Genomic DNA, 57,671 nt, shown 5'->3' on the forward strand with positions numbered 1-57,671 from the left:
AACGGGCCCATGGAATCCTTCTGGGGAACATTGAAATGCGAGAAATTTTATTTGCATACTTACCGAACTTTTGACCAGTTGAAGAACGACATTGATGACTACATCCACTTTTACAATTACGAACGATCACAGAGAAAATTAAACGGCCTCAGTCCGATGGAGTATAGGACCAAGGCCGCCTAATTGAGCTTTTATTTTTTATACTGTCTACTTGACGGGGTGCAGTTCACTGAGACAGGGGGCCTTTTTATTTTATAAGGCAACCAGGTTTATGGCGAAGTGAGCGCAATCACCAAGCAGGTGTACCTCGTGAAGTATGGTGAAGAGGTAAGCTTGACTTCATTATTTCAGGAGGTTTTAGAAATGGATATCAATCCAATAGAATTTCAAATGACCGATAAAGTTCGAGATATCGTGCTGCGGTTTCCAAAAGCCGCGGATTATTTCCGGCAACGGAAAATCGACTTTTGCTGCGGGGGAAACCGTCCGATTACCGAGTCGGCGGAAGAAAGCGGCGTTCCGGTAGAGCTGTTGCTGGAGGACTTGAACCGTATGTTGGCTGAGCATCCGCATACAGGAGGAGAAGAAGGCTGGCTTCAAGCGTCATCTGCGGACCTGGTTGAACATATCGTAGGCAAACATCACCGTTATTTACGGGAGGAGCTCCCGGAAATTCAAAAATACGTGACGAAGGTCTCGCGCGTTCACGGTGAAATAGATCCTCATCTGCTAGAGGTGGCCCGATTGTTCGGCGAGTTGCGGCGTGAGCTGTTGGTGCACAGTGACAAAGAGGAGGCCGAGGTATTTCCGAAGATGCTCAACTGGGATGCAGGCCGCGAACCGGAAGTGCTCGAAAAACTGCAGGGCGCGATTGCCGATTTGGAATCGGAGCATGACGGTGCAGGGAATATTTTGAAACAGCTGCGCGAGCTCACCGGGGATTTTCAACCGCCGGCTCATGCCTGCACGACGTACCGTCTGACTTACGCGCGCCTGGAGGAGTTGGAGGGAATGACCTTTACGCATGTACATCTTGAAAATAACGTGTTATTCCCAAGATACACGGAATAAGTAGTCTTTCGCTTCCGCGAGCCGCCGTTTGGATAAAATTTGAGAACCTGCGCCTTGTCCGGTATCCTTAAGATAAGGAATATTCTATTGCCCGGGTTGGGACAATGATAGGAGAAGGGCAGGGGGCGGCAATGCACAAGAGATGGCGATGGCTTGTTGGATGGATGGCAGGAATAGCAATAATCGTGACGGCTTGCGCCCAAGGCCAAATTACGGATCAACCGGCACCGGCGGAAGCACAGAGAACCGACAAAGAACAACCCCACGACATCACGTTGACGATCGACGGGGGTACCTTTATCCCCGATGTGACGCGCAGCCTGCATTACGATTATATGGCTGGGCTAACGGCACGGCATGCGCTGGAGAGCAGTGGGATCGTGAGGTTCACGGAGGATCAATCGGCAATCCAATCGGTTGGGGAAGTGTCGCTGGATTCTACCCTGGAGTGGGGAACGCAGTTGAATGACAAAGAGCTGGATCCGAGCGACTGGGATCATGAGTTGAAGATTGGCGACAAGCTGCTCGTCTATGTCAAGACGGTCGATAGCTTTGAAGCGATCCCGCAGCAAGCGTCCTTGCTATTGATTATCGATGGGGGCAGTCCGAAGAAGAAGTATTACGTCAATAAATACGACGATAACACGACGGTCAGGGATCTTCTGAAACGCAGCGGCATCGTTCAGTTTAGTCCCACCAACAAATCCATCGTGTCGGTCGGCGGGTATACTCCCCAAGAAAACGAACAGTGGATCCTGAAGGTGAACGGAAAGAAGCTGCTGGATACGGGGCTGGATATGAGATTAAAGCCACAGGACAATGTGGAAATTGTCTTAAAGCAGAAATAGATGTAGGTACTCGACAAAACTTATGGAATCCGCAATCCTGGTCATAACCGGGGTTGCGGATTTTTTCAATAGGTTCATGAAAATAGTTATGACAAAAGTTTGTGTATTCTTTCACAATTAATGTGAATGTAATCACAAGGTATCTACAATTTTAAATTTATACTAAGAGTATCACTTAAAAATTGAACTATCGTAAAAACACTAGAGATCTAGGTATTTATAGGAGGAGGCATTACGAATATGGGAACGGACAGAGAGAAACTGGTCGTGATCGGGAACGGAATGGCCGGCATCAGCGCCGTGGAACAAATCCTGAAGTTGACTACGAAATTTGACATTACGGTCTTCGGAAGTGAGCCGCATCCGAACTATAACCGGATCATGCTGTCGTATGTGCTGGAAGGCAGCAAAACGATGGATGATATCGTATTGAATGATTTGAATTGGTATAAAGAACATGGAATTACGCTGCATATGGGGACCACGGTCGAGCGGATCGATGCGGAGGCCAAAGAGGTTGTGGCCGATAACGGGCAACGCGTTCCGTACGATAAAGTGTTGATTGCTACCGGCTCGACTTCGTTTATTCTGCCGATTCCGGGCAGTGATAAGGAGGGAGTCGTTGGATTCCGCGATATCGCAGACTGTGAGCAAATGCTGCAAGCGGCCAACACTTATAAGACGGCGGCCGTGATCGGCGGCGGCTTGCTCGGTTTGGAAGCGGCCAAGGGGCTTGTGCAGCTTGGCATGGACGTGACGGTCGTACATTTGATGGAAGATTTGATGGAACGCCAGTTGGACCATCAAGCGGCAGGCATGCTGCAAGCGGAATTGGAGCGTCAGGGCATCAAGTTCAAGATGGGCGCACAAACGACGGAGTTGCTAGGGGATAACCGGGTACGCGGGCTGCGGTTCGCGGATGGCACGGAGCTTCCGGCGGAATTCGTTGTTATGGCGGTAGGGATCAAACCGAATGTCGCCGTTGCCAAGGCCAGCGGAATGGAAGTGAATCGCGGGATCGTGGTCAACGACTACATGCAAACCTCGCTGGAGGGAGTCTATTCCGTTGGTGAGTGCACCGAGCACCGCGGAATCTGTTACGGTCTGGTCGCACCGCTGTTCGAGCAGGGGAACGTGATGGCCAAGCATATCAGCGGCGTAGACACTCCACCTTATGAAGGTTCGGTCGTATCGACCAAGCTGAAAATTTCCGGCGTAGACGTCTTCTCGACCGGCGAATTCATCGACGGGCCGGAACATACGGTCATCGCGAACAAGGACGATTGGAAGCGCACGTATAAGAAAATCTTGCTGAAGGATGGCAAGCTGGTAGGTGCGGTGCTGTTCGGCGATATCACGGATTCGGCCGAGCTGCAGAAGCTGATCAAACAAGGCGCAGAGATGACCGACGAATTGTACGAGTCGCTGATGGGTGGAGGCTGCTGCGGCGGCGGAGCCAAGAAGAAGGCCTCGGTCGAAACGATGAGCGACGAGGAAATCGTCTGCGGCTGCAACGGGGTTACCAAGGGTACGATCGTGGATTGTGTTGTGAATCAAGGCATGACGACGGTGGACGAGATTAAGGCATGCACCGGGGCGACCCGTTCTTGCGGCGGGTGTAAACCGGTCGTGGAGCAAATTTTGCAATATGTACTTGGAGACGGCTTCACGCAAACGGCGAAACAGGGGATTTGCGGCTGTACGACGCTGAGCCGCGATGAGATCGTTGCGGAAATTAAGGAGAAAGGGCTGCAGACCACCAAAGAGGTTATGAACGTACTCGGATGGTCGCAACCGGAAGGCTGCTCGAAATGCCGGCCCGCCATCAACTACTATCTGGGCATGATTTACCCGGATACGCACGAGGATGAGAAGGCTTCGCGTTTCGTCAACGAACGGATGAACGCCAACATCCAGAAGGACGGCACTTACACAGTGGTACCACGGATGTACGGCGGCGTAACAACCCCGGAAGACCTGAAGAAAATCGCCGACGTGTCCTTGAAATACGATGTCAAAGTGGTGAAGGTCACGGGCGGACAACGGCTCGACTTGATCGGGGTGAAGAAAGAAGATCTGCCGAAAGTTTGGGAAGAGCTGGATATGCCGTCGGGGTATGCTTATGCCAAATCGCTGCGTACGGTCAAAACATGCGTTGGTTCGCAATTCTGCCGCTTCGGGACTCAGGACTCGATGGGTATGGGCGCGCTGCTGGAGCGTAAATTCGAACGGCTTGATTTCCCGGCCAAATTCAAAATGGCGGTTAACGGCTGCCCGCGGAACTGCGCCGAATCGTGCACGAAGGACATCGGTATCGTCGGTAATGATGGCGGTTGGGAAATCTTTATCGGCGGCAATGGCGGGATCAAGGCGCGCTTGGCGGATTCGCTATGCAAGGTAAAAACCGATGAGGAACTGATCGAGCTGTGCGGTGCAATCATGCAATATTACCGTGAAACCGGCAACTACTTGGAGAGAACGTCGGAGTGGGTGGAACGGATGGGGCTCGAGCACATTCGCTCGGTTGTCGTCGACGACACCGAGAACCGCAAGGCGTTGATGGAACGGATTGAATTTGCCTTGACTCAAGTGACGGATCCTTGGCAAAAAGTGCTGAACGACGATGATCAACGCGGTAAATTGTATCATTCGTTGGAAATGAGCAACCAGCTGTAATGTAGCGTCTAAAGCGAAAGGGGTTATCAAGCATGAAGATGGAGTTGAGTGGTGATACGTTTTACCCTGTGGGCGCCTTGGAGGAGTTCCTGCCACAGATCGGTCGGGTGGTGGAATTGGCCGGTCAGTCGATCGCGGTGTTTCGTACGTCGGATGGTCGCATTTTTGCGGCATTAAACCAGAATCCCCATCCGAAGGGCGGACCGCTGGCCGAGGGCATCGTTTCGGGTCATTATCTGTATGATCCATTGTACGATTGGAAAATCGACCTGACCACCGGACAGGTTCAAGCGCCGGATACCGGCCAGGTGACGATGTTTCCGGTCAAGGTGGAAGAGGGACAGGTTTTCGTTGCCGCAGCGGTGCTGCAGCAAGCGTAGCGGGATGAACTGAAGCGCGGTGATCGAGAGGTCGCCGCGCTTTTTTTGAAAGCAAGGCAGGCTTCATATGGGGGAGGAACACAAATGTTTACGCAAAACGTGGAAGCGATCGTGGAAGCGGCCGTCAAGAAAAAAGAAAAGATGAACGAAAGTCTGCCACGGTATCTCGTGTCGGCCATGCTGGCAGGGGCGTATGTCGGGTTGGGCATCATTTTGATCTTTAGCATCGGTGGGCCGTTGGCTGCGGTCAAATCGCCATATCAGACGATGCTGATGGGGATGTCCTTTGGGCTGGCCCTGACGTTGGTTGTGTTTGCTGGCTCCGAACTGTTCACCGGCAATAATATGTTCTTTACGGCTAGTACGCTCGCGAAGCGGACAACGGTTGGCGATACGGCGAAGAACTGGACTCTTGTTTTTCTAGGCAACCTGGCAGGTGCGTTGGTGCTTTGCCTGTTAATCGTCGGCAGCGGTTTGTTTAAGACGGCCGCGCCGGAGCATTTGATCTTTGCCGCTTCCGCCAAGAAGATGGGGGCTCCGGTGACAGAGCTGTTCTTTCGCGGGATTCTATGCAACTGGCTTGTTTGCTTGGCACTTTGGATGGCGAACCGGGCCAAGGAGGATATCGCCAAACTCGTCTTGATCTGGTGGTGCCTCTATGCGTTTATCTCGAGCGGGTACGAGCATAGCGTGGCCAATATGACTTTGCTCAGCTTGTCGCTGCTGCTACCGAATCATCCGGATACGGTTACGGTCGCTGGATGGTTGCACAACATGGTGCCGGTTACACTAGGCAATATGGTTGGCGGCGCCGTGTTTGTCGGTATGGCATATTGGTTCATTTCGCCTGTGCGCAAGAAGGCGTAGGACATAACAGGAGCTGAGAATGATCCCCCAAGTTCGTCTATCATAGACGAGGCTTGGGGGATTTGCTTTGTTTTATATGAAGAAGAACAAAGCAAAAAACCGTCCAACCAAAGAAGGGACGGTTCGATACGCTAGCACTAGCGTCTATTGGTGATGAAGCTGCGGGCAATTAGATACGGCAAATTTCGTTCGGGCATAGCTCGCAGTGACAAATATCCTGCAGCATCACCAGGTCTTTGATCACGATCATGCCGTTCTCGTACTCCAGCGCGTCTTTCTTGCGCAGATCGCTCAGCATGCGGTTGACGCTCTCGCGCGTTGCTCCGATCATGTTGGACAAGTCGGTGTGAGTGATCTTCTTGTTGATAAGAATCGTGTCTCCATGTTGTTCGCCATACGTATTGCTAAGGCGAATCAGTGTCGAGCACAATGCGCCTGGTTTGCCGTACATCATCAAATCACGGAATTTCGTCTGGGTCAAACGGTGATGGATTCCCATCCATTTCATGAAATCGATGGCGAAATCGCAATGCTGGCAGATCATGATTTCCAGATCCTTTTGCTCGATGACGCCGATTTCGCAGTCTTCGATGACTTCGGCGGTGAAGCTGTGCTTCGTGCTGAAGAACGGATCGGCCTGACCGACCATGTCGCCGCGACCATACATGTAAAGGATCAATTCCTTGCCTTCATCTGTCGATTTGGTCAACTTCACGCGGCCGCGCTTGATGTAGAACAGTTTATCGGAAAAGTCACCTTCCCAGAACAAATGCGTCCCCTCGGGATATGCTTTGTCTTTCATCGTAACGAGAAGGCGATTGAAGTTTTGCTCTGTAAAACAGCTCGTATTACCGCGGGGCAGGGTGGCATTTAAAATTTCACTCATCATCGATTTCCCCTTTGTACTCCAAATTTTTCTGAAAATTTTAAATTAATTATATAACGTTTTTTCGGTTTTTTGGGGGCCGTAAAGCCTGAAAAAGTGTCGAAATTTCAACATTGTGAGAAAATTCACTTTGTCAGATGGTAGAAATGCGCTATGTAATGCGCACAATAACAGGCTTGGGCTTACAAAAATCAATTCAAAATTTTCACACAATGTAAAGTATATATGAAAATAAAATCATGGCAAGTGAAAACTTTCAACTTTTTTAAAGTATGTGAAATAATTCACTATACAAAGACCATCCCCTGTGCTATGATCAAGACATAAAGAGAAGCACACAAGCTTCATAAGGGTTAGCTTGCAAGTGAATTTTTTCACGAGACATTGATCACCCGTACCTGCAGGCAAAATCCTTAAACCACTTAGGAGGATGAGAGAGATGGCCGTTAAAAACGAAGTGGCTCCAAAAGCACAGGCAACCGCGCAAGATTACATTCAAACTTTGATCGACAAGGCGAAGAAAGCATCCGAAGCCTTCATGAGCATGGATCAAGAGCAAATCGACAATATCGTGCAAGCCATGGCTTTGGCGGGGCTCGACAAACACATGCATCTCGCGAAACTGGCGATTGAAGAAACGGGCCGCGGGGTGTACGAGGACAAAATCATCAAAAACATGTTTGCGACGGAGTACATCTGGCATAGCATCAAGTACGATAAAACGGTAGGCGTAATCGAAGATAGTCCTTACGACAACTTCCAAAAAATCGCCGAACCCGTGGGAATCATCATGGGGATTACCCCGGTGACAAACCCAACGTCAACCACCATCTTTAAATCTCTGATCGCCATCAAAACACGTAACCCGATCATTTTCGGTTTCCATCCATCCGCTCAAGCCTGCAGTACGGAAGCCGCTAAAATATTGCTCGAAGCTGCCGTTAAACACGGCGCACCGGCCGATTGCATCCAGTGGATCGAAAATCCTTCCATGGATCGCACGAACGCTCTGATGAATCACCATGACATCGCCTGCATCTTGGCTACCGGCGGATCCGCAATGGTTAAAGCCGCTTATAGCTGCGGCAAACCGGCACTGGGTGTTGGCCCTGGTAACGTTCCTTGCTTCATTGAAAAGAGCGCAGACCTGGATCAAGCGGTCAACGACCTGATCCTTTCCAAAACGTTCGACAACGGCATGATTTGTGCATCCGAGCAAGCGGTCATTATTGAAGAACCGATTTTCGACCAAGTGAAGAAGAAAATGATAGCCAACGGTTGTTATTTCGTTAATAAAGATGAAGCTGCGAAGCTGACTGCAGGCGCGATCATCGCCGACAAATGTGCAGTGAATCCTTCGATCGTCGGCCAACCTGCGGTAAAAATCGCGGAAATGTGCGGCATCGACGTGCCGGCTGGAACGAAAATTCTCGTTGCTGAAATCGAAGGCGTGGGTCCGAAATTCCCGTTGTCTGCTGAGAAATTGAGCCCTGTACTCGCTTGCTACAAAGTGAAAAACGCGGAACAAGGCATCGAACGTGCTCTGGAAGTCGTTCAATTCGGCGGCATGGGTCACTCCTCGGTCATCCACTCGGATAATGAAGAAGTGATTCAAAAATTCTCGGAACGGATGCCGACTTGCCGGATCCTGGTAAATCAGCCTTCCTCGCAAGGCGGTATCGGCGACATCTACAACACGAACCTGCCGTCGCTGACGCTGGGCTGCGGATCGTATGGACGCAACTCGACTTCGTCGAACGTCACGGCTGTCAATCTGATCAACGTGAAAAGGGTGAATCGTCGTACCGTGAATATGCAATGGTTTAAAGTGCCTAACAAAATCTACTTCGAGAAGAATTCGACGCAATACCTGGCCAAAATGCCGGACATCTCCCGCGTGCTGATCGTCACTGACCCGATGATGGTGAAGCTGGGCTATGTGGAAAGAGTGGAACACTATCTGCGTCAACGCCAAACGCCGGTTGCTATCGAAGTGTTCTCGGATGTCGAACCGGATCCATCGACGACGACCGTGGAACGCGGGACCGAGCTGATGGCCAAATTCCAACCGGACTGCATTATCGCCTTGGGCGGCGGTTCGCCAATGGATGCGGCGAAAGGCATGTGGCTGTTCTACGAATATCCGGATACCGACTTCCATAACCTGAAGCAAAAATTCATGGATATTCGCAAACGGATCTACAAATACCCACGTCTGGGACAAAAAGCGAAATTTGTTGCGATTCCAACAACGTCGGGTACGGGTTCCGAAGTCACCTCGTTTGCGGTTATTACGGACAAAGTCAACGGCAACACGAAATATCCTTTGGCGGATTACGAGTTGACGCCGGACGTGGCGATCATTGACCCTGAATTTGTATACAGCTTGCCGAAGGTTGCGGTAGCCGATACCGGTATGGACGTACTGACACATGCAATCGAAGCTTACGTGTCGGTGATGGCCAACGACTTTACGGACGGCCTCGCGATCAAAGCGATCCAACTGGTGTTCGAGTGGCTGGAGAAATCCGCGCTGACCGGCGACAAACTGGCCCGCGAGAAAATGCACAACGCTTCGACCCTGGCGGGTATGGCGTTCGCGAACGCATTCCTCGGCATCAACCACAGCTTGGCGCATAAATGGGGCGGCCAATACCATACGGCGCATGGACGCACGAATGCGATCCTGATGCCGCATGTGATCCGGTACAATGCGAAGAAACCTACGAAATTCGCCGCTTGGCCGAAATACACGAACTTCGTGGCCGACGAGCGTTACGCGGAAATCGCCCGTATCCTGGGACTTCCGGCTCGCACGACGGAAGAAGGCGTGAAGAGCTTGATCAAAGCCATCCGCGACCTGAACAAAAAACTGGGCATTCCGGAAACGTTCCAAGAGCTTGGCTTCGATCCGAAGGATTTTGAATCGCGCGTCGATTACTTGGCAGATCGTGCCTTTGAAGACCAATGTACGACGGCGAATCCGAAGCTGCCGCTCGTAACTGAACTGGCTGATGTATATCGCGACGCCTTCTACGGAAGATTTGAAGAATAAGTGAACATCGCTTCATGAAAACGTGACAAATATCACTTAATGTGATATTTGTCACAATCTTTTTATAGGACATAAGCTATGATTACATTATAAATGATCCCTCATAGAGTGATGATGGAGTGGAACCCCGGTCCGGATGGCCGGGCACAATTATTGTCTAAGTTGTGAAAAGTATCACAAATTTTAGGGATCATGAAGCGCGGGATATATCCTTCAAACCGCGACCACTATATAAAATGGAGGGAATAAAGATGTCGGTGATCGAAAAAGAAGTGCAAGAAGTGCAAAACGCATGGAGAGGCTTCAAACCGGGCAAATGGATGAATGAGGTGAATACCAAGGATTTCATCGATACGAACATCACGCCTTATGTCGGTAACGAATCTTTCTTGAAAGGCGCTACGGCTAACACGAAGGCCTTGTGGGAAATCGTATCGGGCTTGTCCAAGAAAGAAAGAGAAGCTGGCGGCGTATTGGATGTTGACGTAAACACGCCTTCGACCATTACTTCCCATGCTCCTGGATACCTTGACAAAGACAAAGAACAAATCGTTGGTGTGCAAGGCTCCGCGCCTTTCCAACGCACGATCCGTCCTAACGGCGGCATCCGGATGGTTATTACCGCTTGTAAAGCTTACGGCTTTGAGCTTCCGGAAGATATCGTGGATCTGTACACGAACGTTCGTAAAACACATAACCAAGGCGTATTTGATGCCTATACTGCAGATATGAGAAACGCTCGTCATACCGGGATTATCACCGGCTTGCCAGATGCTTACGGCCGCGGCCGCATCATCGGCGACTATCGCCGCGTAGCCCTGTACGGCGTGGACTTCCTGATCAATCAAAAGAAACAAGAGCATGCCGAACTTGATGTTGACGTGATGAGCGAAGAAGTCATTCGCCAACGCGAAGAGTTGTCCGAGCAAATCCGCGCTTTGGGCGAGTTGAAACAACTGGGTCAAATGTACGGGTTCGACATCGCTAGACCAGCAAACAATGCGAAAGAAGCTTTCCAATGGCTGTATTTCGGATACCTTGCAGCCGTTAAAGAACAAGACGGCGCTGCAATGTCCCTTGGCCGCGTATCTTCGTTCCTCGACGCTTATATCGAACGCGACCTGGCTGAAGGCGTGTTGACGGAAGAAACGGCTCAAGAGCTGGTTGACCACTTCGTCATGAAACTGCGGATCGTAAAATTCCTGAGAACTCCGGAATATAACGAATTGTACAGCGGCGACCCAACTTGGGTAACCGAATCGATCGGCGGGATGTCTGTACAAGGCGTAACCCGCGTAACAAAGAACAGCTTCCGCTTCCTGCACACGCTCTACAACCTGGGGGCTGCTCCAGAACCAAACCTGACCGTGCTCTGGTCGGATAAACTGCCGGACGCGTTCAAGAAATTCTGTGCCAAAGTATCGATCGAAACCAGTTCGATTCAATACGAAAACGACGATTTGATGCGTCCGATCTACGGCGACGACTACGGTATCGCTTGCTGCGTATCTGCAATGAGAATTGGTAAACAAATGCAATTCTTCGGCGCTCGCGCGAACTTGGCAAAATGCTTACTGTACGCGATCAACGGTGGTAAAGACGAAAGATACGGATCGCAAGTAGGTCCGGAATACCCAGCGATCACTTCCGAATATCTCGAATATGACGAAGTCATGAAACGTTTCGTTCCAATGATGGAATGGTTGGCTAAATTGTATGTAAATACGCTGAACGTCATTCACTTCATGCATGACAAATACGCTTACGAACGGATCGAAATGGCGCTTCATGATCGTGATATCCTGCGTACGATGGCTTGCGGTATCGCTGGTCTGTCGGTTGTGGCCGACTCGCTTAGCGCGATCAAATACGCGAAGGTTAAACCGGTTCGCAATGAGAATGGCATCGCCGTTGACTTCGTTACCGAAGGCGAATACCCTTGCTACGGCAACAACGACGACCGTGTTGACCAAATCGCGGTGAACTTGGTAGAAACATTCATGGGCATGATTCGCAAACACCAAACTTACCGGAACGCTTTGCCAACACAATCGATCTTGACAATTACCTCGAACGTTGTATATGGTAAGAAAACAGGTACAACGCCTGACGGACGTAAAGCCGGCGAACCGTTCGCACCAGGTGCGAACCCAATGCACGGCCGCGATAAGAAAGGTGCCTTGGCTTCCCTGAGCTCGGTAGCGAAACTGCCTTACGAGCACAGCTTGGACGGCATCTCGAACACCTTCTCGATCGTACCTAAGGCGCTGGGCAAAGACGAAGATACCCGCATCTCGAACCTCGCTTCGATGATGGGCGGATACTTCGGCAGCAACGCACATCACCTGAACGTTAACGTATTCGACCGTGAGACTTTGCTAGACGCAATGGATCATCCAGAGCAATATCCACAGCTGACGATCCGCGTATCGGGTTATGCGGTGAACTTCATCAAGTTGACTCGCGAGCAACAGCTTGATGTCATCAACCGGACGTTCCACGGCAAAATGTAAGAACCTTCTGCTGACAGGCAGCAATAATACAAGCTGAACGATAGAATGGGGAGTTAGGCCAATCGCCTTTCTCCTCATTCTTTTATCGGCCGGCTTATCATGGAAAGGGTGACGGAAGATGCTTAAAGGTCGCATACATTCATTGGAAACTTTCGGAACGGTAGATGGGCCGGGGATTCGCTTCGTCCTCTTTATGCAGGGCTGCTTGCTGCAGTGCCAGTATTGCCATAACCCGGACACCTGGAGCCTGACCGAAGGCAAGGAAATGACCGTAGAAGAAGTGCTTGCCGAAATCGAGCCGTACTTGAGTTATTACCGTTCTTCGGGCGGCGGACTGACGGTATCCGGCGGCGAAGCCACGCTGCAGGCGCCGTTCGTCACCGAATTGTTCCGGGAGGCGAAGAAACGCTGGAACCTTCATACGACGCTGGATACGAACGGATACAATGAAGGGGACAAGATTCGCGATCTGCTGGACGTGACCGATTTGGTGCTGCTGGATTTGAAGCATATCGACAACGAGAAACATATCAAGTTGACCGGCAAGCCGAATGATCGGATGTTGAAGATGGCGCACTGGTTGTCTGACCACGACCGGAAAATGTGGATCCGTCATGTTTATGTTCCCGGCATCCACGAAGATGAGCAGGATTTACTGGAGCTTGGGCGGTTTATCGGCAGTCTCCGAGGCGTAGAAAAATTCGAAATTCTCCCTTACCACCAAATGGGGATTTACAAATGGCAGGAGCTCGGTTGGGCTTATCCACTCGAAGGCGTGCCTTCCCCGACGGATGAGGAGATCGAACGAGCTTATCGGTTGATTCATGAAGGCGAGCAGCAAACCGCAGCTAAATCCTAAATATGTGTAAGTAAATCTAACATAAAAACTTAATATCCCAACCTCAAACGGTTAAACCTTTCGATAGATGTTAGGTTTAACCGTTTTCATTTTGCGATTTAGATGATATTATCCCCTTAATAGAAAAATGTCCTCCTTATCAAAGCTGATGGCGCTTTCTATAATGAGGGTGTATCACATAAACGAGTTTGAGGAGGGTCTATAGAACATGAGGAAGAGTTTAACGCTGTTGCTATCTCTTGTGTTTATCGCATCCGCGCTGCTGGCGGGCTGTGGCAATTCCAATTCCGGGAATAACGGAAAGAATGCTGCCCCGGCGAACGAAGGTCAGAGCACGTCGAATGCGGGGACGGAAACGGAAACGAATAACGATCCGTTTGAAATTACGATCCGTCACACGCAGGTTGGGGATTCCAAGAAATTTCGCCTGGCGATGCTGGAGGACGTAGTCAAACAAACGGAAGCCGCCGTGCCAGGCTTAACCATCAAGCTGGATGCGGTCGATTCTGAAGTAAACCGCAAAGAAAAACTGCGGGGTGAGATGGCCGCAGGCAAACCGCCGGAAGTCTTCGACGTATTCGGCAGCCCGGATGCCCAGCTGTATGCCAAAGAAGGCTTGATGCTGGACTTGACGCCGATTATCGAGGAGTTGGGCATTAAAGATAAATTTACGACACTGGATCCGTTTACCCTGGACGGTAAAGTGTACGGCCTGCCGATCGGCGGTTCGATCGAAGGCTACTTCTACAATAAAGAATATTTCGAGGCCAAAGGTCTGACGGTGCCTAAGACGCTTGGAGAACTGGAGCAACTCGCCGAGAAAATCAAGGCGGACGGTAAAATTCCGTTTGCTCAGTCCTCCAAGGATGCTTGGATTCCGCTGATGACAACCAACAACCTGTGGTCGTACTATGCTGGACCGGAGATCACGTATGGCTTCAAAACAGGTACAACAAAATGGACCGATGAGAAGATGGTTACGGCCATCGCGAAACATCAGGAATGGGTACAAAAGGGTTACTACAAAAAAGGCGAGCTGGGTTTCGAATACGCAGATATGAGAAACCAAGTCATTACGGGCGAAGCGATCATGATGATGGACGGCTCCTGGGCCAACTCCGTGTTCCGTGATCCGGCTCAAGCCGGCGATATGGTCGGAAAAATCGGGTTCTTCAATATGCCGCCGGTGAACGCAGGCGATCCGGTAGTTGTCATGCAGGACGCCAATAACGGTTATGGCTTCTCCAGCGCCGTTGCAGAGGATCCGCGGAAGCTTGCGGCTGTCAAGGAATTCATCAAAAACATGTGGACGGACGAAATGCAGCTGCGCGGCTTGAAAGAAGACGGTGTACTGCCGGCGATGAAAATGGATCTGGAACAAATGAAAACGGCGTCCGACGACCCGTTGATGCAGGATATATTCAAAGCGGTCAGCGAAATCGGCACCTCGTTCCCGGCATTTGACGCCCTCGTGCAAGCGGAAGTCAACACGGCGCTTAGCATGGGCATCCAACAAATCATCGGCGGTGAAATCGAACCGGCGAAGATGCTGGAAAATGTACAGGCGGCGCAAGAAGCGGCCAATGCCGCAGCAGAGTAATCATCTAATATGATCATCGAGCAAGGGCGTCACCCGCCGGCAGCGGTCCGGGGGGACGCCCTTGCTTCCAACTACGGAGGTATTGGCATGAACAAAGCGCTCAGAAGTCCTCTGATCTATGGTTTGTTTGTTCTCCCGGCATTGATCTTGTTCTTTGCCTTCTTCATTTATCCGATCTTCACGGCCATCAACAACAGCTTTACTAGTTGGAACGGCATTTCCAAACACATGACTTACATTGGATTGGATAATTACACGATAGCGTTCGAGGATCAAGCGTTCTGGAAATCGGTGCGGAACAATGTGTACTTTATTTTGTTCTCCTGCTTGGTCCAGGTGCCGCTGATCGTGTTCTTCTCCTTGCTGATTGCAAATGTAAAGAAGCTGAAGGGATTGTACAAGACGGCTGTTTTTATGCCATCGATCATGTCGACGGCCGTCATCGGGATATTGTGGGGGTTCATTTATAATCCCGATTTTGGATTAATGAATCAATTGCTAGGCGTGTTCGGGATTTCCCCGGTGTATTGGCTATCCGACAAGAATTGGGCGATGATTTCTATCCTCATTACGAATGCCTGGCAGTGGACGGGGTTCTATATCGTCATGGTGCTGGCGGCGATCCTGGCGATTCCTCGCGAGCTAGACGAAGCGGCGGCGATCGACGGGGCGAACGGCATTCAACGAGCCGTCAAAATTACGATTCCGTTAATTATGCCGATTATTAGCGTCGTCATCATGCTGTCGGTAGCCGGAGCCATGAAAGCGGCCGATATCGTCTTGGTCATGACCAAAGGCGGCCCGGCCGGCTCGACGGACGTCATGGCAACCTATATGATCCGCTACGCGATCACCAGCTTCCGCCATGGATTTGGCAATGCCATCGCGGTGCTCATTTTTGCGTTTACGATCATCATTACCGCCGTGTACCAAATCCTCGTGGTCAGACGCACAGAAAGGATTGAATACTGATGAGAATGCTAAAAAAGTCGATCCCGCATCTGTTTCTCATGGCGTATCTACTCATCATTTTGTATCCGTTTCTGTTCGTGTTGTTCTCCTCGGTCAAAACCGATAACCAGGCGATTGCGTCGAATCCGTTTGGTTTGCCGTCGTCGATCATATTCGATAATTACGTGAATGCATGGGTTAACGCCAAGATCAGCACGTTTTTCTTTAACAGCTTATACGTCGGCGTATTGTCAGCTTGCTTGTCCATCTTCTTTGCAGCGATGCTGGCGTTTGCGGTGACGCGCATGCGGTACAACCGAATCAGCGCGATCGTGTTCCAGCTCATCCTGCTGGGGATGCTGATCCCGAACAATTCGCTGCTGCTGCCGATCTATGGCATGATGCGGAACTTGAATGTGCTCGACACGCATATGGCGTTGATATTGCCTTATGTGGCCAACGCGATTCCTTTTTCGGTCATCATTTTGGCAGCATTCATGCGCTCCATCCCCGGAGAAATTGAAGAGGCTGCCGTCATGGACGGCCTATCCTCGTTAGGGATGTTCTTCAAAGTCATGCTCCCTCTGACGGTGCCGGCGATCGTGACCGTGTTCATCATCAATTTTCTCGGCAATTGGAACGAGTTTTTGCTGGCCAATTATTTTCTGTCCAGTGAAGAACTGCGTACGCTCCCGGTTGGTATGGTGGGTTTCCGAGACGCATACAACACGAATTATGCACAAATGTCGGCAGGGATCGTGTTCAGCGTGCTGCCGGTCATGATCATCTATGCGGTGCTCCAGGAAAAAATAATTGAAGGCGTTACGGCCGGCAGCGTTAAAGGATAGACGGGGGCATGTTAAAATAAGGGGAGTCTTACCAATTGGGAGCTGCCGCCGATGAATTTACGGATCAAACTATTTACCGCCTTTTTAGGATTAGTGATCATTCCCTTATTTGTGCTTGGCATTATCACGTTCTTCGTCACGTTCAACTCGATCGAGAAGAAATACAGCCAGCAGGCGGAATATTCGCTGAAGGCAATCGGCTACAGCATCAAGAACGTCTTCCAGGAGATGGACAATGTCACCGATAACGGCATTGCCAAAGGGGTGTTTCAGGCGGCATTGTCAGCCAAAGACCCGGATACCCAGGATTTGACGGCCACGACGCAGCTGGAACTGAACGCCAATCAGCGAAATTTCCGGTCCTTGCTGTATAGCCATCCGGCCATCGATTACGCGTTTCTGTATAACATTCACGGGGGCCGGGAATCCAATGTCATCGCTATTTTCAATAAGGAAAATTTTGAGACGCTGCCCTACGAGAAATTCAAGGAGCATCCTTTATATACGGAAGTGATGGCTCTAAACGGCCAACCCAAATGGATCGCTCCGCACGAATATCCGGAACTCACCGGGTCGGACAACGTGTTTACGCAAATTCGCCTGATTAAGGAGCTTAGCAATCTGGAGCGGGTTGGCGTGTTGGTGGTGCAGATCAAGAACTGGGAGTTCGAGAAGATTTTTCAGAACCTGAAGCTTGGCAGCCAGATGCGGGATACCCGGTTTATGTTGGTCAATGATAAGGGCCTGATTCTGTACGATTATCAATCGGAGCTGGACGGTCAGCAAATCGGAGCTTATCTGCTGAAGGACTGGGAGCTGGGCGAGGGGTATCGGAGTTTTAAAGGGAAATTTAACGGGAAAGAGAGCGTCGTCTCGATTTACAAATTGCAGGATTACCCGTGGAGCCTCGTCTCGGTGACTTCATGGAGTTATTTGTCGCAGGAGGTGACGACCTTTGCGAAATGGTTTGTCGCCATTATCTGTGTATGCGTATTGACGGCGATGTTGTTTAACTTCATCTTTATCAATCGGATTACCGGAACGATCGGCGTGATCGTACGGTTCATGCGCAAGGTCGAGAGCGGCGATCTGAACGCCCGCGTGGATGAGAAAGGCGATGACGAGCTGCTTCTGCTGCAAAAAGGTTTTAACAATCAAATGGATAAAATCAATGAGCTGTTTGATCAGGTCAAACGGGAGCAATTGCAGAAGGCGAACGCCGAGCTGCGCGTCCTCCAGGCCCAGATTAAGCCGCATTTCCTCTTTAATACGCTGGAATCGATCAACGTTCTCGCGGTTCAGAATGAAGGGCGTAAGGTAAGCGAGATGGTGCTCCGTCTTGCCAGCATTTTGCGAATCAGCATTCAGGATAAGGAAGAGATCAAGCTGAGCTTGGAAGTCGAGCATTTACGCAGCTATTTGGAAATACAAAAATTCCGGTTTGATGAACTGTTTGAGTATGTTATCGATATACCGGACGAGATGAAGAACTGCCTGCTGTTAAAATTGACCCTGCAGCCCCTCGTGGAGAACAGCATTCAGCACGGGTTTGAGGGGATCGACTATAAAGGCAGGATCACGGTCACGGGGAGAATGGAACAGGACCGCATCCTGCTGAGAATCGAAGACAACGGAATTGGGATGACGAACGAGCAGCTGGCGAACATTCAATACGCGGATATGGACGATCCGGCATACCGTTCCTTGGCGCCTTATCCAAGTCATGAACGCCGGGGGCTGGGACTCCGCAGCGTGTATGACCGGCTGAGGTATCAGTATGGGAGCAGGTATGGATTATTTATTTGTTCGCTGCCCGGATATGGAACAACGATTCAATGTGTGATACCAAGATATGGGGCGGGTGATTTCGATGAGATTAAAAGCGTTGCTGGTTGACGATGAAATTCATATTCTCACGAACTTGTCGAAGGTATTGCCTTGGGAAGATATGGGGTTCGATAACGTCTTACTGGCCAAGAACGGAAAGGAAGCGTTGGAGCTGGCCTCCATTCATCGTCCCGACTTGATCTTAAGTGATATCCGCATGCCGGTCATGGATGGGATTCAATTGCTGCAAGAGCTCCGGGAGCGCGAAATTCCTTGCGAAATCTTGCTGTTGACCGGGTATCAGGAATTTGAGTATGCTCGAACTGCGATCCGTTATGGCGTCAAGGATTACATTTGCAAGCCGATCAATTACTTTGAGCTGGAGGAAACGGTTCGGGGAGTTGCCAAGCAGATTCGTGAGAAACGCAAAACCCAAAATAAGGAACAGCGGCTGAATCAGGTGGTTGATCTGGCCAACGAGAACTTCCTGCTGCATTCCCTGCTTGGGCAGGAGACGGATGGGGAGGGGCTGCTGTGGGACGACGAAGACGTTGGAGTAGAACAACGCCGTTACGCCATGCTTCTCTTGGATCTGGAGGGATATTCGCATCGTTCGATCATTTGGACACTCCATGAGCGCAAAGCTTGGAATTTGCATATCAAGCATGCGCTAAAGGACATCTTTGGCGTGGTGCTATCCGACTTGGTCGTGCTCCAGATCCGTGAAGGAGAATGGTGTCTGGTATTCCCGGCCACCGAAACGGATCGGTCGTATGGGGAGGACACGCTGATGCCAGGATTTGAACGTATACGGCAGCTGATCCATAGCAAGGAGGAACTGCCGGTTCGAATGTGTATGACCGCACAGCCGCATCGGTTGCAGGAACTATCGGTGTTGTACCATCGATTGCAGCATCGGTTGATTTTGGGATCGGCGCAGGAAGGGTTCGTGAGAGCCGACACAGCGCCTGCGGACGAGGACCGTTCAAGGAAAGACGCGATGGAATTGCAATGGGGCTGGATCGAACAGCTGGGGACCGGATTGCGTAATGGAAGCCAAGAGGTCTTGGACCGCATCGCCGGAGAACTAAAATCGTATTTCGGCCGTTTGGATGAACAGCGGGCGGGTGCGGCCGAGAAGTTGATGCACTACCTGCTTATCCATTTGCTGCGCGAAATGCGTGAGCTGCAGATGCTGCCGCGAGAACAGGAAGAAGCGTTATGGCAGCGGCTACGGGAACCGATGAGCTTGAAGGAGCTGCTATCGCTGATTGTCTCGCTCATTGAGCAGTCGCGCAGCTGTTTGTCAGCGAAGAAGTCCACGGAGCTGCTGATGATGACCGCGCAGAATTATATTCAGAATCATCTTGGCCGCGACTTCGGGATCGAGGATATCGCCGATTATCTCGGCATCAGCAGCAGTTATTTCTGCTTGCTCTTCAAGAACCATTTTGGCGAAACATTTGTGGAGTACCTCACGAAACAGCGGATGGAGATGGCGAAATGCCTGCTGCGCAGCAGCGAGCGTTCGATCGCGCAGATCGGGACCTCCATCGGTTACCAGGAACGGCGTTATTTCACCAAGGTTTTTCAGAAGTATACCGGCATGACGCCGTCGGACTTTCGGCAGAAGGAATCGAACGTATCTTAACGTTTTTACGATGAGGGGGACGGCTCGTGGATGGGAAGGCATGGACGTTAGAGGAGAAGATCGGGCAGCTGTTTATTTGCGGATTTCATAGCCTGGTGCCGGACGAACAGATCAAGATGCTGGTACAGCGTTACCATGTAGGCGGCGTGGTCTATTTCCGGCGGAATATCGCCTCGGTGGAGCAGCTCGCCGAGTTGTCGCGGAGCTTACAAGCGCTGCCCCGCAGTAGGCCTGAGCTTCCGCTGTTCGTTTCGATTGATCAGGAGGGCGGCATGGTGGCCCGGTTGGATCATGAGGGGATGAGCCGCATTCCCGGTAATATGGCGCTAGGGGCAGCCGATGATCCGGCGTTGACGGAGGAAGTGGCGAAGCTCGCGGCGAAGGAGATGCTGCAGCTTGGGATCAACTTCAACTTTGCGCCGTGCGTCGACGTCAACAACAACCCGGCGAACCCGGTGATCGGCGTACGTTCGTTCGGTGAACGTCCGGAGCGGGTGGCCGCGCAGGGGGCCGCAGCGGTACGCGGGTACCAGAACCAAGGCGTGATCGCGACGGCCAAGCATTTTCCGGGCCACGGGGATACGGCAGTAGACTCCCACCGCGGCTTGGCCAGCGTCCCGCACGGGAAGGAGCGGCTGCACCAGGTCGAGCTGGCGCCGTTCCGTGAAGCGATTGCGGCAGGCGTCGATGCGATTATGACGGCGCATGTGATCTTCTCGGCGTTCGAGCCGGAAGGGATCCCGGCGACTTTGTCGCACCGCGTGTTAACAGGCTTGCTTCGCGAAGAGCTGGGCTTCGGCGGGTTGATCGTCACCGACTGCCTGGAGATGAAGGCCATTGCGGAGCATTACGGCATCGCCGAGGGGGCGGTGCAAGCGATTGAAGCCGGCGCGGATCTTGTGCTTGTCAGCCACACCCTGGCGGACCAGCGCGCGGCGATTGAACGGGTGGCCGAAGCGGTGCGGAGCGGCCGGATCAGCGAAGCGCGGATCGACCGCTCGTTAGAGCGCATTCTGGCGCTCAAGGCGAAGCGGATCGGCAGCGCGGAACAGGCGTTAACTGCCGCGACCGCGGGGGAAGGGCCGCTGACGCCGGAGGCGGAGAGCGGTGCGCTATTGCGGAGAGCGGCAGAGCGCAGCATGACCCTTGTGAAGGGTGCGGGCAGCCTGCCGCTTGAGAGCGATCGGCCGGTGCTGGTCGTCTGGCCGGAGCTGCGGCACCGCACCGAAGTCGATGAGCCGGCGGTGCATGCCTATACGCTAGCGGATGCTCTACGGCCGCTTCATGGCCAGGTATCTGCGACGGTGATCGGCACACAGCCCAGCGACGAGGAGATAACCACGGTGATGGAACGAAGCAAAGAGTTCGACCAGATCGTTGTGGCAACCTATACGGCGGAAGGGGGGATCCCCGAAGGCCAGCAATCCTTGGTGCGGCGGCTTCTGCAGCTTCCAGATAAACGCCTGATCATCGTGTCTACGCGGAATCCTTACGATTTGCTCGCGTTTCCGGAGATCGAGACGTATCTCTGTTTATACGAGAACCGCCCTTATTCACTGGATGCAGCCGCTAAGGTCTTGGTTGGCCAAGCGCAGCCACAAGGAGTATTACCGGTCAGCTTGATCCAAGGTTAATGAAAGGTTTTGCGGCAACGCCCGGGAGTGTTTTCCGGGCGTTTTTTGTGGTGATTTGTCAAAAAATAAAGGAAAATGCGGCAACGAACGACTTCTTTTGCCAATTTATTGTCGTTCGTGTCAGCAACTTTTCGTTTTTACTTGCGTTTAATACATTGTGAGATAAAGGGTGCTTTATAAAATGGGAGAGTAAGGGAGTTTAGGCATGAATTTAAAGAGATTGTTGATCACCACGATGTTGGTAGCATCGCAAATTTCCATGGTGCTTCCGGCTAGCGCGGAGGAAATGGGGCAAGGGAACGGCGTGGATCCGTCGACTGTGACGCAGCAGCCTGCGAATAACGGGACATCGACCCAACCAACCGATGTTGTCCAACCCGGCGATACGCCTTTGGATCAAGGAACGAATGATGGAACGACGGGGGAAACGATTCCCGGAGATAGCCAGGACGGGACGGAGAACGGTGACGAATCTTTGCCTCCAACCAGCCCGGTAACCCCGCCAGCAGATCAAGGCACGCAAAACCAGAGTAACTCGGGCCAATTGATTTTGATGGTGAACAGCAACAAGATGTACCAGAACGGGAAGGAGTACCTTGCCGGCTATCCAATGGAAGTAAAGGACGGCGTATCCTACATTTCGATCCGGGCGATCGTGGAACGGGCGGGATTCCAGCTGTCTTTTGACAATAAAACCAAGGAAACGATCATCAAGCGAGGCAGCGACGAGCTTCGGTTCAAATTGAATACGACCTCTTACAAGGTCAATGGCGTAACGCAGACGATGCGTGGGAAATCTTATTCAGCCAAGAATAACTTCATGGTGCCGTTGACGGCGATTACGAAGGCCTTAAATATCACGTATTCTTACGATTCGGTAGGCAAACGAGTGATCGTTAATTTGAATACTCTGCCGTATGCATCGTTTACGATTGGCAACAAAGAAGTGGTCGCCGGTGAAACGCAGGTTCAGTATGTAACGAATGCTTCCTCGCCGATTGGACTTCCGATCGTGAACGAGGAATGGATCGGGCGCCAGGATATGTTCATGACGCCTGGGGATTATACCGTTACCTACCGGGTACAGGATTCCAGCGGTCAATGGAGTAATCCGTTTACGCTAATGATTCATGTTAGCAAACCGCATACGCCGCCGGTAGCGAATTTTACGACGGACAAAGACACCTATAAAATGGGTGAAATGATCACGTACACTGACCTCAGTACGGATGAAGTGGCCATCACCGAACGCGTGTGGGAAAATAAACAACTGGCGTTCTTTACGCCAGGGCAAATGACGATCCGCCTGAAGGTCGTCAACAAATTTGGTTTGTATTCGACCGTAGAGAAGACGATTACGATTACGAACGAAACGCTCTATACGCGGGACGAATTCAATAAACTGTTCATGCCTGTAGGGGAAAAATATACGTTTGACGGTACACAGGTGCCAAGCTGGGAACGGCTCAAATACGCGTTCACTTCCGAAGCGGTAACGTTGATCCGCAGCAATAGCCCGGAAACGGTCTATTCCAAAGGGATCCTGTATAAGGAAGCCGCCATCGGAAATACGCGCTTCATGATCCACCACGCCAATGCGACCGGGAAATCGGTCAAAATGTACGTCATCGCGACGAACAATAATGGTGAAACGACGCGACTAACGCAGAGCAACCTGGGTTTTGGCGGTCCGAGCAATTACGCTACAGCGGCGGGGAAAGCTTCGGTACAGCGTTATTATGAGTCGATGCAAACCGGCAACAAATACAAGGATACCTGGTTTGCTCCAGGGGAAAGCAAGATCATCCTGAACGAGCTGAGCGCTACCTCAATGAAGCAGGGAGATGTCATCTCGCTGTTTGCGGACTTGTACAGCGATCACACCTTGAATTACACGGTCATTATGGTGGATCAGGATCAAGACCCGTTCAAGACTTTGCCTTATCTGAGTGCATTAGCACCTGATATTCATAATCGCGGTACCTATATGGAGGCCAACCGCAATATCGAAGTGACCGATCTGATCGGCAATACGCCATCCCGGTTGTTGATTGGCGATAACTCCAGTGACCCATTCCTGATCGGATACGACGGTCCAACCGGGGAATATCGCATGAACGCCGGTAACTTCGGCGTCTTGTACCGGATCAAACTGTACCGCGTCGCCCCAAACACACTGATCTCGTTTAATCCACGTGGGGGTGCTTATATGGGAGCGGTTATGGTCAACGGGGATATCGTGGGATTGGCCAACGTTGGTGGACTCAGCGCCCCTAACGATAACGGCGTGCTGTTCCGCACCGGGGAACGCGAGCAAACCGTGGATCTGATTTTCACGGCGGCTCCGGGCAGCAATTTGTCCGTCAACCTGCTGTTCCAGCAGATGCCGGAGAAGAAGAGCGAGTAAGAACGAATGAGCCTAAAGGCACGGCGCCCCAGCGTCGTGCCTTTTTTTGGTTAAGGCTAGAAGCGGATAAGCTGCACGCAATGCATATCCGATCTCATTGACGGAGCATTTGATTTGGGGCATTATTAGAGAAGACGCATGGATTAAGGGGTAGATTGGAGGAATGTCACATGCTGTCGACCGAAGAAATTATTAAAGTGATGTCCAGCCGGGGGCTGCGGATTACCGACCAACGCAAAAGCTTGGCCAAGCTGTTCGCCGAGCGGGACGGTTATTTGACCCCAAAGGATGTCTATGAATATATGGGCAAGGAGTACAGCGGTCTCAGCTTCGATACCGTATACCGCAATCTCCGGGTCATGGAGGAGCTAGGCGTGCTGGAACAGGTCGTATTTGAAGACGGCCTCAAGTTCAGAGCCAGCTGCAGCAGCGAGGGGCATCATCACCATCATATGATCTGCCTCCAGTGCGAGAAGACGTATCCGATCCATTTCTGCCCGATGCCGCTGACGGACGCGCCGGAGCAGTTCCAGGTCGTGAAGCATAAATTCGAGGTTTTCGGGTATTGCAAAAACTGTCGGCCGGACGGCAATTCTCAGGATGCCGCGCCGGAGCCCAACGAGGTGTCCTGAGATGGGCGTGGTCCGCAAAACGTTTCAGGCCCCGATCCATGTCTACCGCAAGTTTATTTCGCCGCTGAAACCGCCAACCTGTCGTTTTTATCCGACCTGCTCGGCGTATGCTTTGGAGGCGATCGAGGTGCATGGCCCGCTGAAAGGCTCCTGGCTGGCGGCGAAACGGATCGTCAAATGTCAGCCGTTCCATCCGGGCGGATATGACCCGGTTCCCCCTAAGGCGGAGAAGAAGCCCGGGGGCGAGCAAGGCACGCCGCCGCTGAATGGCGGACAAGCCTGATCGTTTCGGGGAAGAGACCGGCTCCGAGGCGGCTTGACACGGTTTGGAAATTTTTTTAATATAAAACGTAAGTTCAAATTAAAATGTAAGTTCAAAAAAATCAAGATTCGACGCCGAGTTTTCTTCTTGAACTGCTTCGTGATCGAAAGCTGATTTTTTGAACAACTTCAATTGTGTCCAGTGAACGGATGAGTACAGGGATAAGATCCAGCTACAGAGAGCCGGGGAAGCTGCAAACCGGTCTGGAACATCTTTGGAATATGGTCCGGGAGGAACCGTTTTCGAGCCAAGTGGGATGCGTTCAGCGCAGCGCACGGGTAAGGGAATGGCGTATGGTCCGGCGTTAACGGACGGTCGGTTTCGACCAATGGAGCCCGTTGCCTGCGAAGGTACGGGGAATTTGGGTGGTAACGCGTGAGAACTCTCTCGCCCCATGATGGGGCGGGAGTTTTTTGTTTTAATTGGAATGAAATGAAAGTTCAAAAAGTCAGGTTTCCAGCACCGAGAAGGTTGGATGAAGCTAGGGACTGAGTAGCGGAGCGTAGCTGGAAGCTACGAGAGCAACGGAAGGCCCGGTTGAATTCAAGATTCGACGTCGATTTCGCTTCATGAATGGCTTCGTGATGGAAAGATGACTTTTAGAACAACCTCTAAAGGAGATGACGGTACAATGTCCACCAACAAACCAACATTCTACATTACGACACCGATCTATTATCCCAGCGATAAGTTGCACATCGGCCATGCCTACACGACGGTAGCCGGGGACGCCATGGCGCGGTATAAACGGTTGCGCGGCTTTGATGTCCGCTATTTAACGGGGACCGATGAGCACGGGCAGAAGATCGAGCAGAAAGCGAAGGAAAAGGGCCAAACCCCGCAGCAGTTCGTGGATGGGATCGTGGCGGGGATCAAGCAGCTTTGGGATAAAATGGACATTTCTTACGACGACTTTATCCGTACGACGGAACCCCGGCATAAGGTGGTCGTGGAGGAAATTTTTGACCGCTTACTGAAGCAAGGGGATATTTACAAAGGGGAATACGAAGGCTGGTACAGCATTCCCGATGAGACCTATTATACGGAATCGCAGCTGGTTGACGTCGTTCGTAACGACCAAGGCAAAGTGATCGGCGGGAAAAGCCCGGAAAGCGGCCACGCCGTGGAGTTGTTGAAGGAAGAGTGTTACTTCTTACGGATGAGCAATTATGTCGACCGATTGCTGAAGTATTATGAGGAAAATCCGGATTTCATTCAGCCGGAGTCACGAAAGAACGAGATGATCAACAACTTCATCAAGCCGGGATTGGAAGATTTGGCCGTGTCGCGGACAACATTCGACTGGGGCGTGAAGGTCAAAGGCGATCCGAAACATGTTGTGTACGTGTGGATCGATGCTTTGTCCAACTACATCACAGCACTGGGTTACGGCTCGGACCATCCGGAGCTGTATGAGCGGTTTTGGCCGGCAGATGTACACCTCGTTGGCAAGGAGATCGTCCGATTCCATACGATTTATTGGCCGATCATGCTGATGGCGCTTGGGCTGCCATTGCCGAAGAAGGTGTTTGGTCATGGCTGGCTGCTGATGAAGGGCGGTAAAATGTCCAAATCGAAGGGCAACGTCATGGACCCGAATGTACTGATCGACTGCTATGGGCTTGACGCGACCCGTTACTATTTGCTGCGTGAGGTGCCATTCGGCTCGGACGGTTCGTTTACGCCAGAAAGCTTTGTGCAGCGGGTCAATTCCGATCTCGCCAATGACCTTGGTAACCTGTTGAACCGGACGGTGGCGATGGTAGAGAAGTATTTTGGCGGTGAAGTACCGGCTTATCAGCCTAATGCGACGGCGTTTGACGCCGAGTTGGAACAAGTGGCGGTGGATACGGTTCGCAAGGTGGAAGAGGTGATGGAGAAAATGGAATTCTCCGTGGCGCTGACCTATATCGGGGCGTTTATCAGCCGCACGAACAAATACATCGACGAGACGCAGCCATGGGTGCTGGCTAAAGACGAAGCGAAGCAAGGCGAACTTGCTTCGGTGATGGCGCATCTGGCCGAGTCGCTGCGGATCGCTTCGATTCTGCTGCAGCCGTTCCTGACGCAAGCGCCGAAGAAGATCTGGGCGCAGCTCGGGATCGCTCCCGGGGAGCTCACGACCTGGGAGAGCGCCAAGACGTTCGGCCGACTCCCGGCTGGAACGAAGCTTGTCAAAGGCGAGCCGATCTTCCCGCGGCTTGACGCGGAGCAGGAAATCGAGTTCATTTCGAACTCGATGAGTGGGGGAACGCTGGCGGCGGAGGCCGCAGCTCCGGCAGACGCTGCGGCGTCGACTCCAGCTCCGGCGGTGGAACAGCCAGAGCCGAAGGAGGAAATCGGCATCGACGATTTCGCCAAGGTGGAGCTGCGCGTAGCGCAGGTACTGGCTTGCGAGCCGGTACCGAAGGCCGACAAGCTGCTGAAGCTGCAGTTGGACTTGGGCTACGAACAACGTCAGGTCGTGTCCGGCATTGCTAAGTTTTACAAGCCGGAAGAACTCGTTGGACGCAAAGTGATTTGCGTGACCAACCTGAAGCCGGTGAAGCTGCGCGGCGAGTTGTCGCAGGGGATGATTCTGGCCGCTTCGCAAGGCGACCAACTGACGTTGGCGACGGTGCCGGATTCGATGCCGAACGGCGCTATTGTCAAGTAAGCAAGGTTTGCAGACGTGATCAACGCGTCAAAATATCGGTGTCATGCGACCGCCAGGGGAACTCCCTCTGGCGGTTTTGTTTGTGGCGTCTTCATTAAAGGAAGAATAATAGAGGTTGACAATCGTAGGAGAATGGCCCTATAATCCTTGTTGGTAATCATTACGATTAAGAGAGGGAGTTATTTATGCTTATACATAGATCCAAGCGGGCGCTGATCCTCGCGGTGGCGCTGCTTACCATCACGCTGGCTTTGTCGGGCTGCGGAAAGAGTTCGGACAGCGGAACCATCGTGGAGGGGAAGGTTAACGTCATCACTAGCTTTTATCCCATTTACGAATTTGCCAAAGCGATCGGGGGAGAAGAAGCCAACGTTATCAACCTGCTGCCCACGGGGGTCGAGCCGCATGATTGGACGCCGCGCAGCCAGGATATTTTGAATGCGTCCAAAGCGCAATTGTTCTTGTATAACGGAGCAGGGCTGGAGGGCTGGGTCCCGAACTTCCTGAAAGGCTTGGGCGGTGACAACTTGGTGCAAACCGTGGAGGTCAGCCAAGGCATTGATTTGATCGAAGCGGATGGGGACGATGGTCATGGACATGGCGAGGAATCGGAGTCGAACTCAGGGCATGAGGGAGAGGAAGCCGACCATCACGTCGATCCGCATACTTGGGTTAGCCCCAAATCCGCAATCGTGATGGCGGAGAATATCAAGAACAGCTACATTGAGGTAGATCCGGCTCATGAGGCAACCTATGAAGCCCGCTATCAGGTGTTGATTGGACAATTGCAGGCGCTGGATGCCAAGTTTACCGAGCAATTATCCGCGCTGCCAAACAAGGAGATTGTCGTTTCCCACCAGGCCTTCGGCTATTTGTGCAGGGATTACGGCTTAACCCAACATGCGATCATGGGGCTCTCGCCCGAAGCCGAGCCGCGGGCTCAGGACCTGGTAGCTCTGTCGAAGATGGTGAAGGAAGAGGGCATCCGCTATATTTTCTTCGAGGAGCTTGTATCGGATAAGTTAGCCAAAACGCTGGCTTCCGAAGCTGGCGTGGAGACCTTGGTCTTGAATCCGGTGGAAGGGTTGACGAAAAACCAAGCACAAGCGGGGGACAATTATTTTACATTGATGGAGAAAAATTTGCAAAATCTGATCCAAGCTCTACAATAAGAAGAAAACTACATGTACCGGAAGGACGCTATATAAATGATATCCGACGCAAATACGGCACAGGAAGCCGTTTGTCATGATAGTGTAATCGAGCTCGACCACGTCTCCTTTGCTTACCAAGAGCAAAAGGTCATCAACGATTTCAGCTTTCGAGTTCGTGAGCGGGATTTTGTTGGCGTGATCGGTTCCAACGGCGCGGGGAAAACGACGCTGCTGCGAATGATGGTAGGCTTGCTGCAGCCGACGGAAGGGCAAATCCGCTTGTTTGGCGAACCAATTCGGCGCTTCCGCGATTGGGAGCGAATCGGTTATGTGCCGCAGAAGAACGCCTTTAACCCGCTATTTCCGGCGACGGTCCGCGAAGTCGTGATGTCCGGCCTATACAACAATAAGAAGCTGTTTCGCCGAATCGGCCGCGAGGAGCAACGTAAATGCGATGATGCGCTGGAAGTAATGCGAATCGGCGAGATCCAGGATAAACGGATCGGTCAGCTTTCGGGCGGCCAACAGCAACGTGTATTTTTGGCGCGGGCGCTCGTCAACAAACCGGATCTGCTCGTTTTAGACGAACCTACAGTCGGTATCGACGCACAGACGCAAGCCGACTTTTTTGAATTAATCTTTCATATGCACGCCCATCATCATATGACGTTTCTGATGGTCTCCCATGATATCAGCATGATCGAAGGTCAGCTGGGCCATGAACCCCGTGAGCATTGCGGGGCGATTAAATTTTACGTGCGTCATTCGCACGAGCAAGACTGCGCGATCCCGGACCTACAGCATTCGTTGGTTTAGCCTACGCTTTCGAGGCCGTTTTGCTTCGAAAAACTTTTAGGAGTTGTTGATTTTGGAAATATTATCCGCTGATTTTTTTCAAAGAGCGCTGGCTGGAGGTCTGCTTATTGGGCTGACGGCACCGCTGATCGGGATCTTTCTGGTATTGCGCCGCCTATCGATGATCGGGGATACATTGGCCCATGTGACGATTGCCGGGGTGGCCTTAGGTTTCTTAGTTGGTGTATACCCCGTAGGGGTTGGTTTAGCTTTTGCGGTGATCGCCTCCTTTGCGATCGAGAAGCTGCGCAAAGCTTATAAAGGCTACGCCGAGCTGTCGATAGCCATCATCATGTCCGGGGGCGTTGCGCTAGCTTCCCTGTTCTTCACACTAGGGATGGGTTACAATACAGATGTGGTCAGTTATCTGTTCGGCAGTATCTATACGCTGGATACGACGGACTTGTACGTGGCATTTGGCGTCACCTTGGTAGTGGTCATTGTCGTCGCGGCGTTTTTTAAGGAGTTCTTCTTGCTCACCTTTGAGGAGGATGCCGCTTCGGTGAGCGGCCTTCCGGTAAAGCTGCTGAATTTGCTGCTGACGGTCATGACGGCGTTGGTAATCAGCACCGCGATTAAGATCGTTGGCGCTTTATTAGTCTCGGCCTTGTTGACGATTCCAGCCGCTTGCAGTCTGTTGATCGCCCGAAGCTTTAAGACGTCCGTTCTATTCTCCGTCATCATAGCCGAAATTGCGGTCGTGGCGGGATTGATTGTGGCGGGCATCTGGAATCTGGCACCGGGTGCCACGATCGTGCTGCTGCTGATCTGTATGTTGATACTTACTTTGCTGGGCAAACGGGGATTTTCCGCCTAGCCCGCAAGGGTACATAGGGGGTTCATATGGCCGACATCCATCTCGGGATTGCTTTTGGCGCGGGAGTAGCTTCCTTTATTTCGCCTTGCTGCTTACCCTTATATCCGTCTTATTTGTCCTATATCACCGGGATGTCCGTGCAGCAGTTGAAGACGGAGCAAAGCAAGCGAGACGTCCGGTTCCGGACGATGACGCATACGCTGGCGTTTATCCTCGGTTTCTCCGTCGTCTTTTACACATTAGGGTTCGGCGCCGGTTTGTTTGGAGAATTCTTTAATCAATACCGCGGGTTGATCCGGCAATTATCCGCTATTCTGATCATTTGCATGGGTTTGTTTCTTATGGGGATCTTCCAACCGCGGTTTTTGCTGAAGGAACGAAAAATGGACCTGAAGTTCAAACCTGCCGGTTATGTTGGATCATTTATTTTCGGGATCGGTTTTTCAGCGGGTTGGTCGCCTTGCGTTGGACCGATCCTGGCGGCGATTATCGCGTTGGCTGTGACGGAGCCGGGAACCTGGATAGGACTCATTACCGCGTATACGCTAGGATTTGCCTTACCATTTTTTGCGCTGGCCTTCTTTATCGGTTCGACGAAATGGATCCTCCGTTATTCCGCGATCATGATGAAAATCGGGGGCGCTTTGATGCTGCTGATGGGGGTGCTGCTCTTCACGAACCGCATGGCCCAAATCACCATTTGGCTGCAGCAAATCACGCCCGAATGGTTGAAGTTCTAGGGTTGGATATAGGAAAGTGTGCCGATGCGCACTTGCCAACGGACAATCAGAACATGTATCATTAACAGAGTAATGTTAACCTGCGTGTACATGTTTGTCCGCGTCAACTCATGGAAAAGAGGGAATCGATAGATGCCAACGCCCAGTATGGAGGACTATTTGGAGCGTATTTACAAACTGATCGACGAGAAGGGATACGCGCGCGTGTCCGATATCGCGGAAGGTTTGGAGGTTCATCCTTCCTCCGTCACGAAGATGATTCAAAAATTGGACAAGGATGAATATTTGATTTACGAGAAGTACCGGGGCCTTGTCTTGACCAACAAAGGAAAAAAAATCGGCAAACGGCTCGTGGACCGACATCAACTGCTCGAAGAGTTCCTTGGCATGATTGGCGTTGAACACGAGAACATTTATAAAGACGTCGAAGGCATTGAGCATCATTTAAGCTGGGATTCCATCACACGTATTGCAACGCTAGTGGAGTATTTCAAGCGCGACAATTCCCGAATTCAAGATCTGGAGAACGTCCATCAGGAACTGGTTAACGAATCATAGAAGAAGCATCTGTCTTTGGGCTAAGGGCAGATGCTTTTTCTTTTTGTCCTCAGAACCGCAACTCTTGACCTCTACTAGACGTTAAAGAAAGTAGCGCGGTTTGTCCGTACATAAAGATGATGTGGAGGATTCTGATGAAATTTCGTAAATGGTTTATTCCTTTTCTTGTGTTGCTCTTCTTATGGCCTTATTCCGGAAATACGCCGGCAACTGCCGCATCCGACATTCGGATTATTCTCGATGGTGTCGAGTTGTCCTCCGATACTTCGCCATACATTAAGCCCGGAGCGAACGTCACCATGGTCCCCCTTCGGGTGATTAGCGAAAACCTGGGCGCCCAGGTGTCCTGGTCCCAAATCGATAAAAAAGCGACGATTCAAAAAGACGGCAGCACGATTGTGCTTACAGTGGGGGATTCCACGGTTCAAGTGGACAGTAGCGCTATTCGCCTTGAAGCGTCCGTAGAGATCAGTTCCGGACGAACGATGGTCCCGCTTCGCTTTGTCAGTGAGCAGCTTGGAATTGCTGTTGATTGGAATGGACAAACTCGCACGATTTCGCTGACGAGTGGATCTGCGGAAGAGCCATCGGTTCCCGGCACAGGCGGGGGAGTTCCGCAAGGCGAGATTCCTCTGCCTCCGGCTGCGGGTGATACTGCTGATGGGCTGCGAGGTGTTTGGGTATCCACCGTTTCAAACCTGGACTGGCCAAGCAAAAGCTCATACGGTAAGGTGGAAGCTCAGAAAGCCGAATACGTTCAACTGCTAGACGAAGTGCAGGCCATGGGCATGAACGCGGTATTCGTTCAAGTGCGCCCGTCGGCGGACGCGATCTACCCGTCCTCGTTGGTGCCATGGACCTCCTATTTAACAGGAACAGCCGGAAAGGATCCGGGATATGATCCATTGCAGTTCCTGATTGAGGAGACGCACCGTCGCGGCATGGGATTCCATGCTTGGTTTAATCCGTTCCGTGCCAGCACGGGCGGCGACGCCAGCAAGCTTCCGGCCAATCATGTGGCGAACCTGCATCCGGAATGGATCGTTAAGTTCGACGGCAAGTTGTACATTAATCCGGGGATTCCGGAAGCCCGTGATCACGTCATTCGCGCGATCATGGAAGTCGTGAACGGATACGATATCGACGGCGTTCATTTGGACGATTATTTCTATCCAACCGGGGAAACGACCTCAAAGATATTTGCGGATGATGCTGCGTTTAAAGCCTATAACGTTAAGAAGATCGCAAATAAGGGCGACTGGCGCCGGGACAATATCAATCAGTTTGTGCAGAAGCTGGGACAAAGCGTTGCCCAAGCCAAACCAAGCGTGTCTTACGGTATCAGCCCGTACGGAGTCTGGCGGAATAAGTCCACCGATTTGACCGGCTCCGATACGAGAGCAAGTGTTACGGCTTACGACAGCACGTATGCCGATGTTCGTACCTGGATCAAAAACGAATGGATCGATTATGTAGCTCCGCAGATCTATTGGAGTATGACGCGCAAAGAGGTTCGGTATGACCTGCTGGCGGACTGGTGGGCCAGCGAGGTTAGAGGTACAAACGTGAAGCTCTATATCGGCCACGCGCCATATAAGCTGGGGACACCGGAGATTGGATGGTCCAGCGCGCAGGAAATCATCGACCAATTGAATTACAACCGCCAAGTTCCCGAAATCAGCGGCAGCATCTTCTTTAGCGCCAAGGATCTGCGGAAGAACCCGCTGGGCTTGATTCCGCTGCTGCAGTCTTATTATGGGATGTAGTCAGCTATAGGCATACGTACAGCCCCTCCCAACATACATAAGCAATAGACTGATGTAGGTTGGGGGGAAGGCACCTGATGCTAATGAACGGAGTGTTTGAAGGTGGCGGGGTCAAAGGGATTTCGTTGGCCGGTGCGGTCAGGGCGGCGGAGAAATACGGCGCGCGGTTTCATCGTGTGGCCGGAACTTCGTCCGGCTCGATTATCGCTTCCATGATTGCTGCAGGCTATACGGCGGACGAAATGAAAGAACTTATCTTGACCACGTCGTTTTCAAAATTTCTGAAGCGTGCGCCGATCTTTAATCTGGCGTTGATCGGTCCGGCCCTCCGTGTGCTCCTCAAGAAAGGATTATATGCCGGAGAGGCGCTGGAGGAGTGGGTGCGCCAGATCCTGCTGGCCAAAGGCATTCGCACATTTGGTGATCTCCCCCCGGGGAAGCTGACGATTATCGCCTCGGATATCACAAGCGGGAAAATCATGGTACTGCCGGACGACCTGCATAACATCGGTCTCAATCCGGCGACATTCGAAGTGGCCCGAGCGGTTCGCATGAGCTGTAGCATTCCCTATTTCTTTGATCCGGTGCTGTTGCGGCTGCCGCCGAAGCTTGCGAAAGGCAAACCGTTCGCCGAGCAGTTTCTACACATCGTTGACGGCGGACTGCTCAGCAATTTTCCATTATGGTTGTTTGATCGCGAAGAGCCACGGCACGGGGAGAGACGTATTCCGACCGTCGGCTTTCAAATGGTCGGCAAAAATACGAATAAGCCGCATGGCATTACCGGTCCGTTTACGATGCTGCAGGCGATCGTAGAGACGATGCTGTCCGCTCATGACGAGCGGTACATCGAGCAACCCAATCGTTATCGGACGATTAAGATTCCAACGCTTGGCATAGGCACGACACAATTCGATATCAGCGACGAGGAAAGCTTGCTGTTATTCGAATCGGGATTTCTGGCCGGAGACCGATTCTTCGGCAGTTGGAACATGCAGTTGTACGAGGATCAGTTCAAGAAGTATCAGCAAGCGTTCGCCGCGTTAAAATAAACCAAAAGGACGGTACCGCAATTTTAGCGGCACCGTCCTTTTACATTTTAATGATATTTAGGCAAATCGTCATCGCTCTTGCCTTTTTGCCCTTCAATAACTTGAAACGGATACGCTTTGCGTTTATCGCTTCGGGCAGGCTTGCGTTCCGCGGCCACTTTGGCCATTGTACGCGCCGAAGGTTTGATTTTCGGCTGTGCTTTCCGGTATTTCCGCGGCGGGAATTTGTACAGTAGAAAGACGATGCCGATGACGGCGACCGGAACGATAATGCTACTCCAAGGGATCCGATGGCTCACAAAGAGACTGTCGATAATGCCGACGCCGACCAAGAGGACGATGATCCAAAACATGATGCCTTGTTTTTTCATGTTACCTCATCCTTTCAAGGGATCCAAAGCCGAACCAACTGGCGTCTCGAGGACGCCGACTTGTTCCAATTGAGCATCTAACTCAAGCATCCGATTAAACGAAGCGATGGATACTTCGACTTGATCATCGGACGGTTCCTTTGTCGTTAAGAGTTGCAACCATAGACCCGGATACCCGAGGAAACGCAGAACCGGAATGTCCCGAACTGCATTGGTGAATCGCAGCATTTCGAACGAAAGACCAATGACGAGTGGGAGCAACAGCACGCGGATATATACGCGTTCCCAAAGCGAGTCCCAACTGAATATAGGCAAGGAATAAATGATAACACCAACAATGACTGTCAAAATAATAAAGCTGCTGCCGCAGCGGTAATGCAGACGGCTGTATTTTTGCACATTGGCCGGGGTTAAATCTTCCCCTGCTTCATACGCGGAGATGACTTTATGTTCTGCCCCGTGGTATTGGAATAACCGTTTAATGACGGGCGTCTGCGACATCAGCCACAGATAACCAAGCAACAGGACGATTTTGATCGCGCCTTCGATGAGGGAGTGCAGTGTTTGACTCGCAAAAGCGTGCTGGAACAAGTATTGTTCCAAGAGTGCCGGTACTAAAGTGAAAATCAGCTTGCCCACGATAAAGGACAAGACGCCGACCACGGCAACCCCAAGCAGCATCGTGAGGGAGAAGCCGGACTCCTCTTTTTCCTTTTGTTTGGCGCGTTCTTCCGGGTCCATTTCGTCATCGGCCATCGCCTCTGCCGAATAGTTGAGGTGCTTAGAACCTTTGGCACTGGAGTCGACAATGCTGACGATTCCGCGAATCAGCGGGATTTTGCGCAGCCGTTTGACCCAATCCTTGTCTTCTTTAGGGACCTCCAAAAAGCTGATTTCCCCGGTCTTCCGGCGAACGGCGGTTACGTTGACATATTTTCCACCGAACATGACGCCTTCTATAACGGCTTGGCCGCCGTAAATCGTCGGTGCAGATTGTTCAGGCAAAACTTTCACCTTCCTACAATATATGAGTTTTGTGTGGCGTAAGCGGCGTAACATCAAGATTTGTAATGATTCCATTGTAACGGACTTTGCGGGCAAATTCTAGTTTGTTTAGTCTTTTTGGAAATGTACATACTAACCTTCAAAAAAACGAATGTAAATATTTCTATGGAAGGGAAGGATGCGAATGAAAGCGAACAAGGAAAAATCACATGCGAGGGTTCAGCCATGGCGGCAGCAGCGGCGTAAAAACACCAACATTTGGATGTTTGCGTTGGAGATCGGATTGTTTGCCGGATTGATCTGGGGGGGTGTCAAAGGCTTATTTTTCTATATGAGCTTTACCTCGGTATTGCCCGGCTATCTGGTGGAGCCATTCTTCAAAAATTCGTTCCTGAACAGTCAGGCTGGATATTACATTGGATGGCTGTCGTTTATCGTGTTGTCCATTCTGGCGACGATCCTCTATGTGGTAGCGTTCCGTAAACTGAAAGGCCCGGGCCCGGGGATCTTATACGGCATCGCCTGGTGGGGAATTTTGTTCGGGGTGCTCGGCCCGTTGCTGGATCTGATTCCTCCGCTGCGCGATCTGTCACGGACCACAATCATCAGCGAGTTTTGCCTGTATTTACTGTGGGGGTTGTTTATCGGATATACCACGGCGGAGGAATATACGGACGAACGGTCGCGTGAACCGAACAAAGCCCGCGAGCAGCATGCGCTTCAATAAGCGAGCGTCCGAAAAGTTATAGCTTCTCAAGCGACTCCCTCCTATGTTAAAATTATTTTTGGTTATTTTTCGGAAAGGGGGAGCCGCCTTGTATCGCATCTTCGTCATGAACGGACCGAACTTAAACATGCTTGGCGTACGCGAGCCCGGCGTTTACGGATCCGAGACACTCGGTGATATCGAAGATAAGCTGAAGGAACTGGCTGTGCCAAACGGGCTGGAGCTTTCCTTCTTTCAGTCCAACCATGAGGGCGAGCTGATTGATCGAATTCACGCCGCCTACGGAAACACGGACGGAATTCTGCTGAATCCAGGTGCGTTGACGCATTACAGCTATGCGCTTCGGGACGCCCTGACTTCGGTGAAAATTCCTGTGGTCGAAGTTCATTTGTCTAATATCCATGCCCGCGAGGCGTTCCGTCATACCTCGGTCATTGCGCCGATCGCTGTCGGTCAAATCTCCGGATTTGGATCCTATGGCTATGAAATGGGACTGCTGGCGTTGAAACGGCATTTGGTGCGGGGATAACCGGAGGTTTCTAAACCAAGTGACCTTGAATTGACCTTGAATTGACCTTGGATTCGACCGGTTGGCTTGAGACGAATAACTGCAAAAGTGCAGGAATTTCGGGCGATATTGGAGCTTAAGTCGAAAAAGGATGCAAAAATGCAGGGATTTTGGGTTGAATGAGCGTTATAGTCACTTTTTGCGAAATAAAACTGTATTTTTGCAGGTATTCACGTGATGTTGCCCTTTTTCAAGAGAATAACTGTATTTTTGCAGGAATACCTTGGATTCATGTGGCAGATTCGACGCAGACCTCGCAACGCAGCCAATGCTTCGTGATCCAAAGATGGCATTTTGAACTACCGATTCAAATGAAGGTTCAAAAGGGCAGGTTTGGAGCACCGAGAAGGTTGGATGAAGTTAGGGAGTGAGTAGCGGAGCGTAGCTGCAAGCTACGTGAGCAACTGAAATGTTTCCGAAGGAAACATGCTTCGGAAGCATCGGCTTGGACCGGCTGAATTCAAGATTCGACGCCGACCTCGCATCCCAGCCAATGCTTCGTGATCCAAAGATGGCATTTTGAACTACCTTATAATAAGGGAGAGTTAGTTATGGCGAGTACACGTGTAACCCGGCTCCGCGAAGCGATGACATCGCAGCAGATCGAAGCCGTACTGATTACCGGAGAAGTGAACCGCCGCTATTTGACGGGATTTACGGGAAGTTCCGGCTATGTGCTGATTACGCATCAACAAGCCTGGCTGTTAACGGACTTCCGTTATTTGACACAGGCGGCCGAACAAGCGCCCGGGTTTGAAATTGTGGACCATGGTGCATCGGTCACTGGAACCATCCAAAGCCTGCTGCAACAAGAGAACATCGATCGGCTTGGATTTGAAGAAGAGCAAATGGTGTTTGCCACCTTCCGTTCTTACGAGCGCGAACTGCAGCCGGTGACGCTTGTTCCGCTGAGCGGTATGGTAGAAGAGCTGCGCATCTTCAAGGACGCTGAGGAATTGGCGATCATGAAAGAAGCAGCCGAACTGGCTGACCGGACTTTCCTGCATATGTTGGACGTCCTGAAGCCGGGAATGAGCGAATGGGATGCCGCGCTGGAGCTGGAAACGTTCATGAAGAAGAACGGGGCGACGGGTCCTTCCTTCGATACGATTATGGCCTCCGGGGAACGTTCCGCTCTGCCCCATGGCAGAGCAAGCGAACGCATCATGCAAGCGAACGAGCTGGTAACCATGGATTTCGGCGCCTTGTATAAGGGGTATTGCTCTGATATTACACGGACGGTTGCTTTGGGAACACCAACCGCCAAGCTGCGCGAAATATACGATATCGTCTTGGAAGCCCAACTGCATACGTTGGAATTCCTGCGTCCGGGGATGACTGGGCGGGAAGCCGATGCCTTGGCGCGTGACGTCATTACCCGTTACGGCTACGGCGATCAGTTCGGTCATAGCACCGGGCATGGCCTCGGGATGGAAGTGCATGAGGCCCCTCGCGTATCCAAAGCGAGCGACACGGTCTTGAAGCCGGGGATGGTCGTCACCGTGGAACCGGGGATCTACTTGCCGGGGATCGGTGGCGTTCGCATCGAGGACGATGTCGTGATCACGGAGACCGGAATCCGCCGGTTGACAGAGTCGACGAAGGATTTCATCGCGCTCGGCTAAAATAAGGGTGACGACGGTTTGATGTAGCCGGCACCCGGCTGTACGTGGTTTCGCAGGGACTCCAAGGTTGGGGGAAACAGCAGCTTACGTTGGCCGCTTGAATTTTGGGTATTTTTCAATTTTAATAGAGATGTTAACCCACTTGAGGAGGTACTTTTGTGATTTCAGTAAACGATTTTAAAACAGGCTTGACCGTCGAGGTGGACGGCGACATTTATACGGTGTTGGAGTTCCAACACGTAAAACCGGGGAAAGGCGCGGCGTTCGTCCGCTCCAAGCTGAAAAACCTGCGTAACGGCAACACGGTGGAAAAAACATTCCGCGCCGGTGAAACGATTGGCCGGGCGATGATTGAAAACCGCGACGTGCAATACTTGTATGCCAGCGGCCAAGAGCATACGTTCATGGATAACGAAACTTATGATCAGTTCTCGTTGACTTCGGATCAACTGGAGTGGGAGCTGAACTTCCTGAGAGAAAACATGAACGTCAAGATCGTCAGCTACCAAGGCGAAATTCTCGGGATCAACCTGCCGAACAGCGTCGAGCTGAAGGTAATTGAAACCGAACCGGGGATCAAAGGGAACACGGCTACCGGCGCAACCAAAAACGCGAAAGTCGAAACCGGCTTGAACGTTCAAGTTCCGCTCTTCATTAACGAAGATGATGTGCTCCTCATCGATACACGCGAAGGCAAATACATCTCGCGGGCATAGAATTCCCTGCGGTTGTTTGGTACAAGGCTCCGCTTCAGGCGGGGTCTTGTCCATCAAGCGGTATCCTCCACCTGACCTGGGTGGAGGAATTTTTGTTAATATCCGCAAAACCATTGACGAACTTCGGGGCTTTCGTATTATACTGGTTTAAAGCGTTACTGGATTTAATGGGCTGAATGCTCCAATTCGGAGCACCATTAGGGAGGGTCTAACTTGGCTTTATACGTGATGAAATTTGGAGGTAGCTCTGTAGGCGATACGGAGCGTATGCAGCGCGTCGCCCGGCGCGTTGTGGAAAAACAGCAAGAAGGGCATCAGGTCATGGTAGTGGTCTCTGCGATGGGCGATACAACGGACGATTTGATTGATCAGGCGAAGCTGTTGAATCCGAATCCGCCTCTGCGGGAAATGGATATGCTGATGACAACCGGCGAACAAATCTCCATCGCGCTTCTGGCGATGGCCATCGACGCGCTTGGTGCTAAAGCCGTTTCTTATACGGGCTGGCAGGCTGGTTTCCGCACGGAAGCAGAGCATGGTAGAGCCCGAATCACCGATATTAAGCCGGATCGAGTGCTGAAATCGCTGGAAGCAGGGAATATCGTCATCGTCGCCGGCTTCCAAGGGATGACCGAGGGCGGGGAGATCACCACGTTTGGTCGCGGCGGTTCCGATACAACGGCGGTAGCTTTGGCGGCAGCGACAGGCGCAGATTATTGCGAGATCTATACGGACGTGGACGGCATTTATTCCACCGACCCGCGGATCGTGAAGAATGCCCGTAAACTGAATGAAATTTCTTACGACGAAATGCTTGAGCTCGCGAACTTAGGCGCTGCGGTCTTGCACCCCCGTGCGGTGGAATATGCGAAGCACAACAAGGTCCGGCTCGTGGTCCGCTCCAGCTTTAACTATCATGAAGGTACGGTTGTGAAGGAGGAAGTCAATATGGAACAAGGTGTGGTAGTCAGCGGAATCGCTTATGATAAGAATGTGGCCCGCATCAGCATTCTGGGCGTGTCGCATGTCCCTGGCGTGCTGGCGAAGGTGTTTGGCTCGCTGGCCAATGCGAAAATCGATGTGGACATCATCGTTCAAAGCGGTGTAACGGACGGTAAAGCAGACTTCTCCTTTACGGTGGCCTTGTCCGATTGCGATAAAGCGGTGAAAGTGCTGGAAAGCATCCGTGGCGACCTGCCGTATGAGAATGTCACGTCTGAAGAAGGACTCGTGAAGGTGTCGATCGTTGGCGCCGGCATGGTTAGCCATCCGGGCGTCGCAGCGCAAATGTTCGACGTGATCTCGAAGCAAGACGTAAATATCGTCATGGTCAGTACCTCGGAGATCAAGGTGTCCTGCGTCATCGACGGAAGCAAGCTGAACGAAGTCGTGACCGCGCTGCATACGGCCTACGGTTTAGATGCGGAGAGCACCGCTTTCGTTGGCGGGCCGCAAGATCGCCGGTAACCTACGGAACCCTGGAAAATATCAAAACGAAATCCCCTGGAGCTATGGCTTCGGGGGATTTTTTTTAATAAATAGAAATTGTCGGGCATATCGTTAAGAGAACGGATGGGACAAGAAGGAGGTACATATGCTTGATAAATTCGTGACAAGTATGGCGGCCTTACGCATCTTCTCGGGAACGGTCGAGATTCTGGCAGCGCTGCTTATGCTTAAGTTGGGAAGGGTAGACAAAGCGCTCGCCGTCAATTCGGCGCTAGCATTCGTTGGACCAACCATTCTGCTCATCACAACGTCCATCGGCCTTGCCGGCATCGCCGACAAACTTTCCTGGGGGAAGATGGTATGGATTGGCTGCGGCGTGGCGTGTCTCTTAATCGGTATTTTAAAGAAATGATAGAGTTCCCTAGCATAATGGCAAAGTACAAGCATACACATGTCATATAGCAAAAAACAAACCAATTAAGAGATGCATGAAAGTAAGAGTTTTGGGGGTACGTCTATGAACCCAAGTTGGTTAACCGTATTTCCCGACAATCTCCGGGCTTTGCTGCTCAAGCTTCCGCCTTCTATCTTTCCGGGTTTGGAAGAGATCCGCATTCGCGAGGGACGACCGCTAGAGATTAACGCAGGCGGCCGCTACTACTTTCTAACGCCCGACGGAGAGATGACGAGGAATCCGGACGCTGCGTACAAGCCGGGCAAGCAAGACGGCAATCGTCTGCTCGATCTGATCACTAACCATTCGCTCTACACGATGGAAGAAGAGCTTCGCAAAGGGTTTATTACGATCGCCGGCGGACATCGGATTGGACTGGCTGGCAGAACCCTGCTGAGCGGAGGAAGAGTCGAGCATCTGCGCGACATCAGTGGGTTTAACGTGCGGATTGCCCGAGAGATTCGAGGCATCGCCGATCCCATCCTGCCGAAGCTGCTGGATTTCAGGCACAAAACGGTGAATCACACTTTGATCCTGTCGCCGCCGCAGCAAGGGAAAACGACGCTGATCCGAGATTTGGCCCGCCAGATCAGCAGCGGAACCTGGGGACATCCTGAAGCGTCCTGGCCTGGATTGAAGGTCGGGGTGATCGACGAACGCTCGGAGATCGCCGGCAGCAAGCGGGGGGTACCCGGCTTTGACGTCGGTCCGCGTACCGATGTGATGGACGGTTGCCCGAAGGCTGAGGGGATTATGATGATGATCCGCTCCATGTCGCCAGACGTCCTTATCGTTGATGAGATCGGCCGACCGGAGGATGCCGAGGCTTTAGCCGAGGCGCTGCATGCCGGTGTGCGGGTGATCGCCACGGCGCATGGATCGAGCGTGGACGATTTGGCGGCCCGCCCTGCGTTGTCCAAGCTCACGGAGAGCTCCTTCTTCCAGATGTACGCGGTACTGGCGCGGACGGACAAGGGTCTGGCATTCAAGCTGTGGGACGGCAAACGCCGCGGCATTCCGGCGGCCGCACCCAGTTGGAAAGGCAGGGAAGAGAATGTTTAAAATGTTTGGCGCCGTACTTGTTCTGCTGACCGCCACCTTGGCAGGTTTCATGCAGGCCAGACAATTTGCCGCCCGGCCCAGCCAAATCCGGCGGCTCATCCTTGCTTTAAAACGGCTTGAAACGGAAATCATGTACGGCTTCACCCCGCTGCCGGACGCCCTTCGGAGAATCGGGGAGCAAAGCGGGGAGCCGATCCGTGCGATCTTCGTAAACGCGGCGGACAACATGAGTTCGGCCCACCCGTGGACCGCCCAAGAAAGTCTGGAGCAAGCCGTTACGAAGCTGTGGAAATATACCGCCATGAAGGCGCCTGAGCAAGAGGTCATCCGGCAGCTCAGCTTGACTCTCGGGACAAGCGACCGGAAAGACCAGTTGGGCCACCTGGCCACGGCGGTGCGGCAGCTGGAAAGCGAGGAATCGACGGCACGGGAAGAACAAGCCCGCTATGAGAAAATGTATCGAAGCTTGGGCCTTTTGTGCGGAGCGTTCATCGTCATTTTGTTCTACTGAATACCATTTCCCTCCACGGCTGATTGTCGCCTGTGAAATCGTTAGTGAGGTGCCAAATCAATGAACATAGAAGTGAACGCCATTTTTCAGATTGCGGGCATCGGCATCATTATCGCCATGATCCATACGGTGCTGAAGCAGATGGGGAAAGAGGACATGGCGCATTGGGTGACGCTGATCGGGTTCGTTGTCGTCCTGTTTATGGTCATCCGGCTGCTTGACAGTCTGTTTCAGGAAATCAAATCGATCTTCTTATTCCAGTAGGTGAGCGCACCGTGGAAATCATCCAAATAGTAGGGCTTGGGCTCATCGCAACCGTGCTGGTCCTGGTCGTCAAGGAACAAAAGCCGATGTTCGCATTCCTGATCGCCGCAAGCACGGGCGTTCTGATCTTTCTGTATCTGATCGGCAAAATCGGCGGGATCATTGAGGTATTGGAGGATCTGGCCGATAAGTCCGGAGTCCAGATGATCTATCTGAAGACGATTCTAAAAATTATCGGAATCGCTTATATCGCCGAATTCGGTGCGCAAATCGTACGAGATGCCGGACAAGAGAGCATCGCCAGCAAAATCGAGATGGCGGGAAAAGTGCTCATCATGGTGCTCGCCATTCCGATCATCAGCATTATTATCGAGACGGTCATCAAGCTGCTGCCGGCATAGAAGGTTGCATCAGATTGGGGAGAAGGACTTATGCTCGCTACGAATGAACGATGGCGCGGCACTACGCTGCTCTTGATTTTGCTAGGAGTGCTGCTGTTTTGGTACATGCCCGTCATCGCCTCTGCCGAAGGGGAAGGAGATAACTGGATCCAGCGCCAGGCCGAGGAGCTTCCAACCGATCAGGTCGAAAGGTATTGGCAGCAACTGATGGAAGATTACGGGGGATTTTTCCCAGATCAGAAGGTCCCGTCTTTTATGGATATGCTCCTGCAACAGGATCAAAGCTTCAGTCTAAAATCGGGACTAGGCGGTCTGATGCGATATATGTGGCATGAAGTCCTTTACAACGGGCACATTTTGGTCACTATCGTGCTACTTTCCATCTTCAGCATGATCCTTGAAACTTTGCAAACCGCGTTCGAACGCAAGCAGGTGAGCAAAGTGGCCTACTCCATCTGCTACATGGTGATTCTAGTTCTGGCGATTAACAGCTTTCATGTGGCGATCACGTATGCCACGAATGCGATTAGCGGGATGATCGACTTCATGATGGCGATGGTACCGCTGCTATTCACGCTTCTGGCCTCCCTGGGAAATGCGGTGACAGTGACGGTGACCCATCCATTGGTCGTGTTTATGGTCCACGCGGTAGGAACGACCGTGCATACGATCGTCTTCCCGTTGTTGTTCTTCTCGGCGGTGCTGCACATCGTCAGCTCGTTGTCCGACAAATATAAGCTCACCCAGCTCGCCAATTTACTGCGAACGGTCAGCATGGCTTTATTAGGAGTACTGCTCACCATTTTTCTCGGCGTGATTTCCGTCAAAGGTATCGCCGGGTCAGTGGCGGACGGGGTCACGCTGCGGACGGCCAAATACTTAACGGGCAATTTCGTACCGGTCGTCGGCAAGGTGTTTGCCGATGCTACGGACACGGTCATCTCGGCTTCCCTGCTTGTCAAAAACTCGATCGGCTTGGTCGGGGTCATCATCCTGCTGTTCCTCTGCGCTTTTCCGGCGATCAAAATTATCACGCTGGCGTTGATCTTCAACCTGGCTGCGGCGGTCATGCAGCCGCTGGGAGATTCGCCGGTCATCACTTGCCTGGAAACGATCGGAAAGAGCATGCTGTACGTTTTTGCGGCACTGGCCGCGGTGGGCATGATGTTCTTTCTGGCGATCACGATCATGCTGACCGCCGGGAACATCACCGTCATGATGAGGTGAGACGCCTTTCGGACAAGAACGACTTTACAAGGGGTGGTGATCATGCATGGATTGGCTGGCGGAGTGGCTGAGAGAAATTATCTTCATCGTACTGATTGCGGTTTTTATCGATTTGCTGCTACCCAACCGCGCGATGGAGCGCTACGTCAAATTCGTGGTCAGCCTGCTGATCCTGCTGACGCTGCTATCCCCGGTGATGCGCTTCTTCTCGGCGGATGCCAAGGACCAACTGGAGGCCGCGTTTGCGACCAGTTGGGACGGACTGGGGGGCGATTCCCCGGGTCAAAGCACGGAGGTGATCCTGCAGCAGGGGGAGAAGTTAAGGCAAAAGCAGGAATCCGAAGCGCTCGCATGGGCAGGTGAGGAGGCGGCGAGACAAATGAAGCAACAAATTGAACGATCGACCGGGCAGCAAGTCGACCGGGTCACTGTGAAGCTAAGAACAGAGCCCGCAAAAGCTCAAGCCGGAGCTGGCAAAACAACTCCACCTGCTGCGGAGCCGGTGATCTCTGAGGTCGAGGTCGTCATGGCGCAGGTCAAGCCGGAAGAGGAGGGCGCTGATCCCGGGGCAGCCGGACGGGGGCCGGAGGTATCGATCGCACCGGTAGATAAGATCCAGATCAGCGTGAATACGAAAGAGAATTCCGGTGAACCCAGGGGCGCGCAAGACCAGACCGAATCACAGACGAGTACGGCGATGGCCGGATCCGTTGAAGACGAAATCGCAGCAGGGGAACTTGCCGAATCCAGAGACAACTCCAAGGGTGATGGCGGATCGGCGGCAACCCCGTTGGTCTCGCAAATCGAAGAACTGCTCCAGCAGAACTGGGGCGTAGCTAAAGAGGCAGTCACGGTCCTTGGGGCCGCAAATCTAACCGAAGATAACGCCGGGAGGTGATGAAAGTGCCGGGATGGCTGAAGAAACTGGAGCAATGGCTTGGCCGGGGAGCGGAAGGCAAAAAAACCGCAAGTACGTTTCGTTGGCTGCTGATCCTCGGGCTGGTCGGGATCGCCATTATGCTGTTCAATTCCTTCGTAAACGTCAAACAGCTGGAACCCAACGGCGAAGGGAGCCGTGAACCGCCTATGATGCAGGAAATCGCCGGTTCGTCAGGAACCGCGGGCGGAACGGGGGAGGATGATTTCAGCAGCATCGAAATGACGCTCGAAGGCAAGACCAAGGAAATCCTGGAAAAAATCGTGGGAGTCGGTGCGGTGGATGTGCTTGTCACCATTGATTCGACAGAGGAGATCGTAGTTCAGCGAAACATCAAGGACTCGCAGGAGTTAACGGAAGAAAGCGATGCGGATGGAGGCAAACGGCACATCACCCAATATACCCGGGACGGTCAGATCGTCACCTATGAGGCTTCAGGCAGCGAGCAGCCGATCGTGACCAAGAAGATCAAACCCAAGGTTCGCGGTGTCCTGATTGTAGCACGGGGAGCGGAGAACAAAACGGTGAAAAGCCTGATCGTCGATGCCGTCGAAAAGGGGCTGAACGTGCCAGCTTATCGGATCTCCGTCGTACCGCGCAAGCAATCTCAATAATTAATAATCAGGAAGCAAACGTTTATTTTTAATAATTTTGAGGAGGAATTCCATTATGAAATCCAAAAGACAAACGATTTGGCTGGTATCCATGCTGAGCTTGATGGTCATTTTATCTGCCTACTACCTGTTTACGGAAGATAGTCCGAAGACTTCGACGCCAACCGACGGACAGCAAGTGAGTACGACAAATAACGGGATGAACGGAAATGCGGCGGGGGATGACGTGATCTTGTCGGAAGTGACGACGGACGGAAGTGAGAACGGCAGCATCGTTACGGACGACACCGCGGCTGCAGATCAAACCGAAGCAACTGCCGGCAACGATGGAACGGAGCAGGCGGACGGAGCGAAAACCGATGATGTTGCGACTTCCGATAATACGCAAACGACGGATGCCGGTAAAGCGGCGGAAGGCACCCCGGCTACTACGAATGACGAGCAGAAGCCAGCGGCAACGGATGAAGATGTGCTGAGTCAGTTGGAAGCCCAAGGCGTATCCTCCACGGACACGCTGAACGCGTACCAATTCGCCCGGACCCAAGACAACATGAAGAAGCAGGAAGAGCTGATGCAAGCGATTGGCGACGAGAACAAAACGTTGGACGAAGCCGCAATAGCTCAACAAGAATTAAGCGCTTTGGAAGAGAAGGAAGCAAAAATCTATGATATCGAGGAAAGACTCAAACAGCAGTACGCCAATGCCGTCGTAACGGAAGCGGACGACAAGTACAAAGTGGTCGTTGTCAGCGAGAAGATGGAAGCGAAGGAAGCCGTAAGCATCATGGACCTGGTGATCAAGGAACTAGGCGTATCCCAGGATAAAGTCAGCGTACAATACGTGACGCAATAAGGAAAACAGCTCTTAAAACTAGGGACCGATAGGTTCCGATCTCTGGAAGGGTCCGAGGTAACTTGGACTCTTTCCATTTTGATCGATTATGATATAATACATAAAGTTATGAGCCGAGAAGGCTTATGGTTTAAGGCCAAGGCTTTTCCTACAAAGCTGAAGGAGAGAGTGAGAATATGTTTAAGCTGAGTGAAATCAAAGAATTGATCGAACTGCTGGACCAGACGTCCGTGCATGAATTAGAAATTGAAAATGAAGGCGCTCGCTTGTGCATTCGCAAGAACGCAGTGAGCGAAGTCGTTCACGTGCAGCCACAGATGGTTACCGCAGTTCCGCAAAATATTCAGGCTGCCGTATCGGTACCGGCCCCACAAGAGAACGTATTGGCACCCCAAGCGACGGAAGCAGCCCATTCCGCTGCACATGCAGCTAACTTACATACCATAGCTTCGCCGATGGTCGGAACATTTTATCGTTCCTCGTCGCCGGAAGCCCAGCCTTACGTGAACATCGGCGACAAGGTCGGCGAGAAGACGACGGTCTGCATTATCGAAGCGATGAAGCTGATGAATGAACTGGAGGCGGAAGTCAAAGGTGAGATCATCGACATCCTTGTGGAGAATGGACAGATGGTCGAATACGGGCAGCCTCTCTTTTTGGTGAAGCCGGAGTAAAAGAAGGAGCTTTCCAAAGGAGGATACGAGAATCTCATGAAATTCCATAAAATATTGATTGCTAACCGCGGCGAGATCGCCGTGCGGATCATTCGGGCTTGCCGCGAGCTGGGGATTTCCACCGTGGCGGTTTATTCCGAAGCGGACAAGGATTCGCTGCATGTGCGCTTGGCCGACGAAGCTTATTGCATTGGACCCACGCTGTCCAAGGACAGTTATTTGAACCTGACGAACCTGATGAGCGTAGCGACTTTGACAGAGTGTGATGCGATTCATCCCGGCTATGGGTTCCTGGCTGAAAATGCCGACTTCGCAGAAATCTGCGGTTCCTGCAACATTACATTCATTGGGCCTTCTCCGGAAGCGATCACCCGCATGGGGGATAAAGCGATGGCGAAGCAAACGATGAAAGAAGCGAACGTGCCCGTCATTCCCGGCTCGGACGGTTTGATTGAGGATCTGGACGAAGCCGTCATGGTGGCGCGCGACATCGGATATCCGGTTATCATCAAAGCGACGGCCGGCGGCGGGGGCAAAGGGATCCGTATCGCCGAAGACGAGGAATCGTTGATCAAGCAAATTACGACGGCCCAACAGGAAGCGCAGAAAGCTTTCGGTAACGCCGGCGTGTATCTTGAGAAGTATTTGACCGGCATGAAACACGTGGAAATTCAGATCATTGGCGACAAGCATGGCAACGCCGTATACTTAGGCGAACGCGACTGTTCCGTACAGCGCCGTCGGCAGAAGCTGGTCGAAGAGGCACCTTGCCCGGTGCTTTCGCCGGAGAAACGGCGGGAAATGGGCGAGGCTGCGGTTCGAGCCGCGCAAGCCGTCAACTATTCCGGTGCGGGAACGCTGGAATTCTTGCTTGGGCTGGACGGACAATTTTATTTCATGGAAATGAATACGCGGATTCAGGTGGAGCATCCGGTCACCGAAATGGTTACCGGCGTCGATTTGATCCAAGAGATGATTTCCGTGGCCGAGGGGAATCCACTTTCCTTCACTCAGGAGGACATTCAGCTGAATGGCTGGTCGATCGAGTGCCGGATCAACGCCGAGGATCCTACCCGCAACTTTATGCCATCTCCGGGCAAAATCGGCTTTTACTTGCCACCGGGTGGTCCGGGCGTTCGCGTCGATAGCGGGGCTTATCCAGGGTATACGATTTCGCCGCATTACGATTCGATGATCGCCAAACTGATCGTCTGGGGACCTACGCGGGAGGTAGCGATCGCCAAAATGAAGCGGGCGCTGTCCGAATTCGCCATCGAAGGCATTCATACGACGATCCCCTTTCACCAGAAGCTGTTGGAGCATCCGACATTTATTAAGGGTGACTTCGATATCAAATTTCTGGAAGAAAACGAGATATAGAAAGCCGCTGCGAGTTTGTCATAATGAACCCAAAATGATATAGTATGTATAATAAGTGCGCGGTATCTATCGTTAGAGCAGCGTCATACTTATTGAGAGGTGGATGAATAGAATGAGCACTTTGCCAACGGAATTCGAACGTACGGATATTGGTGAAATTCAGATTGCTCCGGAAGTGATTGAAGTGATCGCCGGACTGGCTACCGTCGAAGTGAAGGGCGTTGCCGGAATGAGCGGCGGATTTGCCGGCGGCATTGCCGAATTGCTGGGAAGAAAGAATCTATCCAAAGGCGTCAAAGTGGAAGTTGGCCAACGTGAAGCTGCGGTGGACGTATCCGTGATCGTTGAATACGGCAATCGTCTCCCGGAAGTCGCCTCGGAAATTCAGCGCAACGTCAAGCGTTCCATTGAAACCATGACGGGGCTGAACGTCGTCGAAGTGAATGTACATATTCACGACGTGATTTTCAAGGCTGCTGAACGTGTGGAAGAAATCGAAGCGACCCATCGCGTGAAATAACGATTGTAACGAACCCCCGACTGCTTCTCAGGTCAGGGGTTTACTGTAATTTTCAGCTGGACAAGCTGAAGCAAACCTCTATTAAGGAGGCAATACCTGTCGTGGCCAAAATTTTAGACCGAATTCTGATGTTTATTTACAGCTTGTGCATCGCGATCCTATCTGTTTTCACCATTCTATTACTTACGGGCACTGTTCCCCTGAATCTGGAGATTCTGGAACGGCAACCGTTCTATGTCGGTACCTGGGTAGTAGCCATCGTATTGCTGCTCATCAGCATCCGTGTTTTTTACATATCGGTCAGCAGGGACCGCAGCTCGGCGACCTCGATTGACCAGCGTAACGAATACGGGGATATCCAGATCTCGGTGGACACGATCGAGAACCTGTCCTACAAAGCCGCTTCTCGTGTGCGTGGCATCAAGGAAGTCAAGACGCGGATTCGAATCACGGAATCCGGACTTGAAATCGTGGTTCGCGCACTCGTTGATGGAGAAACATCGATCCCGGTGCTGACGGAAGAAGTGCAGAAACAAGTTCATGACCATGTCGAGGAAATTACGGGAATTCCCGTATCCTACGTGTCGGTTTATATTGCGAATCTGGTCCATTCCCCGGTCCTCAAAAGCCGGGTTGAATAGGGGTGAGCAGCGGGGTGTTCTGGAAACAATTATGGGAGAGTCACAAAGGACGCCTGCTTGGGATAGCGGCGGCCGTGTTTTTATGCCCGATCTATCTGTTTTTCGGATTCTGGAATATGTTGTTCTGCGCCTTGCTGCTGTTTATCGGGTATACGATCGGCAAGCAGAAGGACTTGGAGGGAGGCCCGCTGTTCCCTTGGGGCATGATTTGGGAATGGCTGTCTACGCGTTGGCGTCCCTTTAAATGAGATTTCAAATTCCTCATTACCGTTTCCTGTGATATGCTTACTCCGGAAAAGAGCTAGGAACGTTCTCTTGCCCCTTTTGTGGAGTAAGCCAATTACGGGTCTTTTTTTGTGCAAAGAGAAGTGCAAGTTGGCGAAGCCGGTGATGATTGAGGCGGTTTTGGTCCATGCTGAAGGATATGTAAGGTTAATGCATGAAGCGTAGAAACTATTAGGAGGAAGCAGATGAAACGGCGTTTGGCGAGAGAAATTGCAGTGCAAAGTATGTACCAGATGGAAATGAACGAAGTTGATGCGAATGAAGCAGTGACGATGCTGCTTACGGAAGCCATGGAAGAGAACGAAAGCGAGGTGGAGTTGTCCGATATAGACGCAACCCGGGCCTTCGTATTGGAGCTGATCAACGGCACATGGAGCCGTAAGGATGCGATCGACGCCTTGTTGGAGGATTACTTGAAAGGCTGGCAAATCAGCCGCTTGTCCAAGGTGGACCGTCAGGTCCTGCGACTGGCGACGTACGAAATGATCTTTCGCGACGACGTACCGGGCAAAGTTGCGGTCAATGAAGCGATCGAGTTAGCCAAACATTTCGGAACCGCGGAATCCGGGAAGTTCGTGAACGGGGTCCTTGGGAAGATGATTCAAGACGTTGACCAGTTGAAAAGCAATCGATAATTTAATTTAGGGTAGAGGAGAGGACGAGCATGACGGCACCAATCATTAACGGAAAACAAATTTCGGAAGAGATCCGCAAGGATTTGCGCGAAGAGGTAGAACAGCTGGCGAAGCAGGGCTTTAAGCCGGGACTGGCGGTCGTGCTCGTCGGGGAGGATCCGGCTTCGCAAGTGTATGTGCGGAACAAGGAGAAAGCATGTCATGAACTAGGCTACTATTCGGAGGTTCACCGCCTGTCGGCGGAGACGTCTCAGGAGGAACTGCTAGCCTTGGTGGACAAGCTGAATCGTCAGAGCAATATTCATGGGATATTGGTACAGCTGCCGCTGCCGAAGCATATTGACGAGAAAGCGGTTATCGATGCCATCTCCGCGGAGAAGGACGTTGACGGATTCCATCCGGTCAATGTCGGGAATCTGATGATCGGCGACGATAGCTTGCTGCCCTGTACGCCGGCGGGAGTCATCGAACTCATCAAACGCGCGGGTGTGGACATCGCCGGTAAGCACGCGGTCGTTATCGGGCGGAGCAATATCGTTGGCAAACCGGTCTCCTTGCTTCTGCAGCGGGAGAACGCAACCGTAACGATGTGTCATTCGCGGACGGCCAACATGAAGGAATTAACCCAGCTTGCAGACATTCTGGTCGTAGCGATCGGGCGTGCCAACTTCGTTGACGCGTCTTACGTGAAGCCCGGTGCGGTGGTCATTGACGTCGGCATGAACCGACTTGAGAACGGCAAGCTGGCCGGGGATGTCGATTTTGAGAGCGTGAAGGAGGTTTCCGGCCCCATCACACCTGTACCCGGCGGCGTAGGACCGATGACGATCACGATGTTGATGCAGAATACGTTGATCGCGGCCAAGCGGTTGCAAGGGCTGTCGTAATCCGAGCATTCGAACAATAGCTGCAAGTTCAGTGAGATTTGAATAAAAGGAGGCGGCCCCCTTGGATCAGCAGCGGATTTTGACGGTCAAGGATTTGAACCGCTACATCCGGATGAAGCTGGAATCAGATCAGGTGCTCACCGATGTCTGGATTCGCGGCGAAATTTCGAATTTCACACATCATTCCAGCGGACATATGTATTTTACGCTAAAGGACGCGGACAGCCGAATTAAATGTATTATGTTCGCCTCCCATAACCAGCGGTTGCCGTTCCGTCCCAAAGAAGGAACGCGCGTCATTGCTCGTGGCAACGTCTCCGTTTACGAACGGGATGGCCAATATCAATTCTATGCGACGCATATGCAGCCTGACGGCGTGGGTAGCCTGTATCTGGCATTCGAGCAGTTGAAGCAGAAGCTCGATGCGGAAGGCTTGTTCGCGCCGGGACGGAAGCGGCCATTGCCGCAGTTCCCCAAGACGATTGGCGTTGTAACATCGCCGACCGGAGCGGCAGTTCGCGATATCTTGACGACGCTCGGGCGGAGGTATCCGCAAGCGAAAGTAATCCTGTACCCCGTGCTCGTCCAGGGCAAAGGGGCGGCGCCGTCGATCGTGAAGGCGATTCAGACGCTAAACGCCATGGGCGAGGCCGACGTGCTCATCGTCGGCCGCGGCGGCGGCTCGCTCGAGGAGCTGTGGGCGTTCAACGAGGAGCAGGTCGCGCGTGCGATCTACGAATCGGCGATCCCCGTCATCTCGGCCGTTGGCCACGAGACGGATTTCACCATCGCCGATTTCGTCGCCGACCTGCGTGCCGCCACGCCCACTGCGGCCGCCGAGCTGGCCGTGCCGCACATGGCCGAGCTGCGCGCGCTTCTGCGCCAGCGAGAACAGGTGCTGCAGCAAGGCTTGCAGCACCGCCTGCAGCAGGCGCGCGAACGGCTGCGCCGGCTGACGCGCTCGCCGGCGTTAACGCAGCCGCGGCGCAGCCTGCTCCAGCACGCGGAGCGGCTTGACCGGCTGTCTTCGCGGCTGACCGGACGCATGGAGACGCGCCTGCAGCTCGCCGGCGCGGCGCAGGACCGCCTGCACCAGCGACTGCTGCGCTTCCATCCGAAGGAAGCGCTGGTGTTCGCGGGACGTCGGCGGAGGGAAGCGGATCGCTTGCTGCGGCAGGCCATGCAAGGCATCCTGCGAGAGAAATCCGGACAGCTGGCCTCAGGCATCCGCCATTTGGATGCTTTGAGCCCGCTTAAGGTTATGGCGCGGGGGTACAGTCTTGTATACGATGAACGAGGGGAACGGCTCATTAAGTCGTTGTCGGAGGTTGACCCCGGCGACCGAATCACCGTGAAAGTCACGGATGGAGAACTGGATTGTCAAGTTTGGGGCATGAGACCGGAAGGAGCTGGAGAAGAAGATGAAGGAAAAGGAAGCCAAGCTTAACGCGGAAGCGCAGCAACCGGAACTGAATTTGAATTTCGAAGAAGCGATGAACCAGCTGGAAGACATCGTGTCTCAACTGGAGCACGGGGATGTACCGCTGGAGAAAGCGATCGACCTGTTTCAGCAGGGCATGCGGCTCTCGCAAATATGCGGCCAGAAGCTAGCCCAAGTGGAACAGAAGATCGAAATGATCGTTGAAGAAGACGGGGCGGTAGCGAAGCAGCCGTTTCAGCCGCCGCTGAGCGATAATGCGGATTTCTGAGGAGAGCGGTGATCTTGTTGCGGCAGCATCTAACGATTGAGGAGTACATGAAGGAAATTGGCGAAGCCGTTTCTGCCCGATTGTCTGCAAGCCTTCCGGCCTCATGGGAAGTGCCGGATACGCTGCGCCAGGCGATGGATTACTCGCTGATGGCGGGAGGGAAACGGCTGCGGCCATTGCTCGTCGTGGCTGCGGCGGAGGCGCTCGGTGGTAACCGAGAAGCGGCATTGTCCGTCGCCTGCGCCGTGGAAATGATACATACCTATTCGCTGATCCATGACGATTTGCCCGCCCTGGATAACGATGACTTTCGGCGCGGCAAACCCACGAATCATAAAGTGTTTGGGGAAGCGATGGCCATATTGGCGGGAGACGGTCTGTTGACGCATGCCTTTTATCGCGTAGTTCAAGCGAGCCGTGAGCATGGAATACCTGCGGCGGCGGCCCTCTCGATTGTGGAAGAGCTGTCGCGGTATGCCGGACCAGGCGGTATGGTTGGCGGCCAAGTGGCCGACATGCAAGGCGAGCAGGGAGTGACCGACCTGAAGCAGCTGCGCTATATCCATGAGCACAAAACCGGTGATCTGATCGTTTTCTCGGCAAAAGCAGGTGGACATATCGCCGCCGGTTCGACAGAGCAACTCGAAGCTTTGGAGCGTTACGGACGCGCGTTGGGCCATGCTTTTCAAATCCAAGACGATATCCTGGATCTAATCGGGGACGAAAGCAAACTAGGCAAAAAAACGCAAAGCGACGTGAAGCAGCAGAAGGTGACCTACCCTTACTTTATCGGCATTGACGCTTCCCGGTCCGAAGTCGACCGGCTGACGCGCGAAGCGAAGGAAGCCGTGCAGGACGGGAAGGTTCCGCACCCGCAGCGGTTGTTGGAAATCGCCGATATGCTGCTTCGCCGTGATCATTAAATACAGAATCAAATCATCGAAATCAGGGAAAAGTGACTCATTCATCCCTTGCAAGTGATTTCGACATCATCGTGACATATGGTATAATGAAGGCTATTATCATCTAGTGCATCAGAAGCCGGTATTTGAAGGCCGACTTTTTGAACTATACATTAAGGAAAGCGGGGAATGGCTGTGCTGCTTTCGCAAATACATGAGCCTGCCGATCTGAAAAACTTGTCCCTGGAGCAATTGACGCCGCTCGCCGAGGAAATTCGCCAGTTCTTGATCGAGAAGCTGTCGGTTACCGGCGGGCATTTGGCATCGAATTTGGGCGTGGTGGAATTGACGATCGCCCTGCACTATTGCTATAACAGTCCGCAGGATAAATTCATCTTCGACGTAGGCCACCAGGCTTATGTACATAAAATTTTAACCGGGCGGATGGACCAGTTCGACACGCTTCGTAAACATCAAGGGTTATGCGGGTTTGTCAAACGAAGCGAGAGCGAGCATGACGTGTGGGAGGCAGGGCACAGCAGTACCTCGCTTTCGGCGGCCATGGGGATGGCGCTGGCTCGGGATTTGAAAGGCGAATCGAACCGGGTGATCGCGATCATCGGGGACGGCGCGTTAACCGGGGGAATGGCGTTTGAAGCGTTGAATCATATCGGACATGAGAAGAAGGACCTCATGGTTATCCTGAACGACAATGAAATGTCGATCGCGCCAAACGTTGGAGCCATGCACAACTACTTGACCAAAATCCGTTCCGACCGCAATTACCTGCGGGCCAAGGATGAAGTCGAGCAACTGCTTAAAAAAATCCCGGCTATTGGCGGGAAAGTAGCTAAAACAGTAGAACGGGTCAAGGACAGCCTCAAGTATTTGATGGTCTCCGGCGTCCTATTCGAGGAGCTTGGTTTCAAATACCTGGGACCGGTTGATGGCCATGATTTACCGGGGTTGATCGATTCCTTCAAACAGGCGAATAACGTGAGCGGCCCTGTGTTGGTGCATGTTCTAACCACCAAAGGCAAAGGATATACGCCGGCGGAGCAGGATTCGCATAAATGGCACGGCATTACGCCGTACAAAATCGAATCCGGCCAACTGCTGAAGGCGGTCGGCAATCCGATGTATACGGAGGTGTTCGGTCAGACGCTGATCGAGCTGGCCGAACAGGACGAACGTATCGTGGCCGTGACTCCGGCGATGCCGGGAGGGTCCGGCTTGGTCAAATTTGGGGAACGTTTCCCCGGCCGAATGATTGACGTGGGCATCGCTGAACAGCATGCCGCCACGATGTGCGCCGCGATGGCGATGGAAGGCTTGAAGCCGGTTTACGCCGTGTATTCCACGTTCATGCAGCGGGCTTATGACCAGATCGTGCATGATATTTGCCGCCATAATGCCAACGTGATGTTCGCCATCGACCGGGCTGGATTTGTTGGCGCCGACGGGGAGACTCACCAAGGGGTATACGATATCGCCTTTATGCGGCATATTCCGAATATCGTATTAATGATGCCGAAGGATGAGAACGAATTGCGCCACATGATGAAGACGGCGCTTGAATATAATGACGGGCCGATCGCTTATCGCTATCCGCGGATCAACGTGCCCGGGGTCCCGCTGGACAATGAGCTGGTACCGATCCCGATCGGTACGTGGGAACAACTGCGCGAAGGCGACAGCCTAACGCTTGTCGCGGTTGGACCGATGGTGCAGGTTGCGGAGGAAGCCGCGGAGCAACTGAAGCGTGAGGGGGTTTCGGCTGCCGTGGTGAATGCGAGATTTTTGAAGCCTCTTGATGGGGAGATGTTGGGTCGCCTTGCGCAGGGCAGCGGAAAGATTGTCGTGCTCGAAGAGGCATCGCAGGCCGGAAGCCTGGGCAGCGCTATCCTGGAGTTCTACGCGGATCTGGGAATTATTGGTTTGGACATTCATCTGATGGGCGTCCCGGATCGGTTTATCGAGCATGGCAGCATTAAGGAGCAGTTGGAAGAAGTGGGCTTGACGGCCGATCATGTTGTACGCGAGGTGCAGAAATTGCGAGGCGGTCAGCATTTGACATTAGGCAAAAAAGTAAATTATTGACGGGAGATTGGCATGTCGGTTTCCAAGGAACGCATAGACGTCCTGCTCGTGGAGCAGGGATATTTCGATAGCAGGGAAAAGGCGAAAGCCGCGATCATGGCCGGGCTGGTGTTCGGCGGACAGGAACGGATCGAGAAGGCCGGAATGAAGATACCGCGCGATACCGCGTTGTCTGTCAAGGGGGCGATCCATCCCTATGTCAGCCGGGGCGGGCTGAAGCTGGAGAAAGCGATCAAGCGGTTCAACCTTGATCTGACGGGACGAACGATGCTGGATATCGGCTCTTCCACAGGAGGATTTACCGACTGCGCCCTGCAGCATGGCGCCGATTATGTCTATGCCATTGATGTCGGTTATAATCAACTGGATTGGTCGCTGCGCAATGATCCGCGCGTGAACGTCAAGGAGCGCACCAACTTTAGATATATGACACCGGAGGATTTGGAGGGGCCCAAGCCCGACTTTGCCAGTATCGACGTTTCATTTATATCGCTCAAAATCATTTTGCCGCCGCTTCTTGCGCTGTTGG

Annotated in this window: 55 protein-coding genes (1 of these 55 running past the window's edge); 52 read left to right on the plus strand and 3 right to left on the minus strand. The window is 52.4% G+C overall.

Going from position 1 to position 57,671, the window contains the following annotated elements:
* The 6 genes from KJS42_RS10025 to KJS42_RS10050 all read left to right on the plus strand — a co-directional run.
* A partial coding sequence (locus tag KJS42_RS10025; RefSeq protein WP_213622768.1) for an IS3 family transposase occupies positions 1-183 on the plus strand: 183 nt, incomplete at its 5' end.
* 180 nt (positions 184-363) lie between these two features.
* Positions 364-1,071 carry an iron-sulfur cluster repair di-iron protein gene (gene ric / locus KJS42_RS10030; protein WP_213622769.1) on the plus strand — a complete coding sequence of 236 codons (708 nt, stop codon included), beginning with the start codon at positions 364-366 and terminating at the stop codon, positions 1,069-1,071.
* 131 nt (positions 1,072-1,202) lie between these two features.
* On the plus strand, positions 1,203-1,919 hold the full coding sequence (locus KJS42_RS10035) for a hypothetical protein (RefSeq protein WP_213622770.1): 717 nt from the start codon (positions 1,203-1,205) through the stop codon (positions 1,917-1,919).
* Between the two features lie 240 nt (positions 1,920-2,159).
* Positions 2,160-4,595, plus strand: a complete 2,436-nt coding sequence (gene nirB, locus KJS42_RS10040) for a nitrite reductase large subunit NirB (RefSeq protein ID WP_213622771.1) — start codon at positions 2,160-2,162, stop codon at positions 4,593-4,595.
* A gap of 32 nt (positions 4,596-4,627) precedes the next feature.
* Positions 4,628-4,975: a nitrite reductase small subunit NirD gene (nirD, locus tag KJS42_RS10045; RefSeq protein ID WP_193415896.1), complete on the plus strand. Its 348-nt coding sequence runs from the start codon at positions 4,628-4,630 to the stop codon at positions 4,973-4,975.
* Positions 4,976-5,059: 84 nt separating this feature from the next.
* The gene (locus KJS42_RS10050) at positions 5,060-5,842 is read left to right on the plus strand and encodes a formate/nitrite transporter family protein (protein ID WP_213622772.1); all 783 of its coding nucleotides are present in this window, start codon (positions 5,060-5,062) and stop codon (positions 5,840-5,842) included.
* A 169-nt stretch (positions 5,843-6,011) separates the two neighbouring features.
* Here the strand turns inward: KJS42_RS10050 and KJS42_RS10055 are convergent, their stop codons facing one another.
* On the minus strand, positions 6,012-6,728 hold the full coding sequence (locus KJS42_RS10055; protein ID WP_155605494.1) for a Crp/Fnr family transcriptional regulator: 717 nt from the start codon (positions 6,726-6,728) through the stop codon (positions 6,012-6,014).
* A 439-nt stretch (positions 6,729-7,167) separates the two neighbouring features.
* On the opposite strand from KJS42_RS10055, the gene adhE reads away from it, so the two are divergent.
* From adhE to KJS42_RS10155, 20 genes are all read left to right on the plus strand, one after another.
* Positions 7,168-9,783, plus strand: coding sequence for a bifunctional acetaldehyde-CoA/alcohol dehydrogenase (gene adhE, locus KJS42_RS10060; protein ID WP_155605493.1), 2,616 nt, complete (start codon positions 7,168-7,170; stop codon positions 9,781-9,783).
* Positions 9,784-10,034: 251 nt separating this feature from the next.
* Complete coding sequence (pflB, locus tag KJS42_RS10065) at positions 10,035-12,296, plus strand: formate C-acetyltransferase (RefSeq protein ID WP_193415898.1); 2,262 nt, start codon at positions 10,035-10,037, stop codon at positions 12,294-12,296.
* 118 nt (positions 12,297-12,414) lie between these two features.
* A complete protein-coding gene (gene pflA, locus KJS42_RS10070; RefSeq protein WP_193415899.1) occupies positions 12,415-13,155 on the plus strand; it encodes a pyruvate formate-lyase-activating protein in 741 nt (246 codons plus the stop codon).
* Positions 13,156-13,363: 208 nt separating this feature from the next.
* The gene (locus KJS42_RS10075) at positions 13,364-14,755 is read left to right on the plus strand and encodes an ABC transporter substrate-binding protein (RefSeq protein WP_193415900.1); all 1,392 of its coding nucleotides are present in this window, start codon (positions 13,364-13,366) and stop codon (positions 14,753-14,755) included.
* A gap of 87 nt (positions 14,756-14,842) precedes the next feature.
* The gene (locus tag KJS42_RS10080) at positions 14,843-15,727 is read left to right on the plus strand and encodes a carbohydrate ABC transporter permease (RefSeq protein ID WP_213622773.1); all 885 of its coding nucleotides are present in this window, start codon (positions 14,843-14,845) and stop codon (positions 15,725-15,727) included.
* Positions 15,727-16,554 (plus strand): carbohydrate ABC transporter permease, encoded by an 828-nt coding sequence (locus tag KJS42_RS10085; RefSeq protein ID WP_213622774.1) that lies wholly within the window; start codon positions 15,727-15,729, stop codon positions 16,552-16,554. Before KJS42_RS10080 ends, KJS42_RS10085 begins: the two co-directional genes overlap by 1 nt.
* A 51-nt stretch (positions 16,555-16,605) precedes the next feature.
* Positions 16,606-18,450, plus strand: coding sequence for a cache domain-containing sensor histidine kinase (locus tag KJS42_RS10090; RefSeq protein WP_193415901.1), 1,845 nt, complete (start codon positions 16,606-16,608; stop codon positions 18,448-18,450).
* Positions 18,425-20,032 carry a response regulator gene (locus KJS42_RS23285; protein WP_213622775.1) on the plus strand — a complete coding sequence of 536 codons (1,608 nt, stop codon included), beginning with the start codon at positions 18,425-18,427 and terminating at the stop codon, positions 20,030-20,032. The genes KJS42_RS10090 and KJS42_RS23285 overlap by 26 nt, the downstream gene beginning before the upstream one ends.
* Positions 20,033-20,058: 26 nt before the next feature.
* Positions 20,059-21,666, plus strand: coding sequence for a beta-N-acetylhexosaminidase (nagZ, locus tag KJS42_RS10100; protein WP_213622776.1), 1,608 nt, complete (start codon positions 20,059-20,061; stop codon positions 21,664-21,666).
* Positions 21,667-21,871: 205 nt separating this feature from the next.
* A complete protein-coding gene (locus KJS42_RS10105) occupies positions 21,872-24,073 on the plus strand; it encodes a stalk domain-containing protein (RefSeq protein ID WP_213622777.1) in 2,202 nt (733 codons plus the stop codon).
* 170 nt (positions 24,074-24,243) lie between these two features.
* A complete protein-coding gene (locus KJS42_RS10110; protein WP_213622778.1) occupies positions 24,244-24,705 on the plus strand; it encodes a Fur family transcriptional regulator in 462 nt (153 codons plus the stop codon).
* 1 nt (position 24,706) lies between these two features.
* A complete protein-coding gene (yidD, locus tag KJS42_RS10115; RefSeq protein ID WP_155605483.1) occupies positions 24,707-24,988 on the plus strand; it encodes a membrane protein insertion efficiency factor YidD in 282 nt (93 codons plus the stop codon).
* Positions 24,989-25,658: 670 nt separating this feature from the next.
* Complete coding sequence (gene metG / locus KJS42_RS10120) at positions 25,659-27,683, plus strand: methionine--tRNA ligase (RefSeq protein WP_213622779.1); 2,025 nt, start codon at positions 25,659-25,661, stop codon at positions 27,681-27,683.
* A 185-nt stretch (positions 27,684-27,868) separates the two neighbouring features.
* Positions 27,869-28,855 carry a metal ABC transporter substrate-binding protein gene (locus tag KJS42_RS10125; protein WP_213622780.1) on the plus strand — a complete coding sequence of 329 codons (987 nt, stop codon included), beginning with the start codon at positions 27,869-27,871 and terminating at the stop codon, positions 28,853-28,855.
* Between the two features lie 36 nt (positions 28,856-28,891).
* Positions 28,892-29,653 carry a metal ABC transporter ATP-binding protein gene (locus KJS42_RS10130; RefSeq protein WP_193415907.1) on the plus strand — a complete coding sequence of 254 codons (762 nt, stop codon included), beginning with the start codon at positions 28,892-28,894 and terminating at the stop codon, positions 29,651-29,653.
* A gap of 52 nt (positions 29,654-29,705) precedes the next feature.
* Complete coding sequence (locus KJS42_RS10135) at positions 29,706-30,509, plus strand: metal ABC transporter permease (RefSeq protein ID WP_193415908.1); 804 nt, start codon at positions 29,706-29,708, stop codon at positions 30,507-30,509.
* Positions 30,510-30,535: 26 nt separating this feature from the next.
* On the plus strand, positions 30,536-31,249 hold the full coding sequence (locus KJS42_RS10140; protein ID WP_213622781.1) for a cytochrome c biogenesis CcdA family protein: 714 nt from the start codon (positions 30,536-30,538) through the stop codon (positions 31,247-31,249).
* A 132-nt stretch (positions 31,250-31,381) separates the two neighbouring features.
* A complete protein-coding gene (gene mntR, locus KJS42_RS10145) occupies positions 31,382-31,807 on the plus strand; it encodes a transcriptional regulator MntR (protein WP_213622782.1) in 426 nt (141 codons plus the stop codon).
* A 134-nt stretch (positions 31,808-31,941) separates the two neighbouring features.
* Positions 31,942-33,573, plus strand: coding sequence for a family 10 glycosylhydrolase (locus tag KJS42_RS10150; RefSeq protein ID WP_213622783.1), 1,632 nt, complete (start codon positions 31,942-31,944; stop codon positions 33,571-33,573).
* A 77-nt stretch (positions 33,574-33,650) separates the two neighbouring features.
* Complete coding sequence (locus tag KJS42_RS10155) at positions 33,651-34,625, plus strand: patatin-like phospholipase family protein (protein WP_213622784.1); 975 nt, start codon at positions 33,651-33,653, stop codon at positions 34,623-34,625.
* Between the two features lie 47 nt (positions 34,626-34,672).
* Here KJS42_RS10155 and KJS42_RS10160 read toward each other — a convergent pair whose 3' ends face one another.
* Positions 34,673-34,996 (minus strand): hypothetical protein, encoded by a 324-nt coding sequence (locus KJS42_RS10160; RefSeq protein ID WP_155605473.1) that lies wholly within the window; start codon positions 34,994-34,996, stop codon positions 34,673-34,675.
* Positions 34,997-35,002: 6 nt separating this feature from the next.
* Positions 35,003-36,001 (minus strand): DUF1385 domain-containing protein, encoded by a 999-nt coding sequence (locus KJS42_RS10165; protein ID WP_244868444.1) that lies wholly within the window; start codon positions 35,999-36,001, stop codon positions 35,003-35,005.
* 184 nt (positions 36,002-36,185) lie between these two features.
* On the opposite strand from KJS42_RS10165, the gene KJS42_RS10170 reads away from it, so the two are divergent.
* The 26 genes from KJS42_RS10170 to KJS42_RS10295 all read left to right on the plus strand — a co-directional run.
* Positions 36,186-36,728, plus strand: a complete 543-nt coding sequence (locus KJS42_RS10170) for a YqhR family membrane protein (RefSeq protein WP_155605471.1) — start codon at positions 36,186-36,188, stop codon at positions 36,726-36,728.
* An 88-nt stretch (positions 36,729-36,816) separates the two neighbouring features.
* On the plus strand, positions 36,817-37,257 hold the full coding sequence (aroQ, locus tag KJS42_RS10175) for a type II 3-dehydroquinate dehydratase (protein ID WP_213622785.1): 441 nt from the start codon (positions 36,817-36,819) through the stop codon (positions 37,255-37,257).
* A 590-nt stretch (positions 37,258-37,847) separates the two neighbouring features.
* Positions 37,848-38,921, plus strand: coding sequence for a M24 family metallopeptidase (locus tag KJS42_RS10180; protein ID WP_213622786.1), 1,074 nt, complete (start codon positions 37,848-37,850; stop codon positions 38,919-38,921).
* Between the two features lie 158 nt (positions 38,922-39,079).
* Positions 39,080-39,637, plus strand: a complete 558-nt coding sequence (gene efp / locus KJS42_RS10185) for an elongation factor P (RefSeq protein WP_193415917.1) — start codon at positions 39,080-39,082, stop codon at positions 39,635-39,637.
* A 213-nt stretch (positions 39,638-39,850) separates the two neighbouring features.
* Positions 39,851-41,104 (plus strand): aspartate kinase, encoded by a 1,254-nt coding sequence (locus KJS42_RS10190; RefSeq protein WP_213622787.1) that lies wholly within the window; start codon positions 39,851-39,853, stop codon positions 41,102-41,104.
* A 127-nt stretch (positions 41,105-41,231) separates the two neighbouring features.
* Entirely contained in the window at positions 41,232-41,498 is a 267-nt protein-coding gene (locus KJS42_RS10195; RefSeq protein WP_193415919.1) for a YqhV family protein, read from the plus strand.
* A 105-nt stretch (positions 41,499-41,603) separates the two neighbouring features.
* A complete protein-coding gene (gene spoIIIAA / locus KJS42_RS10200) occupies positions 41,604-42,602 on the plus strand; it encodes a stage III sporulation protein AA (protein ID WP_213622788.1) in 999 nt (332 codons plus the stop codon).
* Positions 42,595-43,113: a stage III sporulation protein SpoIIIAB gene (gene spoIIIAB, locus KJS42_RS10205; RefSeq protein WP_213622789.1), complete on the plus strand. Its 519-nt coding sequence runs from the start codon at positions 42,595-42,597 to the stop codon at positions 43,111-43,113. The genes spoIIIAA and spoIIIAB overlap by 8 nt, the downstream gene beginning before the upstream one ends.
* A gap of 60 nt (positions 43,114-43,173) precedes the next feature.
* A complete protein-coding gene (gene spoIIIAC / locus KJS42_RS10210) occupies positions 43,174-43,377 on the plus strand; it encodes a stage III sporulation protein AC (RefSeq protein WP_009225775.1) in 204 nt (67 codons plus the stop codon).
* Between the two features lie 11 nt (positions 43,378-43,388).
* A complete protein-coding gene (spoIIIAD, locus tag KJS42_RS10215) occupies positions 43,389-43,778 on the plus strand; it encodes a stage III sporulation protein AD (protein WP_068785165.1) in 390 nt (129 codons plus the stop codon).
* A 30-nt stretch (positions 43,779-43,808) separates the two neighbouring features.
* Positions 43,809-45,005, plus strand: coding sequence for a stage III sporulation protein AE (spoIIIAE, locus tag KJS42_RS10220; RefSeq protein ID WP_213622790.1), 1,197 nt, complete (start codon positions 43,809-43,811; stop codon positions 45,003-45,005).
* Positions 45,006-45,051: 46 nt separating this feature from the next.
* Positions 45,052-45,903, plus strand: coding sequence for a stage III sporulation protein AF (spoIIIAF, locus tag KJS42_RS10225; RefSeq protein WP_213622791.1), 852 nt, complete (start codon positions 45,052-45,054; stop codon positions 45,901-45,903).
* Positions 45,903-46,556, plus strand: a complete 654-nt coding sequence (gene spoIIIAG / locus KJS42_RS10230) for a stage III sporulation protein AG (protein ID WP_430151235.1) — start codon at positions 45,903-45,905, stop codon at positions 46,554-46,556. Before spoIIIAF ends, spoIIIAG begins: the two co-directional genes overlap by 1 nt.
* A 55-nt stretch (positions 46,557-46,611) precedes the next feature.
* A complete protein-coding gene (locus KJS42_RS10235) occupies positions 46,612-47,409 on the plus strand; it encodes a SpoIIIAH-like family protein (protein ID WP_213622793.1) in 798 nt (265 codons plus the stop codon).
* A 176-nt stretch (positions 47,410-47,585) separates the two neighbouring features.
* Entirely contained in the window at positions 47,586-48,083 is a 498-nt protein-coding gene (gene accB, locus KJS42_RS10240; protein ID WP_193415926.1) for an acetyl-CoA carboxylase biotin carboxyl carrier protein, read from the plus strand.
* 36 nt (positions 48,084-48,119) lie between these two features.
* Complete coding sequence (gene accC / locus KJS42_RS10245; protein ID WP_193415927.1) at positions 48,120-49,463, plus strand: acetyl-CoA carboxylase biotin carboxylase subunit; 1,344 nt, start codon at positions 48,120-48,122, stop codon at positions 49,461-49,463.
* 112 nt (positions 49,464-49,575) lie between these two features.
* Positions 49,576-49,983, plus strand: coding sequence for an Asp23/Gls24 family envelope stress response protein (locus KJS42_RS10250; protein WP_193415928.1), 408 nt, complete (start codon positions 49,576-49,578; stop codon positions 49,981-49,983).
* A 101-nt stretch (positions 49,984-50,084) separates the two neighbouring features.
* Positions 50,085-50,624, plus strand: a complete 540-nt coding sequence (amaP, locus tag KJS42_RS10255) for an alkaline shock response membrane anchor protein AmaP (protein ID WP_193415929.1) — start codon at positions 50,085-50,087, stop codon at positions 50,622-50,624.
* Positions 50,625-50,638: 14 nt separating this feature from the next.
* Positions 50,639-50,872, plus strand: coding sequence for a DUF2273 domain-containing protein (locus tag KJS42_RS10260; protein ID WP_193415930.1), 234 nt, complete (start codon positions 50,639-50,641; stop codon positions 50,870-50,872).
* 222 nt (positions 50,873-51,094) lie between these two features.
* Complete coding sequence (gene nusB, locus KJS42_RS10265; protein ID WP_213622794.1) at positions 51,095-51,544, plus strand: transcription antitermination factor NusB; 450 nt, start codon at positions 51,095-51,097, stop codon at positions 51,542-51,544.
* Positions 51,545-51,573: 29 nt separating this feature from the next.
* A complete protein-coding gene (folD, locus tag KJS42_RS10270) occupies positions 51,574-52,431 on the plus strand; it encodes a bifunctional methylenetetrahydrofolate dehydrogenase/methenyltetrahydrofolate cyclohydrolase FolD (RefSeq protein WP_155605463.1) in 858 nt (285 codons plus the stop codon).
* A 61-nt stretch (positions 52,432-52,492) separates the two neighbouring features.
* Positions 52,493-53,878, plus strand: coding sequence for an exodeoxyribonuclease VII large subunit (gene xseA / locus KJS42_RS10275; RefSeq protein ID WP_213622795.1), 1,386 nt, complete (start codon positions 52,493-52,495; stop codon positions 53,876-53,878).
* Positions 53,853-54,140 (plus strand): exodeoxyribonuclease VII small subunit, encoded by a 288-nt coding sequence (gene xseB, locus KJS42_RS10280; RefSeq protein ID WP_155605461.1) that lies wholly within the window; start codon positions 53,853-53,855, stop codon positions 54,138-54,140. Before xseA ends, xseB begins: the two co-directional genes overlap by 26 nt.
* A gap of 47 nt (positions 54,141-54,187) precedes the next feature.
* Entirely contained in the window at positions 54,188-55,063 is an 876-nt protein-coding gene (locus tag KJS42_RS10285; protein ID WP_193416290.1) for a polyprenyl synthetase family protein, read from the plus strand.
* Positions 55,064-55,231: 168 nt separating this feature from the next.
* Positions 55,232-57,142 carry a 1-deoxy-D-xylulose-5-phosphate synthase gene (gene dxs / locus KJS42_RS10290; protein ID WP_483311275.1) on the plus strand — a complete coding sequence of 637 codons (1,911 nt, stop codon included), beginning with the start codon at positions 55,232-55,234 and terminating at the stop codon, positions 57,140-57,142.
* A 12-nt stretch (positions 57,143-57,154) separates the two neighbouring features.
* Positions 57,155-57,671: the 5' portion of a TlyA family RNA methyltransferase gene (locus tag KJS42_RS10295; RefSeq protein WP_193415933.1), read on the plus strand. 341 nt of this gene lie beyond the right edge of the window; only the first 517 of its 858 coding nucleotides appear in the window; it begins with the start codon at positions 57,155-57,157; the stop codon falls past the right edge of the window.

Origin of the sequence: Paenibacillus sp. J53TS2, from assembly GCF_018403305.1 — a bacterium.
In the GTDB taxonomy this organism is placed as follows: domain Bacteria; phylum Bacillota; class Bacilli; order Paenibacillales; family Paenibacillaceae; genus Fontibacillus; species Fontibacillus rhizolycopersici.

Coding starts and splice junctions, on each gene's coding strand:
- KJS42_RS10250 (WP_193415928.1), top strand. CDS start 49,576: ATGAGCACTTTGCCAACGGAATTCGAACGTACGGATATTGGTGAAATT.
- spoIIIAG (WP_430151235.1), top strand. CDS start 45,903: ATGAAAGTGCCGGGATGGCTGAAGAAACTGGAGCAATGGCTTGGCCGG.
- KJS42_RS10285 (WP_193416290.1), top strand. CDS start 54,188: ATGAAGGAAATTGGCGAAGCCGTTTCTGCCCGATTGTCTGCAAGCCTT.
- spoIIIAF (WP_213622791.1), top strand. CDS start 45,052: ATGGATTGGCTGGCGGAGTGGCTGAGAGAAATTATCTTCATCGTACTG.
- KJS42_RS10050 (WP_213622772.1), top strand. CDS start 5,060: ATGTTTACGCAAAACGTGGAAGCGATCGTGGAAGCGGCCGTCAAGAAA.
- KJS42_RS10090 (WP_193415901.1), top strand. CDS start 16,606: ATGAATTTACGGATCAAACTATTTACCGCCTTTTTAGGATTAGTGATC.
- nirB (WP_213622771.1), top strand. CDS start 2,160: ATGGGAACGGACAGAGAGAAACTGGTCGTGATCGGGAACGGAATGGCC.
- spoIIIAA (WP_213622788.1), top strand. CDS start 41,604: ATGAACCCAAGTTGGTTAACCGTATTTCCCGACAATCTCCGGGCTTTG.
- KJS42_RS10150 (WP_213622783.1), top strand. CDS start 31,942: ATGAAATTTCGTAAATGGTTTATTCCTTTTCTTGTGTTGCTCTTCTTA.
- accC (WP_193415927.1), top strand. CDS start 48,120: ATGAAATTCCATAAAATATTGATTGCTAACCGCGGCGAGATCGCCGTG.
- KJS42_RS23285 (WP_213622775.1), top strand. CDS start 18,425: ATGAGATTAAAAGCGTTGCTGGTTGACGATGAAATTCATATTCTCACG.
- mntR (WP_213622782.1), top strand. CDS start 31,382: ATGCCAACGCCCAGTATGGAGGACTATTTGGAGCGTATTTACAAACTG.
- KJS42_RS10160 (WP_155605473.1), bottom strand. CDS start 34,996: ATGAAAAAACAAGGCATCATGTTTTGGATCATCGTCCTCTTGGTCGGC.
- yidD (WP_155605483.1), top strand. CDS start 24,707: ATGGGCGTGGTCCGCAAAACGTTTCAGGCCCCGATCCATGTCTACCGC.
- KJS42_RS10125 (WP_213622780.1), top strand. CDS start 27,869: ATGCTTATACATAGATCCAAGCGGGCGCTGATCCTCGCGGTGGCGCTG.
- accB (WP_193415926.1), top strand. CDS start 47,586: ATGTTTAAGCTGAGTGAAATCAAAGAATTGATCGAACTGCTGGACCAG.
- pflA (WP_193415899.1), top strand. CDS start 12,415: ATGCTTAAAGGTCGCATACATTCATTGGAAACTTTCGGAACGGTAGAT.
- adhE (WP_155605493.1), top strand. CDS start 7,168: ATGGCCGTTAAAAACGAAGTGGCTCCAAAAGCACAGGCAACCGCGCAA.
- spoIIIAB (WP_213622789.1), top strand. CDS start 42,595: ATGTTTAAAATGTTTGGCGCCGTACTTGTTCTGCTGACCGCCACCTTG.
- metG (WP_213622779.1), top strand. CDS start 25,659: ATGTCCACCAACAAACCAACATTCTACATTACGACACCGATCTATTAT.
- KJS42_RS10155 (WP_213622784.1), top strand. CDS start 33,651: ATGCTAATGAACGGAGTGTTTGAAGGTGGCGGGGTCAAAGGGATTTCG.
- KJS42_RS10140 (WP_213622781.1), top strand. CDS start 30,536: ATGGCCGACATCCATCTCGGGATTGCTTTTGGCGCGGGAGTAGCTTCC.
- spoIIIAC (WP_009225775.1), top strand. CDS start 43,174: ATGAACATAGAAGTGAACGCCATTTTTCAGATTGCGGGCATCGGCATC.
- KJS42_RS10105 (WP_213622777.1), top strand. CDS start 21,872: ATGAATTTAAAGAGATTGTTGATCACCACGATGTTGGTAGCATCGCAA.
- KJS42_RS10130 (WP_193415907.1), top strand. CDS start 28,892: ATGATATCCGACGCAAATACGGCACAGGAAGCCGTTTGTCATGATAGT.
- KJS42_RS10075 (WP_193415900.1), top strand. CDS start 13,364: ATGAGGAAGAGTTTAACGCTGTTGCTATCTCTTGTGTTTATCGCATCC.
- xseB (WP_155605461.1), top strand. CDS start 53,853: ATGAAGGAAAAGGAAGCCAAGCTTAACGCGGAAGCGCAGCAACCGGAA.
- dxs (WP_483311275.1), top strand. CDS start 55,232: ATGGCTGTGCTGCTTTCGCAAATACATGAGCCTGCCGATCTGAAAAAC.
- KJS42_RS10235 (WP_213622793.1), top strand. CDS start 46,612: ATGAAATCCAAAAGACAAACGATTTGGCTGGTATCCATGCTGAGCTTG.
- KJS42_RS10170 (WP_155605471.1), top strand. CDS start 36,186: ATGAAAGCGAACAAGGAAAAATCACATGCGAGGGTTCAGCCATGGCGG.
- KJS42_RS10080 (WP_213622773.1), top strand. CDS start 14,843: ATGAACAAAGCGCTCAGAAGTCCTCTGATCTATGGTTTGTTTGTTCTC.
- folD (WP_155605463.1), top strand. CDS start 51,574: ATGACGGCACCAATCATTAACGGAAAACAAATTTCGGAAGAGATCCGC.
- spoIIIAE (WP_213622790.1), top strand. CDS start 43,809: ATGCTCGCTACGAATGAACGATGGCGCGGCACTACGCTGCTCTTGATT.
- KJS42_RS10055 (WP_155605494.1), bottom strand. CDS start 6,728: ATGAGTGAAATTTTAAATGCCACCCTGCCCCGCGGTAATACGAGCTGT.
- pflB (WP_193415898.1), top strand. CDS start 10,035: ATGTCGGTGATCGAAAAAGAAGTGCAAGAAGTGCAAAACGCATGGAGA.
- KJS42_RS10085 (WP_213622774.1), top strand. CDS start 15,727: ATGAGAATGCTAAAAAAGTCGATCCCGCATCTGTTTCTCATGGCGTAT.
- KJS42_RS10110 (WP_213622778.1), top strand. CDS start 24,244: ATGCTGTCGACCGAAGAAATTATTAAAGTGATGTCCAGCCGGGGGCTG.
- nirD (WP_193415896.1), top strand. CDS start 4,628: ATGAAGATGGAGTTGAGTGGTGATACGTTTTACCCTGTGGGCGCCTTG.
- KJS42_RS10035 (WP_213622770.1), top strand. CDS start 1,203: ATGCACAAGAGATGGCGATGGCTTGTTGGATGGATGGCAGGAATAGCA.
- nusB (WP_213622794.1), top strand. CDS start 51,095: ATGAAACGGCGTTTGGCGAGAGAAATTGCAGTGCAAAGTATGTACCAG.
- KJS42_RS10195 (WP_193415919.1), top strand. CDS start 41,232: ATGCTTGATAAATTCGTGACAAGTATGGCGGCCTTACGCATCTTCTCG.
- KJS42_RS10180 (WP_213622786.1), top strand. CDS start 37,848: ATGGCGAGTACACGTGTAACCCGGCTCCGCGAAGCGATGACATCGCAG.
- ric (WP_213622769.1), top strand. CDS start 364: ATGGATATCAATCCAATAGAATTTCAAATGACCGATAAAGTTCGAGAT.